61 protein-coding genes (1 of these 61 running past the window's edge) are annotated in these 57,671 nt (G+C 42.8%); 54 read left to right on the top strand and 7 right to left on the bottom strand.

Annotated elements, in window-relative coordinates:
• Positions 1-219: 219 nt before the first annotated feature.
• Positions 220-606 carry a retropepsin-like aspartic protease gene (locus ACFPOH_RS09795; RefSeq protein ID WP_390309521.1) on the bottom strand — a complete coding sequence of 129 codons (387 nt, stop codon included), beginning with the start codon at positions 604-606 and terminating at the stop codon, positions 220-222.
• A gap of 40 nt (positions 607-646) precedes the next feature.
• Positions 647-1,330: a TerC family protein gene (locus ACFPOH_RS09800; protein ID WP_342581550.1), complete on the bottom strand. Its 684-nt coding sequence runs from the start codon at positions 1,328-1,330 to the stop codon at positions 647-649.
• A gap of 463 nt (positions 1,331-1,793) precedes the next feature.
• On the opposite strand from ACFPOH_RS09800, the gene alaS reads away from it, so the two are divergent.
• From alaS to mtnN, 12 genes are all read left to right on the top strand, one after another.
• Entirely contained in the window at positions 1,794-4,454 is a 2,661-nt protein-coding gene (gene alaS, locus ACFPOH_RS09805; protein ID WP_342469157.1) for an alanine--tRNA ligase, read from the top strand.
• A 102-nt stretch (positions 4,455-4,556) separates the two neighbouring features.
• Positions 4,557-4,823 carry an IreB family regulatory phosphoprotein gene (locus ACFPOH_RS09810; protein WP_342469158.1) on the top strand — a complete coding sequence of 89 codons (267 nt, stop codon included), beginning with the start codon at positions 4,557-4,559 and terminating at the stop codon, positions 4,821-4,823.
• A gap of 3 nt (positions 4,824-4,826) precedes the next feature.
• Positions 4,827-5,252 (top strand): Holliday junction resolvase RuvX, encoded by a 426-nt coding sequence (ruvX, locus tag ACFPOH_RS09815; protein WP_342469159.1) that lies wholly within the window; start codon positions 4,827-4,829, stop codon positions 5,250-5,252.
• A 107-nt stretch (positions 5,253-5,359) separates the two neighbouring features.
• Complete coding sequence (locus ACFPOH_RS09820; RefSeq protein ID WP_342469160.1) at positions 5,360-5,668, top strand: DUF1292 domain-containing protein; 309 nt, start codon at positions 5,360-5,362, stop codon at positions 5,666-5,668.
• A gap of 128 nt (positions 5,669-5,796) precedes the next feature.
• Positions 5,797-6,315, top strand: a complete 519-nt coding sequence (locus ACFPOH_RS09825; RefSeq protein ID WP_390309522.1) for a DUF1292 domain-containing protein — start codon at positions 5,797-5,799, stop codon at positions 6,313-6,315.
• 256 nt (positions 6,316-6,571) lie between these two features.
• On the top strand, positions 6,572-7,669 hold the full coding sequence (mltG, locus tag ACFPOH_RS09830; RefSeq protein ID WP_446753250.1) for an endolytic transglycosylase MltG: 1,098 nt from the start codon (positions 6,572-6,574) through the stop codon (positions 7,667-7,669).
• Between the two features lie 246 nt (positions 7,670-7,915).
• Positions 7,916-8,548 (top strand): O-methyltransferase, encoded by a 633-nt coding sequence (locus ACFPOH_RS09835; RefSeq protein ID WP_390309524.1) that lies wholly within the window; start codon positions 7,916-7,918, stop codon positions 8,546-8,548.
• A 6-nt stretch (positions 8,549-8,554) separates the two neighbouring features.
• Positions 8,555-9,487, top strand: coding sequence for a peptidase U32 family protein (locus ACFPOH_RS09840; protein ID WP_342469164.1), 933 nt, complete (start codon positions 8,555-8,557; stop codon positions 9,485-9,487).
• 15 nt (positions 9,488-9,502) lie between these two features.
• The gene (locus ACFPOH_RS09845; protein WP_342581546.1) at positions 9,503-10,786 is read left to right on the top strand and encodes a peptidase U32 family protein; all 1,284 of its coding nucleotides are present in this window, start codon (positions 9,503-9,505) and stop codon (positions 10,784-10,786) included.
• A gap of 252 nt (positions 10,787-11,038) precedes the next feature.
• Complete coding sequence (greA, locus tag ACFPOH_RS09850; protein WP_342469165.1) at positions 11,039-11,527, top strand: transcription elongation factor GreA; 489 nt, start codon at positions 11,039-11,041, stop codon at positions 11,525-11,527.
• Positions 11,528-11,690: 163 nt separating this feature from the next.
• The gene (locus ACFPOH_RS09855) at positions 11,691-12,347 is read left to right on the top strand and encodes a YrrS family protein (protein ID WP_390309525.1); all 657 of its coding nucleotides are present in this window, start codon (positions 11,691-11,693) and stop codon (positions 12,345-12,347) included.
• Positions 12,348-12,403: 56 nt separating this feature from the next.
• Positions 12,404-13,096: a 5'-methylthioadenosine/S-adenosylhomocysteine nucleosidase gene (mtnN, locus tag ACFPOH_RS09860; RefSeq protein WP_390309526.1), complete on the top strand. Its 693-nt coding sequence runs from the start codon at positions 12,404-12,406 to the stop codon at positions 13,094-13,096.
• Positions 13,097-13,364: 268 nt separating this feature from the next.
• Here mtnN and sigK read toward each other — a convergent pair whose 3' ends face one another.
• Positions 13,365-14,099, bottom strand: coding sequence for an RNA polymerase sporulation sigma factor SigK (gene sigK, locus ACFPOH_RS09865; protein ID WP_342469168.1), 735 nt, complete (start codon positions 14,097-14,099; stop codon positions 13,365-13,367).
• 267 nt (positions 14,100-14,366) lie between these two features.
• Between sigK and ACFPOH_RS09870 the strand changes: the two genes are divergently transcribed.
• From ACFPOH_RS09870 to ACFPOH_RS09920, 11 genes are all read left to right on the top strand, one after another.
• Positions 14,367-14,885 carry a YqeG family HAD IIIA-type phosphatase gene (locus tag ACFPOH_RS09870; protein WP_342469169.1) on the top strand — a complete coding sequence of 173 codons (519 nt, stop codon included), beginning with the start codon at positions 14,367-14,369 and terminating at the stop codon, positions 14,883-14,885.
• Complete coding sequence (gene yqeH / locus ACFPOH_RS09875; protein ID WP_342469170.1) at positions 14,885-15,988, top strand: ribosome biogenesis GTPase YqeH; 1,104 nt, start codon at positions 14,885-14,887, stop codon at positions 15,986-15,988. Before ACFPOH_RS09870 ends, yqeH begins: the two co-directional genes overlap by 1 nt.
• Positions 15,989-16,008: 20 nt before the next feature.
• Positions 16,009-16,830, top strand: coding sequence for a shikimate dehydrogenase (gene aroE, locus ACFPOH_RS09880; RefSeq protein ID WP_342469171.1), 822 nt, complete (start codon positions 16,009-16,011; stop codon positions 16,828-16,830).
• 17 nt (positions 16,831-16,847) lie between these two features.
• Entirely contained in the window at positions 16,848-17,141 is a 294-nt protein-coding gene (yhbY, locus tag ACFPOH_RS09885) for a ribosome assembly RNA-binding protein YhbY (protein WP_342469172.1), read from the top strand.
• A 23-nt stretch (positions 17,142-17,164) separates the two neighbouring features.
• The gene (locus ACFPOH_RS09890) at positions 17,165-17,737 is read left to right on the top strand and encodes a nicotinate-nucleotide adenylyltransferase (protein ID WP_342469173.1); all 573 of its coding nucleotides are present in this window, start codon (positions 17,165-17,167) and stop codon (positions 17,735-17,737) included.
• A complete protein-coding gene (yqeK, locus tag ACFPOH_RS09895) occupies positions 17,724-18,278 on the top strand; it encodes a bis(5'-nucleosyl)-tetraphosphatase (symmetrical) YqeK (protein ID WP_342469174.1) in 555 nt (184 codons plus the stop codon). The genes ACFPOH_RS09890 and yqeK overlap by 14 nt, the downstream gene beginning before the upstream one ends.
• 63 nt (positions 18,279-18,341) lie before the next feature.
• Positions 18,342-18,689 carry a ribosome silencing factor gene (gene rsfS / locus ACFPOH_RS09900; RefSeq protein ID WP_390309527.1) on the top strand — a complete coding sequence of 116 codons (348 nt, stop codon included), beginning with the start codon at positions 18,342-18,344 and terminating at the stop codon, positions 18,687-18,689.
• Entirely contained in the window at positions 18,682-19,422 is a 741-nt protein-coding gene (locus ACFPOH_RS09905; protein ID WP_390309528.1) for a class I SAM-dependent DNA methyltransferase, read from the top strand. Before rsfS ends, ACFPOH_RS09905 begins: the two co-directional genes overlap by 8 nt.
• Positions 19,423-19,534: 112 nt before the next feature.
• Positions 19,535-20,140, top strand: coding sequence for a helix-hairpin-helix domain-containing protein (locus tag ACFPOH_RS09910; protein WP_342469177.1), 606 nt, complete (start codon positions 19,535-19,537; stop codon positions 20,138-20,140).
• A gap of 34 nt (positions 20,141-20,174) precedes the next feature.
• Positions 20,175-20,744, top strand: coding sequence for a ComE operon protein 2 (locus ACFPOH_RS09915; protein WP_342469178.1), 570 nt, complete (start codon positions 20,175-20,177; stop codon positions 20,742-20,744).
• Positions 20,728-23,013: a DNA internalization-related competence protein ComEC/Rec2 gene (locus ACFPOH_RS09920; protein ID WP_342469179.1), complete on the top strand. Its 2,286-nt coding sequence runs from the start codon at positions 20,728-20,730 to the stop codon at positions 23,011-23,013. The genes ACFPOH_RS09915 and ACFPOH_RS09920 overlap by 17 nt, the downstream gene beginning before the upstream one ends.
• Before the next feature lie 57 nt (positions 23,014-23,070).
• Here ACFPOH_RS09920 and ACFPOH_RS09925 read toward each other — a convergent pair whose 3' ends face one another.
• Positions 23,071-23,235: a YqzM family protein gene (locus tag ACFPOH_RS09925; protein ID WP_342469180.1), complete on the bottom strand. Its 165-nt coding sequence runs from the start codon at positions 23,233-23,235 to the stop codon at positions 23,071-23,073.
• 174 nt (positions 23,236-23,409) lie between these two features.
• On the opposite strand from ACFPOH_RS09925, the gene holA reads away from it, so the two are divergent.
• Entirely contained in the window at positions 23,410-24,420 is a 1,011-nt protein-coding gene (holA, locus tag ACFPOH_RS09930) for a DNA polymerase III subunit delta (protein ID WP_342469181.1), read from the top strand.
• 105 nt (positions 24,421-24,525) lie between these two features.
• Here holA and rpsT read toward each other — a convergent pair whose 3' ends face one another.
• Entirely contained in the window at positions 24,526-24,786 is a 261-nt protein-coding gene (gene rpsT, locus ACFPOH_RS09935) for a 30S ribosomal protein S20 (RefSeq protein ID WP_342469183.1), read from the bottom strand.
• 157 nt (positions 24,787-24,943) lie between these two features.
• Between rpsT and gpr the strand changes: the two genes are divergently transcribed.
• The 26 genes from gpr (at position 24,944) to recO (ending at position 51,066) form a co-directional block, all read left to right on the top strand.
• Positions 24,944-25,975, top strand: coding sequence for a GPR endopeptidase (gene gpr / locus ACFPOH_RS09940; RefSeq protein ID WP_390309529.1), 1,032 nt, complete (start codon positions 24,944-24,946; stop codon positions 25,973-25,975).
• 51 nt (positions 25,976-26,026) lie between these two features.
• The gene (gene spoIIP, locus ACFPOH_RS09945; RefSeq protein ID WP_342469186.1) at positions 26,027-26,827 is read left to right on the top strand and encodes a stage II sporulation protein P; all 801 of its coding nucleotides are present in this window, start codon (positions 26,027-26,029) and stop codon (positions 26,825-26,827) included.
• Between the two features lie 273 nt (positions 26,828-27,100).
• Positions 27,101-28,930 carry a translation elongation factor 4 gene (gene lepA / locus ACFPOH_RS09950; protein ID WP_342469187.1) on the top strand — a complete coding sequence of 610 codons (1,830 nt, stop codon included), beginning with the start codon at positions 27,101-27,103 and terminating at the stop codon, positions 28,928-28,930.
• A 520-nt stretch (positions 28,931-29,450) separates the two neighbouring features.
• Entirely contained in the window at positions 29,451-29,546 is a 96-nt protein-coding gene (locus ACFPOH_RS09955) for an Ltp family lipoprotein (protein WP_390309542.1), read from the top strand.
• Between the two features lie 106 nt (positions 29,547-29,652).
• On the top strand, positions 29,653-30,795 hold the full coding sequence (hemW, locus tag ACFPOH_RS09960) for a radical SAM family heme chaperone HemW (RefSeq protein ID WP_342469189.1): 1,143 nt from the start codon (positions 29,653-29,655) through the stop codon (positions 30,793-30,795).
• Between the two features lie 90 nt (positions 30,796-30,885).
• The gene (gene hrcA / locus ACFPOH_RS09965; RefSeq protein ID WP_390309530.1) at positions 30,886-31,920 is read left to right on the top strand and encodes a heat-inducible transcriptional repressor HrcA; all 1,035 of its coding nucleotides are present in this window, start codon (positions 30,886-30,888) and stop codon (positions 31,918-31,920) included.
• A gap of 12 nt (positions 31,921-31,932) precedes the next feature.
• Positions 31,933-32,562, top strand: coding sequence for a nucleotide exchange factor GrpE (grpE, locus tag ACFPOH_RS09970; RefSeq protein ID WP_342469191.1), 630 nt, complete (start codon positions 31,933-31,935; stop codon positions 32,560-32,562).
• 36 nt (positions 32,563-32,598) lie between these two features.
• Complete coding sequence (gene dnaK / locus ACFPOH_RS09975; protein ID WP_342581539.1) at positions 32,599-34,425, top strand: molecular chaperone DnaK; 1,827 nt, start codon at positions 32,599-32,601, stop codon at positions 34,423-34,425.
• Between the two features lie 336 nt (positions 34,426-34,761).
• A complete protein-coding gene (gene dnaJ / locus ACFPOH_RS09980; protein WP_342469193.1) occupies positions 34,762-35,901 on the top strand; it encodes a molecular chaperone DnaJ in 1,140 nt (379 codons plus the stop codon).
• 34 nt (positions 35,902-35,935) lie between these two features.
• A complete protein-coding gene (gene prmA, locus ACFPOH_RS09985; RefSeq protein ID WP_342581538.1) occupies positions 35,936-36,871 on the top strand; it encodes a 50S ribosomal protein L11 methyltransferase in 936 nt (311 codons plus the stop codon).
• Between the two features lie 46 nt (positions 36,872-36,917).
• The gene (locus tag ACFPOH_RS09990; protein ID WP_390309531.1) at positions 36,918-37,658 is read left to right on the top strand and encodes a 16S rRNA (uracil(1498)-N(3))-methyltransferase; all 741 of its coding nucleotides are present in this window, start codon (positions 36,918-36,920) and stop codon (positions 37,656-37,658) included.
• Between the two features lie 15 nt (positions 37,659-37,673).
• Positions 37,674-39,005 (top strand): tRNA (N(6)-L-threonylcarbamoyladenosine(37)-C(2))-methylthiotransferase MtaB, encoded by a 1,332-nt coding sequence (mtaB, locus tag ACFPOH_RS09995; RefSeq protein WP_342581537.1) that lies wholly within the window; start codon positions 37,674-37,676, stop codon positions 39,003-39,005.
• 147 nt (positions 39,006-39,152) lie between these two features.
• Positions 39,153-39,806 (top strand): deoxyribose-phosphate aldolase, encoded by a 654-nt coding sequence (gene deoC / locus ACFPOH_RS10000; RefSeq protein ID WP_342469197.1) that lies wholly within the window; start codon positions 39,153-39,155, stop codon positions 39,804-39,806.
• A gap of 104 nt (positions 39,807-39,910) precedes the next feature.
• On the top strand, positions 39,911-40,087 hold the full coding sequence (rpsU, locus tag ACFPOH_RS10005; RefSeq protein WP_342469198.1) for a 30S ribosomal protein S21: 177 nt from the start codon (positions 39,911-39,913) through the stop codon (positions 40,085-40,087).
• Between the two features lie 295 nt (positions 40,088-40,382).
• Positions 40,383-41,714, top strand: coding sequence for an NfeD family protein (locus tag ACFPOH_RS10010; protein ID WP_342469199.1), 1,332 nt, complete (start codon positions 40,383-40,385; stop codon positions 41,712-41,714).
• Entirely contained in the window at positions 41,711-42,703 is a 993-nt protein-coding gene (floA, locus tag ACFPOH_RS10015; protein ID WP_390309533.1) for a flotillin-like protein FloA, read from the top strand. The genes ACFPOH_RS10010 and floA overlap by 4 nt, the downstream gene beginning before the upstream one ends.
• 30 nt (positions 42,704-42,733) lie before the next feature.
• Positions 42,734-43,171 carry a hypothetical protein gene (locus ACFPOH_RS10020; RefSeq protein WP_342469200.1) on the top strand — a complete coding sequence of 146 codons (438 nt, stop codon included), beginning with the start codon at positions 42,734-42,736 and terminating at the stop codon, positions 43,169-43,171.
• A 58-nt stretch (positions 43,172-43,229) separates the two neighbouring features.
• Positions 43,230-43,472: a hypothetical protein gene (locus ACFPOH_RS10025; RefSeq protein WP_342469201.1), complete on the top strand. Its 243-nt coding sequence runs from the start codon at positions 43,230-43,232 to the stop codon at positions 43,470-43,472.
• Positions 43,469-44,596: a sporulation protein YqfD gene (locus tag ACFPOH_RS10030; RefSeq protein WP_390309534.1), complete on the top strand. Its 1,128-nt coding sequence runs from the start codon at positions 43,469-43,471 to the stop codon at positions 44,594-44,596. Before ACFPOH_RS10025 ends, ACFPOH_RS10030 begins: the two co-directional genes overlap by 4 nt.
• A 2-nt stretch (positions 44,597-44,598) precedes the next feature.
• On the top strand, positions 44,599-45,555 hold the full coding sequence (locus tag ACFPOH_RS10035; protein ID WP_342469203.1) for a PhoH family protein: 957 nt from the start codon (positions 44,599-44,601) through the stop codon (positions 45,553-45,555).
• A 110-nt stretch (positions 45,556-45,665) separates the two neighbouring features.
• A complete protein-coding gene (locus ACFPOH_RS10040) occupies positions 45,666-47,786 on the top strand; it encodes an HD family phosphohydrolase (protein WP_342469205.1) in 2,121 nt (706 codons plus the stop codon).
• Between the two features lie 221 nt (positions 47,787-48,007).
• Complete coding sequence (ybeY, locus tag ACFPOH_RS10045) at positions 48,008-48,484, top strand: rRNA maturation RNase YbeY (RefSeq protein ID WP_342469206.1); 477 nt, start codon at positions 48,008-48,010, stop codon at positions 48,482-48,484.
• A complete protein-coding gene (locus ACFPOH_RS10050) occupies positions 48,471-48,821 on the top strand; it encodes a diacylglycerol kinase family protein (protein WP_390309543.1) in 351 nt (116 codons plus the stop codon). The genes ybeY and ACFPOH_RS10050 overlap by 14 nt, the downstream gene beginning before the upstream one ends.
• Positions 48,822-48,848: 27 nt before the next feature.
• Entirely contained in the window at positions 48,849-49,256 is a 408-nt protein-coding gene (locus ACFPOH_RS10055; RefSeq protein ID WP_342469208.1) for a cytidine deaminase, read from the top strand.
• Complete coding sequence (gene era, locus ACFPOH_RS10060; protein ID WP_342469209.1) at positions 49,243-50,157, top strand: GTPase Era; 915 nt, start codon at positions 49,243-49,245, stop codon at positions 50,155-50,157. The genes ACFPOH_RS10055 and era overlap by 14 nt, the downstream gene beginning before the upstream one ends.
• 114 nt (positions 50,158-50,271) lie before the next feature.
• The gene (gene recO / locus ACFPOH_RS10065; RefSeq protein ID WP_342469210.1) at positions 50,272-51,066 is read left to right on the top strand and encodes a DNA repair protein RecO; all 795 of its coding nucleotides are present in this window, start codon (positions 50,272-50,274) and stop codon (positions 51,064-51,066) included.
• 12 nt (positions 51,067-51,078) lie between these two features.
• On the opposite strand, the gene ACFPOH_RS10070 is transcribed toward recO, so the two are convergent.
• Complete coding sequence (locus ACFPOH_RS10070; protein WP_342469211.1) at positions 51,079-51,555, bottom strand: hypothetical protein; 477 nt, start codon at positions 51,553-51,555, stop codon at positions 51,079-51,081.
• A 272-nt stretch (positions 51,556-51,827) separates the two neighbouring features.
• Entirely contained in the window at positions 51,828-53,213 is a 1,386-nt protein-coding gene (locus ACFPOH_RS10075) for a glycine--tRNA ligase (RefSeq protein ID WP_342469212.1), read from the bottom strand.
• Positions 53,214-53,601: 388 nt separating this feature from the next.
• Here ACFPOH_RS10075 and ACFPOH_RS10080 point away from each other — a divergent pair, with 388 nt between their 5' ends.
• From ACFPOH_RS10080 to rpoD, 4 genes are all read left to right on the top strand, one after another.
• Positions 53,602-54,240, top strand: coding sequence for a helix-turn-helix transcriptional regulator (locus ACFPOH_RS10080; protein WP_342471287.1), 639 nt, complete (start codon positions 53,602-53,604; stop codon positions 54,238-54,240).
• An 11-nt stretch (positions 54,241-54,251) separates the two neighbouring features.
• Entirely contained in the window at positions 54,252-55,070 is an 819-nt protein-coding gene (locus tag ACFPOH_RS10085; protein ID WP_342469213.1) for a pyruvate, water dikinase regulatory protein, read from the top strand.
• Between the two features lie 205 nt (positions 55,071-55,275).
• Positions 55,276-57,093, top strand: a complete 1,818-nt coding sequence (dnaG, locus tag ACFPOH_RS10090) for a DNA primase (protein WP_390309536.1) — start codon at positions 55,276-55,278, stop codon at positions 57,091-57,093.
• Positions 57,094-57,125: 32 nt separating this feature from the next.
• Positions 57,126-57,671, top strand: partial view of an RNA polymerase sigma factor RpoD gene (rpoD, locus tag ACFPOH_RS10095; protein WP_342469215.1) — the beginning only. 579 nt of this gene lie beyond the right edge of the window; 546 of the gene's 1,125 nt are visible here — the first part of the coding sequence; its start codon is at positions 57,126-57,128; its stop codon lies off the right edge, out of view.

Here is a 57,671-nt window from a genome sequence, read left to right on the forward strand (position 1 = left end):
TGACATTGGGCTCGAGCCGGGCCCGCGGAAAGCGTCCCCGGAACGGAAATCAATTTTCTTCAATTATCAAAAAAACACCATTTTCTCCCGGGAGAAAATGGTGTTTTTTATCTTTTGTCCCAGCCTCATTGACTGTACGGTTGTCCTTGATTGGCGGAAATTTTCGGGGAAGAGAGGAAAAACCATCAGGGCCTGGCGGATCTTCCAATCTGCCAGAGGTTACTGCGCCAATGCCTTTTCATCATTGGTCAATAACTTCAGATGTTTCATATCCAAAACAAACTCCCCCGATTTCAATATATCAAGCCCAATCAATCCCTGGATATTGAACGCTTTTAATATTCCAAAATCAAGGGAAACTTGCCGGAATGTTTTTCCCCCAATTTTTACATAATCGATTCTTTTTGAAAAACTAAATTCCGATCCGCCAATGCCATAATGGCGGATGAGCTGATCGCCACTTTCATAACCGATTCCCAACTCATATACAGCATCGATATGGGAGGCGCCGGAATCGATGGCAACACGGTTCAATACTTTTCTTTTCCCTTTATAGCCAATTTCGATGGTTGTAAGCAGTAAACCGTCCTCAAAAATCAGCTGCATATCGAGCCTCCATTCACCATTTTATTTGTGGATTGTCCCATTATTCAAATTGATGAGATTTGTACTTGTTTCTGCCGCGTAATACAAATCCGATCGAAACAACAATGAAAATCAATAATATTTGGAACAGCAAAATGGGCAATGGATTCGTCAAGTAGGGCTTTACATAAGCGTCTTTGATGATCATTTTTGATGCGGTCCAGGCCAGGACGGCGGCACCCAAATAGATGAACAGCGGGAATCGATCGATGATGCGTATCACAATGGTGCTTCCCCAAACGATGATGGGAATGGAAATAAAGAGCCCGATAATGACCAACAACATATTTCCGTAGGCCGCACCTGCCACCGCAATGATATTGTCAATGCCCATCAAAAAGTCGGCCAGCATGATTGTCCAAACCGCTCCCAAAAAAGATTTCGCGGATGGACGCAGTTCGTTGTTCTCCTCTGTTACCAGCAATTTCAACGCGATATATACGAGCACCACACCGCCAACAAACAACAAGCCGTCAATTTCCAGCAATTTTACTGCAAGCAATGTAAAGATGATACGCATGATAATTGCGGCAAGCGTCCCAACGACAATCACTTTTTTTTGCTGCCTCGAAGGCAAATTTTTTGCAACCATTCCGATTAATAATGCATTATCGCCGGCAAGTACAAGGTCGATAAAAATGATGGAAAAAAGCGCAGTGATGAATTCCAAAGACATTGTTTCCATTCATGCTCCCCAATCTATCTGTTTTTTTGGAAAGTATATGAATGATTCTCCTTGTTAAGAAGTAAATGGCGTGGTTGCTATTTTTATTGACATGATTTAGCGGTTTTCATATAATTTACAAAGAATATGTCAATTAAGATCTGATGGTGTCAACACGATGATGGAGAGAGTACGTTTTGCCAAGTGTATAGAGAGGGATTCCAGAGGCTGAAAGAATCTCCACGATGGCAATTTCGGAAAGCTACTCCAGAGTGCAGCTAATCCCTGCCGTTCACTTACGTTACAGTGGCTTGAGTGACAGTTTCCGATTATGAAGGACGTTATTGCGTTTCGTAATGGTTGAAACGGAAACTGTAACGAGGGTGGTACCGCGAAAAGCACGTCTTCGTCCCTTACCGGGATGAAGACTTTTTTCATTTTATGGAAAAAATTATAAAGGACGCAAATAGGAGGTAATGTACGAATGAAAGCAGCAGAAATTCGTCGCAAATTTTTAGATTTCTTTGTAGAAAAAGGCCATTCAGTTGAACCGTCAGCTTCGTTGATTCCAATCAACGACCCATCCCTTTTATGGATCAACTCAGGGGTGGCGACATTAAAGAAATATTTTGATGGCCGTGAAATTCCGGATAATCCAAGAATCACAAATGCACAAAAATCCATCCGGACAAACGATATCGAGAACGTGGGTAAAACAGCCCGCCACCATACATTCTTTGAAATGTTGGGGAACTTCTCCATCGGCGATTACTTCAAAAGAGAAGCGATCCACTTCGCTTGGGAATTTTTGACAGATCCAAAATGGATGGGATTCGATCCGGAATTGCTCTCAGTCACAATCCATCCGGAAGATGAAGAAGCTTATCAAATTTGGAGAAACGAAATCGGCTTGCCGGAAGAACGCATTATCCGCATCGAAGGAAACTTCTGGGATATCGGGGAAGGTCCATCCGGTCCAAACTCGGAAATTTTCTATGACCGCGGTCCGGAATACGGCAACGACCCGAATGATCCAGAGCTGTTCCCAGGCGGGGAGAATGAACGTTACTTGGAAATTTGGAACCTGGTGTTCTCCCAATTCAACCATAATCCTGATGGAACATATACTCCACTTCCAAAGAAAAACATCGATACAGGTATGGGTCTTGAACGGATGGCTTCCGTTGTGCAAAATGTTCCGACAAACTTTGATACGGACCTGTTCATGCCGATTATTGAAAAAATCGAAGAATTTGCAAACCGCCGATACAAACGGCCTGGCGAAATCGAGTTGAAAGAAATCTTTAATAATAAAGAAGATATCAATACACCATTCAAAGTGATTGCAGACCATATCCGTACAGTGGCATTCGCCATTGGTGACGGCGCGCTTCCATCCAACGAAGGACGGGGCTATGTCATCCGCCGCTTGTTACGCCGTGCTGTCCGCTATGCAAAACAAATCGGCATTGAAAAACCGTTCATGTTTGAGCTTGTTCCAACAGTCGGGGAAATCATGAAAGACTTCTATCCGGAAGTGAGCGAAAAATGCGAATTTATCCAACGGGTAGTAAAAAATGAAGAAATTCGCTTCTTGGAAACGTTGGATGCAGGTCTTGAAATCTTGAATGAAGTGGTTGAACGGGAGAAAAAATTGGGGCTCACTGAAATTCCGGGCGAAGATGTATTCCGTTTATATGATACGTACGGTTTCCCAATCGAATTAACGGAAGAATATGCGGAAGAACATGGAATGACTGTGGATCATGAGGGCTTCGAAAGAGAGATGGAAAAACAACGGGAACGTGCAAGAAACGCGCGTGCTGACGTTGACTCCATGCAAGTTCAAAATGAAGTGCTGACGAACTTGAAACAACCTTCCGTCTTCGTTGGATATGAAGTGGCGGAATGTGACACAACCGTTGTTGCCATGGTGGCAAATGGACAGGAAGTGGACATGGCTTCCGAAGGGGAAGAAGTGTTGGTGATCTTGGCTGAAACGCCATTCTATGCAGAAATGGGTGGTCAAATTGCCGATACGGGAATCCTTGAAGGCGATACATTCAAAGCGGTGGTCAAAGACGTTCAACTTGCGCCAAACGGGCAACATCTTCATACAGTGATTGTGGAATCCGGTGAAATGCACTTGAACGACCAATTAAAAGCGACAGTCAATAAAGAAGAACGTAAACTGATCGTGAAAAACCATACAGCCACTCACCTGTTGCACCGTGCATTGAAAGATGTGTTGGGCGAACATGTAAACCAAGCGGGATCCTATGTGGGACCAGACCGTTTGCGTTTCGACTTTACTCACTTTGGCCAAGCTTCAAAAGAAGAACTTGAACAAATTGAGCGCATCGTGAACGAAAAAATTTGGGATGATATTGAAGTGGCCATTGAAGAAATGCCGATTGAAGAAGCGAAAGCGATGGGTGCGATGGCGCTGTTCGGGGAAAAATACGGCGATATTGTGCGGGTTGTCCAAGTCAGCGATTATTCCATCGAACTTTGCGGTGGTTTGCATGTAAACCGCACATCTGAAATAGGATATTTTAAAATCGTTTCTGAAGGTGGAATTGGTGCCGGTGTCAGACGTATTGAAGCTGTGACGGGCAAAGGCGCATATCTTGCAGTGAAAGAGGAAGAAAGAATCTTGCAAGAGGCGGCAGCACAATTCAAAGCGAATCCAAAAGATTTGGTGATGAGAATACAAGGTCTCCAAGGAGAATATAAAGAATTGCAACGTGAAAATGAATCGTTGTCGCAAAAATTGGCAAACCTTGAAGCGGCAAGTGTTCTTGACGCAGCGCAAAAAATCGGCGATATCACGGTATTATCCACACGGGTGGAAGCAAAAGATAATAATCAACTCCGTCAAATGATGGACGACTTGAAAGCGAAACTGGATAAAGCGGTCATCGTGCTTGGTGCCGTAAGTGACGGAAAAGTGATGCTTTGTGCAGGGGTGACAAAAGATATCGCAGGCAAAGAATATCATGCCGGCAACATTGTAAAATCCGTCGCCGAGAAATGCGGAGGAAAAGGCGGAGGCCGTCCTGATATGGCCATGGCGGGTGCTAAAGAGGCATCCAAACTTGAAGAAGCTCTTCAATCTGTTTATGATTTCGTTAAATCTCTGTAAACTGGGGAACAAATCTATTTCGCTGACCCGTTGAATCAGTTATAATAGAGAAAATGGAGCAAGAATTTCCAACTCCTGATTTCTGAAAGCGAGGTGCTGGTCTTGAATTCGTTCGATCAAACGATGAAATTTAGTTTTCCAGAAGAATCGATGGAAGAAGAAGTCAAGCAAGTAATGTTGAAAGTGTACTCTGCACTGGAAGAGAAAGGATATAATCCAACGAATCAGATTGTGGGGTACCTGTTATCTGGTGATCCGGCATATATTCCTCGCCATCAAGATGCACGAAATTTGATCCGCAAACTTGAACGCGATGAAATTTTAGAAGAGCTTGTGAAATTCTATATCAGACACCATAAAGAGGAATAATCGATGAGAGTAATGGGATTAGATGTCGGTACAAAAACGGTTGGCATTGCAATCAGCGATCCATTGGGGCTGACTGCTCAAGGGATCGAGACGATTCACATAGATGAAGAGGCTGGAGAGTTTGGCATTGAACGAATCAAAGAGCTGGTAAAAGCGTATGGGGTCACCGAATTTGTGGTGGGGTATCCGAAAAACATGAACAATACCGTTGGGCCCCGTGGTGAAGCGTCCGAACGATATAAAAAGCTTTTGGAAGAAACGTTCAAATTGCCGGTCATTCTCTGGGATGAACGGTTGACGACGATGGCCGCCGAACGGATGCTGATTGAAGCGGATGTCAGCAGAAAGAAAAGAAAGAAAGTGATTGATAAAATGGCGGCAGTCATGATACTGCAGGGCTATTTGGACAGCAAATCGTTTCATAAATAACCCGAATTGGGTGAATAATAAAGTTGAAATTGGTTTATATGCCCCTCTAGACATTTTGTCGAGGATGATATAAATTGTTGCTTATCTTATAGGAAGAGGTGACCAATATGGCACATGATCATGAGTTTGATGAAAATGTAATTACCGTTGTCGATGAAGAAGGAAATGAACATTTGTGTGAAGTCATTCACACATTTGATTCAGAGAAGTTTGGAAAGTCCTATGTTCTGTATTCCCTAGTCGGCGCCGAAGAAGATGAAGATGGTCAAATCGAAATTTTCGCTTCCGCCTTCATCCCTGCAGAGGATGGAAAAGACGGGGAATTGCTTCCGATTGAAACGGATGAAGAATGGGATTTGATTGAAGAAGTATTAAATTCTTTGGAAGAAGAATTTGATATAGAGGACGAAGAATAAAAGGATAAAGTAGGCATTCCGGTGCCTACTTTTTTCTTGCTCAAGATGCCGATGCCTTGTGAAAATGTGTGGTTATTTTTGATTTTGCGGCCCACACTATGAAATAATCATAATTTCGGGAGGAAAATATGGATCAACAACTTTTCAAATTGGAAACGGAAAATGGAATCAAGACATGTAAAGTGCTTTTCACCTTTGACACGGACGATCATTCCTATTGCATTTATTCCATTGTTGATGAAGAGGGAAATGAAAGTGATGAAATTTCCGCTGTCCGCTACGAACTGGATGAAAATTTGGAAATGACCAATTTCCAGGAACTCGAAACTGAAGAAGAATGGGATATGGTGGAAGAAGTCTATAACACATTAATTGACACCTTTTCAGAAGATAAAACCTTTACAGCCGTTGATGAAGAGGGAAATGAAGTCGAATGCAAAATCGTTCATCAATTTGCAATTGAAGATTTCGGGAAATCATATGTGATTTATTCAATCGAAAATGAAGACGAAAACAGCGGTCTTTACGCCGCCAGCTATGTATCATCGGAAGACGGTGCAATCCAGGAAATCTTCCCGATTGAATCAGAAGAGGAATGGAAAAAAGTTGAGCAAACCTTTGAGCTTTTAAATCAATCGAATCGATAAATCACTATTGGGAAATTTTCCTGCGGCGGCAAATCGAAGGGCCGCAGGAAAACAAGGTCTGCCATAGAATAGGACCTGTTACTTATAACCCATACATAACGGGACAAAAAATGAAGTTCAAAAAGAACTTTTTTCATACAAAAACGTAAAAATACATAAAAGGGGAACGGGAAACCGTGTTTGAATATTGTTAATTTTTACGGATTTTTATATCATATGTTATGAAATGTTAGGGGGGACATATGTGGACCAGGAGATGATGGAAAAAATAAAGCAACGAAAGCAGGAAGGAAAAGTGGTCCGCCGAATTGTTGCAAGGGTCACGGTAATTGTCATCGCATGTATCTTATTCATTGGCATTTTCGGAACATTATATGTAAAAAGCGCTTTGAAGCCGGTTGATCCGGAATCAGAAGAGCAAATTCAAGTGGAAATCCCTATGGGGTCAGGAATATCCACCATTTCGAAGATTTTAGAAAAAAGCGGAATTATTAAAGACGCAACGATTTTTAAATATTATGCAAAATTTAAAAACCAATCCAATTTCCAGGCGGGAAATTATACGATGACGCCAAGCATGACGCTGGATGAAATCCTTGAAAGCTTGAAAACGGGCAAAGTGTATCGGGAGCCTGTCATGACCATTACGGTTCCAGAAGGAATGACGTTGGAACAAATAGGAAAAATTGTGGAAAAACGTACGAAATATACAAAAGAGCAATTCATGGAGCGGGTCAACAGCAAAGAATTCATTGAAAATGTCATGTCCACCTATCCGGAACTCTTTACGGATGAAATTTTAAATGGCAACATCCGGTATCCGTTGGAAGGATATTTATTTCCGGCAACCTATTCTTTTTATGACGAAAATGTTTCATTGGACGACATCATTCTGCCGATGATTGACAAAACCAACAGTGTGATCGGTGAATATAAATCCTTGCTTGCGGAAAAAGAAATGACGGTGCATGAACTGTTGACGTTCGCCTCTTTATTGGAAGAGGAAGCAACGGAAAAAACGGATCGCGAAACGATTGCGAGCGTCTTTTATAACCGTTTGGAAATCGGCATGCCTCTTCAAACGGACCCTAGTGTATTATATGCATTGGGGGGACATAAAGAACGGGTATTGTACGAAGATTTGAAAGTGCAAAATCCATACAATACGTATGTGAATCCGGGGTTGCCTCCGGGACCGATCGCCAATGCGGGTGTCGTTTCCATTGAAGCGGCTTTGAATCCGACAGATACAGAATATCTTTATTTCTTGGCGGATAAAGAAGGAAACAATCACTTTGCCAAATCGTTTGAAGAACACTTGCAAAATAAAAACCAATATATAAATAATGAATAGCCTCCATCCATAAAATAGCAGGTTCAATCTTTACCGGATTGAACTGCTATTTTTATGGTGTATTGAATTAAACGGCTTTCAGTCAAAGGTCGGAAATCGGATTTTTTTGAAGGAAAATCGGTTAAGAATGTTCGCTTTCCGGTCATTTTCATGTTATGATTAAATTTGATTTTTACATAATGGTCATCGATATAAGCCAACTTGTTTGGTTTTTCTTTTTTTATATACAATCGAAGGAGCGAAAACATGGAGTTTTCAGAGGAATTTATAAAGTCCTTCATTCATCCGAGGAATGACTTGTTACTAAAAATGGAACAATATGCACAAACTCACCATGTTCCCATCATGCAGCTTCCAGCCATTGAAGTGTTGACGCAAATATTGCGGATTCAACGGCCAAAAACGCTGCTTGAAATCGGTACGGCCATCGGGTATTCGGCCATTCGGATAGCGGAAGCTTTACCGGATTGCCAGATCGTGACGATCGAGAGGGATGAAGAACGGATCCGGCTCGCTAAAGAATTTATCAAAGAGTCGGATGCAGGAAGTCGCATTACGGTGATTGAAGGAGATGCGTTAGAAGTGGATGTAACGGAATTTCCATCTGCTTTTGATGCTGTTTTTATAGATGCGGCAAAAGGCCAAAATATGCGCTTTTTTGAAAAATATTCTCCCCTGGTTCCTTCCGGTGGGGTCATTTATATCGACAATATCTTTATGCATGGGTTATCGGACATTCCGATCGAAGAAGTGCCAAGAGGAAAACGCTCGATGATTCGGAAATTAAAAGAATTCACTGAGTGGATCAAAAACCATCCCGGCTACCACACGACTTTTGTTCCTGTTGGGGATGGTTTGCTAATTTGTTTAAAGAGGTGAACGTATTTGAAAAAACCAGAATTGCTTGTGACGCCGAAGTCACTGCCACATATAAAGGAATTGATTGATGCGGGTGCCGATGCATTTGTCATCGGAGAACAAAAATTCGGCTTGCGTCTTGCGGGTGAATTTTCCGTTGATGAAGTGAGAGAAGCGACGGAAATGATTCATCAGGCGGGCAAGAAAGTGTATGTCGCTTGCAACGCTTTATTCCACAACGACCGCATTGAAGCGTTGGATGAATATTTGCAAGAGATGAAGAAAATCGGTCCGGATGCCATTTTGTTTGGAGATCCCGCAGTTGTTGTGTCTGTCCGGGAATTTGGCATCGACATTCCATTGCATTGGAATCCTGAAACGACGGCAACAAACTGGTTCCAAGTGAATTATTGGGGAGACAGAGGAGCGAAACGTGCAGTGTTGGCCCGCGAACTCTCATTGGATGAAATCTTGGAAATCAAAGAAAACTCAAAATACGAAATTGAAGTGCAAGTGCACGGGATGACCTGCATTTTCCAATCCAAACGGAAATTGTTGGGCAATTACTTCCTGTATCGCGGCGAAGTGATGGAAGTGGAAAACCGCAAAGAAAATAAAAATATGTTCCTGCATGACAAAGAGCGGAACAATCGTTACCCTATTTATGAAGATATGAATGGCACACATATTTTCTCACCAAACGACATTTGTTTGATTGATGAATTGACGGAGTTTTTTGAAGCGGGTATCGATGCATTGAAGATTGATGGAATTTTGCAAACGGAAGAATACATTACAACGGTGACGAAGCTTTACCGCCAGGCCATCGATGCGTATTTCGATGAAGGGGAAGACGCGTACGATGAAATCAAAGATGGATTGTATGAACAAATCAAAGCCATTCAACCGCCATTGCGTCCATTGGATACTGGATTTATTTATAAAGAAACCGTGTATTAAGAAAGGAGGGGTATGATGGCTTTACAATTGATCCAAAACGAAAACATCCGAGAAACAATTGAAGGAAAACGCGTCATTACAAAAAAACCGGAATTGCTTGCTCCTGCGGGAAGCCTGGAAAAATTGAAAGTGGCTGTCCATTACGGGGCAGATGCGGTATTTATCGGCGGCCAGGAATTCGGCTTGCGTTCCAACGCGGATAACTTTACGATTGAAGAGATGCGCGAAGGTGTGGAATTCGCGAAAAAATATGGGGCGGTCATTTATGTGACGACGAATATTTACGCCCATAACGAAAATATGGCGGGACTCGAAGAATATTTGCGCGCGATCGCTGATGTCGGCGTCAAAGGCATCATCGTTGCAGACCCGCTGATTATCGAGACTTGTAAAAAAGTGGCTCCGGAATTGGAAATCCATCTTTCCACACAGCAATCATTGACGAACTGGAAAGCGGTAAAATTCTGGAAATCTGAAGGGTTGGACCGGGTGGTTTTAGCCCGTGAGGTAGGTGCGGAAGAAATCCGCCTTATCAAAGAAAAAGTGGATATTGAGATTGAAACGTTTATTCATGGAGCCATGTGTATCGCCTATTCAGGCCGATGTGTATTATCTAACCATATGACGGCACGGGACTCCAACCGGGGCGGCTGCTGTCAAAGTTGCCGTTGGGATTACGACTTGTATGAAAACGTGGATGGCAAACAAGTGCCTTTATTCAATGAAGGCGATGCTCCATTTGCGATGAGCCCGAAAGATTTGAAACTGATCGAATCCATCCCGCATATGATTGAATTGGGAATCGATTCATTAAAAGTGGAAGGGCGCATGAAATCCATCCACTACGTTGCAACCGTTATTTCAGTTTATCGCAAAGTGATCGACAGCTATTGCGCCGATCCTGACAATTTCAAAATCAAGCGGGAATGGCTGGAAGAATTGGATCGTTGTGCGAACCGCGCAACAGCTTCCGCTTTCTTTGAAGGCGAACCAAGCTACAAACAGCAAATGTTCGGTTTCCATGCGAAAAAACCGGATTGGGATTTCGCAGGATTTGTGCTTGATTATGATGAAAATACACAAATGGTCACATTGCAGCAACGCAACTACTTCAAGACGGGCGACACGGTTGAATTTTTCGGACCGGAAATTGACACTTTCACAATGACGGTCGGCCAAATGTGGAATGAAGACGGCGAGCCGATCGAGGTGGCAAACCATCCGTTGCAAATCGTGAAATTCAAAGTGGATCAGCCATTACATCGTTATAATATGATGAGAAGAAGAAATAAAAAATAGCGAATTGACTTGAAACTAAATGCAATGTGTACTATGATGAATATTGTATTATTTGCATGATTTTAACAATTCGAAACAATTTTATATATTGCGATATAAAATTCGGTTATTAGAGGGCATCCGTTGGTTCTTCATGGTTCCAACACAACATATGCTTTTCTAATAACCGGGTTTTATCATATATAAGAAAAATTTTGCAATAAGCGAAAATGATTGCATTACAAAAGTGATGTTGCTTAAGGAGTGAGTGAGTTGTCAAACGAAAAACAATACCCAATGACATTAGCGGGTAAAGAAAAGCTTGAAAAAGAATTGGAATATTTGAAAACAGAAAAACGTAAAGAAGTGGTGGAACGCATCAAAGTGGCTCGCGGTTTTGGCGATTTGTCAGAGAACTCCGAGTATGATTCCGCCAAAGAGGAACAAGCTTTTGTGGAAGGCCGTATCTCTGCGATCGAAAATATGTTGCGCAACGCTGTCATTATTGAAGAAAATGAAAATGAGGCTGATATCGTCACTTTAGGTAAAGCGGTTACATTTGTTGAATTGCCTGATGGAGAAGAAGAAGAATATTTCATCGTCGGTTCTGCCGAAGCGGATCCGTTTGAAGGTAAAATCTCCAACGATTCTCCAATCGCAAAAGCCCTTCTTGGCCATAAAGTGGGAGATGTAGTGAAATTCACAACTCCTGGTGGAGAAATGGAAGTAAAAATCGTAAAAATCCGTTCTTCCAACGAGTAACTATATAACCAGTCATCAATATGGTCGACAAATTTTGGTTCAAGAAATTTGTCGACTTTTTCATTTGTAATATTTTTTTAACAACTATATTAAAAATTTATTGGAAGTCGTCGTTTTTCTCATTTTATTGGTAAGATGGAAAGTAGTAGTAAGGAGGATTTGCATGGAAATGGAAGACCAAGAAATGAAAAGCCGTAGAATGAAACGACATTCTGACAATAAACGAAAAATGAACCGAATCCTGAATGTGCTGATTGCCATCGTCTCTGCTTTGATTGTGATCAATGTTTATTTTATCGTAAAAGATGATGGGGATCATGAAGTGGCTGAAGATACAAAGTCGGTCCAAGAAAAAAATGACCATGGAGAACACAAGGAAAATCCATCGGAGGAAAAGGATACAAATGATTTTATAGATGACAATGAACAAAATAACCATGAAGAGGGCGATGTTGAATCCGGAGCGGATGAAGATGAAATCATCGTTTCCGCTTCGACGGATGCAAATGTGGAAAAAGTCATCGTCAATAATAACTGGAAAGTGACGCCGACAAGACAAACAGGTGAACACGTTTCCGCATTTGAAGAAGGACATGTCGACTATGAGGAAAAATTGATCACCATCCGCAATGCCGTTGAGTTGCCGGAAGATGATATCATTTATTGGTCCGTACGAAATGACGGAACGGGGAAAGGGGCCGTTGCCGTTGTTTCATCGAAAGATTTGACCGAAAAATTCCGGGTTCATATCAAATGGATCGATAATTCCGGCTGGATTCCAATCAAAGTGGAAGTGCTGAAACAAATTCCAAAGAATTGACCTTTTCCATCTTTTCCGGTAATTTGGAATAGATGTTATTCAGAGGAGGAAAATGAATGAAAATAGCAGTCATCGGAGCAATGGAGGAAGAAGTGGAACTGTTGAGGGAAGCGCTGGAAAATAAACAGGTGACGACCATTGCCAACTGCGAATATACGACGGGTACATATAAAGGCAAAGATGTCGTGCTGTTAAAAAGCGGAATCGGAAAAGTGAATGCGGCGATGTCCACAACGATTTTGCTGCATCAATTTCAACCGGATGCGGTGATCAACACCGGTTCTGCTGGAGGATATGATCCGGAGCTGGAAGTGGGTTCCGTCGTCATTTCGGATGAAGTGCGCCACCATGATGTGGATTGCACCGTTTTTGGATACGAAATGGGGCAAGTGCCAAGAATGCCTGCCGCTTTTAAAGCCGATGAACAATTAATGAAATTGGCGGTCGAAGCGGTGGAAGAAATCGGAGATCATAAATACGGTGTAGGATTGATTTGTTCCGGCGATTCCTTTATGAGCGAACCGGAGCGGGTGGAAGCGGTGCGGAACCATTTCCCGCAAATGAAAGCGTGCGAAATGGAAGCGGCTGCCGTGGCGCAAGTATGCCACCATTTCGGAACGCCTTTCGTTGTGATTCGCGCATTATCGGATATAGCAGGAAAGGAATCCAATATCAGTTTCGATGAATTTCTGCCTTTGGCGGCGAAACATTCAACGGAGATCGTATTAAAAACCATCGAGAAATTATAAGGTCTCGAGAAGGTCTTGACGGTATCATTTTGGAAAAAGTAATATATAGGTAAGCGGTTATATTGATGAGGAGGTTAAATTATGGAATTAACATTGATGTTAGTTTCTGTTACGATTACTGCACTTGTAGGGCTTATCGCTTATTACGGTGCAAACAGCGATTTGGCTAAATTTAAAAAATAATGATTCAACGGCTCGTTTAAATGTTTATTTAAATGAGCTTTTTCTTTTGAAAAAAAGAACTGAGCGGCCCTGCCGAAGAGCCGGCTCAGTCTTTTAATTTTTTCTCCCGTTCCCTCTCTCTTTCATTTTGATTATGTTTAAATTGCTGGTACAATTTCACAAGAGCTCTCTTTTCGATGCGGGATACATAGCTCCTGGAAATATTTAATTTTTTGGCGATTTCTTTTTGCGTCAACGGTTCTTCATTGTTCAGGCCGTAACGGTAAATGATAATCTCCAATTCTCTTGGATCCAATGTGTTCAGATAAGAATACAATTGTTCGAAGCTTTCTTTTTGTTCGATTTTCTCTATGGCCGGCTTTTCATCCAGCTGCAATATATCCCGGATTTGCAAAGATTGTCCTTCTTTGTCGACACCGATCGGTTCAAACAAAGACACGTCCTTTTGCACCTTTTTTTGGGCTCTCAAATGCATGAGTATTTCGTTTTCGATGCAACGTGCCGCATAAGTGGCAAGGCGGGTCTTTTTATCCGGGGTGTAACTGCTGACCGCTTTCATTAATCCGATGGTTCCAATGGAAATATAATCGTCCAATTGTTCGTGGGGTGGGTGGAATTTCTTTACAACGTGGGCAACGAGCCTCATATTGCGTTCGATCAGATCCAGTCTTGCTTGTTCATCGCCTGCCAGAAACCGTTCAATCGCTTCGGCTTCTTCTTCTGATGTGAATGGTTTGTGGAATGCCTGGCCTTTGAGGTATCCGAGGAATGCGGGGATGTCTAGCCACAGCTGAATCAGTGATGCAAATATACCGCCCAAGGAGCACATCCTTTCCGCTTTTTTCGACATTATATGAAATAGTTTATGCAAAAATGCGCAATTAGGCTCATTTTGTAGAAAAAAGGGAAATGGGATGGGGTATTGATAGAAATGCTGATTATTTGATAGTTTAGAAAATGTTTCAAATGTTGTACTATTATTTGGGGATGGCGGCCGGCGATGGAATGCATCCGCTACATAGGTTTCAAATCGAAGGTTATGCTATAATGGAATATAAAAAATTTTGTGAAGGGGAAGGAAAGGGATTTGTACAAGTTATTTTTGCCAAACGAATTTGTAACATCCGTGTTTGAAATTACGCCCGAGAAATTGAAACGGTTGGGAATTCGCGGCTTGATTACCGATTTAGATAATACATTAATCGAATGGAATCGAAAGGACGCAACGGAGGAAGTTGCGAAGTGGATGCGGATGATGCAGGAAGCGGGCATACAGATTGTCATCGCTTCCAACAACAGCGAAGCAAGGGTAAAACGGTTTGCGGAGCCGTTAAATCTCCCTTACGTTTACCGTGCGAAAAAACCTCTTGGACAGGCTTACAAAGCGGCGCTAAAAAAATTGCAATTAAATAAAAAAGAGGTTGCCATGATTGGCGATCAATTGCTCACGGATATTTTGGGGGCAAAGCGGCTAAATCTCTATACGTTTTTAGTCCGTCCAGTTGCGGAGTCGGACGGCTTTGTTACGCGCTTTAACCGATTTTTTGAACGGCGCTTGTTTAATGTATTAAGACGAAAAGGAATAACGATGTGGGAGGAAAGATAATGACGGAAATGCCAACTTGCATTGGCTGCGGTGTAAGAATACAGACGGAAAATCCGGAAGAACCGGGCTATGCACCGCCAAAAACATTGGAAAAGGAACAAATCATTTGCCAAAGATGTTTCCGGTTGAAGCATTACAACGAGATTCAGCCGGTCCGGTTGACGGATGATGATTTCTTGAGAATTTTGAACGGCTTAAGTGAACACGACGGCCTCATCGTGAAAATTGTCGATATCTTTGACTTCAACGGCAGTTTCATACCGGGTATACATCGTTTTGTGGGCAACAATCCGGTTCTGCTCGTCGCAAATAAATCCGATTTGTTGCCGAAGTCCGTCAAACGGGAAAAAGTGATCCGTTGGCTGAAACGGGCCTGCCGCGATTTCGGTCTATTCCCGGTTGATGTGAAGCTGGTGAGCGCCCATAAAGGGTATGGCATGGATGAAGTCATTGAAACGATAGAACAGTACCGCGACGGAAAAGACGTGTTTGTTGTGGGCTGTACAAATGTCGGTAAATCCACGTTCATTAATCAAATCATCAAACGGGTGACAGGGGAAGGCAATTTGATTACCACTTCCCATTTCCCTGGCACAACATTGGATATGATTGAAATTCCATTGGATGATGGAAAAGCCATTTATGATACGCCCGGGATTATCAACCATCATCAAATGGCCCACCATATTCATGAGAGCGAATTGAAGTACATCACGCCGAAAAAGGAAATAAAGCCGAAAGTGTATCAATTGAATTCCAACCAGACATTATTCATTGGCGGGCTTGCTCGATTTGATTTTCTGAAAGGGAACCGCAATTCATTCACCATTTATGTTTCGAACGATTTGCCGATCCACCGCACGAAGCTGGAAAAAGCGGATGCGTTGTATGAAGAACATAAAGGGGAGCTTTTATCGCCTCCTTCCAAAGAGTATTTGGAGTATTTGCCGGAGTTTGTCCGCCATGAGTTTTCCATCAAGGAAGGGAAGACGGACATTGTCATTTCCGGTCTGGGATGGATTACGGTGCAGCAGCCGAATGCGGTTGTAGCTTGCCATGCTCCTAAAGGGGTGGAAGTGTTTATCCGTCCTTCGTTAATTTAATAGAGAAGAGGGTTGGGAAAATGAAGAAATGGTTTGCTGTCATTGGCGATCCGATCGCCCATTCAAAATCGCCGTTTATGCATAATGCCTGGTTCCAGGAAATGGGGATTGATGCGGCATACATCCCCATTCATGTAAAAAGCGAGCATTTGAAAGAAGCGGTTTCGGCCTTGAAATTGCTAGGTGCAAGCGGATGGAATGTGACGGTTCCCCATAAAGAAGCCATCATTCCCTTTTTGGATGAAATTGATCCCATGGCGGTAAAAATGGGGGCGGTGAATACCGTTGTCCGGACAAAGGACGGCAAGTTAAAAGGGTATAATACCGATGGCGCCGGTTTCGTCCATTCATTGGAAGAAGCCGTTGGAAAGAACCGGGAGAAAAAAGTGCTCCTCATTGGCGCAGGAGGGGCAAGCAGGGGAATCGCTTTTGCGCTAAAGGAATATGGCTATCAACAGGTGGACATCGCCAACCGGACGGTCTCAAAAGCACAGGCAATCATAGAAGAACTTGGGGAAGGGACAAGTCTATCTCTTGACGAAGCGGAAAAACGACTGGATCAATATGGCATTGTCATTCAAGCCACTTCTTTGGGCCTATCAACTGGAGAAAAAAAGCTGCCGTTTTCTTTGGACCGTTTGCAAAAGGAGACAATTGTCGCGGATATTGTGTATAATCCTTTAATGACGCCTTTCTTGACAGAAGCGGAAAAACGGGGAGCTATAATTGTCACCGGATTGGGCATGTTTGTCCATCAAGGGGCAATCGCGTTTCATCATTGGCTGGGCCAATATCCGGATACAGAGAACATGATGCAAAAATTGATGGAACAATTAAAATAGACTACTAGGAGGAAATTATGCTTACTGGAAAACAAAAAAGATTTTTGCGGGCAGAGGCCCATCATTTGACCCCGATTTTTCAGGTAGGAAAGGGTGGGGTTAATGAACAGATGCTTCGTCAAATAGAAGATGCCCTTGAGGCGAGAGAATTGATCAAAGTCCGCATTTTGGATAATTGCGAGATGGACAAACATGAAGTGGCGGAAACCTTGGCGGAAGGAACGAATTCCGAGCTTGTGCAATTGATCGGGCTTACGGTCGTTTTATATAAAGAATCCAAGAAGCATAAAAGAATTCAATTACCTAAATAAACGATAAAGTCGGGTGTTCATGTATGAAAAAGGTCGGCATATTAGGGGGTACTTTCAATCCGCCTCACATCGGACATTTGATTATGGCAAATGAAGTTTACCATGCCTTGCAGCTTGACGAAGTCCGCTTTATGCCCAATGCCATTGCTCCACATAAAAAAAAGGATGATGAATCGACGAATGAAAATCGGCTGCGCATGGTGGAACTGCTCGTAAAACCTTATAAAGAATTTAAAGTGGAAACGATTGAGCTGGAACGGGGCGGAGTTTCTTATACGTATGAAACGATGGTCGCTTTAAAAGAACGGGAGCCGGATGTGGAGTTCTATTTCATCATCGGAGGAGATATGATCGACACGCTCCACACTTGGCATGAAATTGAGAAACTTGCAGAACTTGTCCGGTTTGTTGGAATCAAAAGACCAGGGACGAAATCCGAGTCGCCGTATAACATCATCATGGTGGAGGCTCCTGAAATCTCTTTATCTTCCACTCTCATCCGCAAGCGGTTTGCGATGGGCGGAACATTGAGATTCCTGTTGCCGCCGGAAGTGGAAGCTTACATACGAAAGGAAGGTCTGTATGGAGCGAAGTGAATATTTGGAACGAATCAAATCCCGAATGCCAGAAAAAAGATTTATTCATACAATAGGAGTAATGGAAACTGCAATCCAATTGGCTGAAAAGTACGGAGCGGATATGAAGGCGGCAGAAACCGCTGCCATTTTGCACGATGTGGCCAAATATGCCGATGAAGAATGGATGAAAACCATCGTGAAAGAACATGGCCTGGATCCAAGATTATTGGATTGGGGACCTGAGATTTTACACGGTCCTGTAGGTGCCTGGATTGCGGAAAATGAATTCCAAATTGACAATGAAGATATATTGAATGCCATCCGTTACCATACGACAGGTCGGGCAAATATGTCGACTTTGGAAAAAATTATTTATATCGCGGATATGATTGAGCCAAACCGCAAATTTGATGGAGTTGAAAAATTGCGGGCGAAAGCGCAGGAAGACTTGGATAAAGCAATGCGTGCATGTATCCGCCATTCCCTTGCTTTTTTGGTGGAAACAAAGCAGCCCATTTATCCTGTTTCCATTGAATGTTACAACGATTATTATAAATAGTTTGTTTAACTTTTCGATTGTTTCGCAAAATATGTTTAAAAAAAGGAGAGGAAATTTTACTCGATGGCAGATCTTTTACAGCTAGTTTATAAAGCATTGGACGATAAGCATGCAGAAGAGATCGTCGTATTAAATATGAAAAATATTTCCTTATTGGCGGATTATTTCATTATTTGCCACGGAAATTCAGACCGGCAAATCCAGGCGATTGCGAGAGAAGTGAAGGAAAAAGCCGAGGAACATGGATTTGATGTGAAAAGGGTGGAAGGTTACGATAACGCCCGCTGGGTATTGATCGATTTGGGTGATGTTGTTGTCCATATCTTCAACAAAGACGAGCGCCAGTTCTATAATTTGGAACGATTATGGGGAGACGCGCCGCAAATCGAAGTGGAGGCAGCAGGTGAATAGTTACGAGCGGTTCGCTGAAGTATATGATGTGCTCATGGAAGATATTCCATATGAAAAGTACGTGGAATGGGTGACAAATCATGCGCCATGTTCCGAATATCCAACCTTGTTGGATGTGGGCTGTGGAACAGGGACATTATCCATTCTGTTCGCTCGGGCAGGTTATCAGGTAAGCGGCATTGATTTATCGGAATCAATGCTTGCGATGGCAGAGGAGCGGGCCCAGGAAGCGGGCTTGTCCATCCCTTTCTATCAAATGTCCATGGATGAATTGGAAGGGTTTTCTGAAGTCGATGTTGCCGTCATTCCGATCGATTCTATCAATTATTTGCAAGAAGAACAGCAAGTGAAAGAAACCTTCAAAAGAATATATGAATCGTTGCGCATCGGAGGACAGCTGTTTTTTGACGTGCACTCCCTTTATAAAATGGATCACATCTTTTTACAGAGCCCATTTACGTATGATGATGGGGAAATCGTCTATATTTGGTATACAGAAAAAGGGGATGCGGAACATTCCGTTTATCATGACATCACTTTTTTTGTATTGGATGATGACGCCAATTTATATGAACGTTTTGATGAAGAACATTATCAGAGAACCTTTCCGATCGAAACGTATAAGGACTGGCTGGAAGAAGCGGGGTTCTCCCAGGTATACATTACGGCCGATTGGGAAGAACAAACGCCATCGGCAACGAGTGAACGGATTTTTATCCGCGCCGTGAAGTGACCTCTTTTCAAACAGAAGGTAAATCCGGTATGATATTGGTAGCTCCATATGATTTACCTTCTGGAAGGGGTGCGCAATAATTTTCCAGGAAATTTTCAAAAAGTACGGAAAAATGATGGCCGCACCCGGAATCCTTTGCATCATCATGGTCATTTATTTTCTTCAGCAAGACCGTGCAGATGATACTGAACTCATTTCAACCATTCCTCAACAACAAACTCTCGCTGACAATGAAACCCTTCAATCGGAAGAGCCCGCTTCCGCAAAAGCCGTCGTGGATGTAAAAGGGGCTGTAAAATTTCCCGGAGTATATGAACTGACAACCGAAGACAGGATTATCGATGCCATTCAAATGGCAGGCGGTTATTCGGAAGAAGCCGATTCCAACTATATCAATCACGCACAAAAATTGCAGGATGAAATGGTGATTTACATACCGAAAAAAGGGGAGTCCCTTGAGGGGGAAGGACCATCATCCGTTGGTCCGGTTTTTGTGCAAAGCCAGAAAACAGCAGGCCAAAAAGATCCGTTGGTCAATATCAACACGGCCGATGAGTCGCAATTGACGACTTTGCCGGGAATCGGTCCTTCCAAGGCAAAAGCCATTATCCAATATCGTGAAGAAAATGGGAAATTTAAACAGATTGATGAACTCAAAAATGTTTCCGGCATTGGAGAAAAGACCTTTGAAAAACTGAAGGATCTCATTACGATATAATAGAATTTCAATTTTACAATACGGAGGGAATCATATGGAGCGAATTACTTGGGATCAATATTTTATGGCGCAAAGCCATCTATTGGCATTGCGAAGTACTTGTCCAAGACTGAGTGTAGGTGCGACGATTGTGCGCGAAAAGCGGATCATTGCGGGGGGCTACAACGGTTCCATCTCCGGTGCGGAACATTGCATTGATAAAGGTTGTTATATCAGGGACAACCATTGTGTGCGCACGATTCATGCGGAAATTAACGCATTGCTCCAGTGTGCAAAATACGGTATTCCTACCGATGGAGCAGATATCTATATCACCCATTTCCCATGTCTGCAATGCACAAAGGCAATTATCCAATCCGGCATCAAAAACGTTTATTATGCCAGCGATTATAAAAACGACCCTTATGCCATGCAATTGTTGGAACAGGCTGGGGTGGGCGTTGTTCAAGTGCCTTTCGACAAGTCGAAAATTGATTTTTTAAAGGATGAAAAATTCCAACTGGCGGTGGATTTATTGAACAAATTGCGGGAAATGGGAGCCGATGAAAAAGAATTATCCCTTTTTGAAGAGCAGGTGAAGAAATTATTTGATCCTGAAACATAAATGGATTTATTTCGCTTTGGCGGTGCTCATCGCTTCCGTCAGCGCCCATGAGACCGTATGGCTTTTGCTTTTGCTACTTCCCTTAGGGTTTCATGCCTATTTTAAAAAGTTCCATCCCTTTCATCTTGTTTTCTTATTTATGTGTGGGTTTGCCACGTTTTGTTATGTTTCATTTCAATTGAACGAAATTGAAAAGCCGATTCTTTTGCCAGGGTTTTATACATGGACGGATGAATATAAAATCCGTGGTGATACGTTAAGAGGGCTGATGAAAGACGCAGATGGAAGAAAAGTGTATGTAACGTATGTGCTGAATTCCGAAGAGGAAAAGCGCCGATTTGAATCCACTTCTTTGGCCGGCAAGCGGTTTTATGTGGAAGGGGAAGTGGTGGAGCCAAAAAGACCTTACCATGAATACAGTTTTCATATGCAAAGCTATTTGAAAAGCAAAGGTGCTGGTGGCATCGCGGAAATCTCACATTTGCAATATGCCGGCACGGAAAGATCCTTGCTTCAAAAAATCAGCCTGATGAGGTTTCATTTGAAAAAACATATTGAAAAAACCTTTCCATCCACATTGGCTCCCGAAGCGGAAGCGCTGCTCATCGGATGGCAGGAGGATGTGGATGATGAAACGAAAAGGGCATATCAAAAATTAGGTATTACCCATTTGTTTGCCATCTCCGGATTGCATATTGCCATTCTTGCCTTTCTTTTTTATGAATGTCTCATCCGTTTACATATAAGAAGGGAAATGGCGACGGTTCTTCTTATGGTGTCCTTGCCGGTTTACGCAGTTCTTGCCGGTGGTGCCCCATCTGTATGGAGGGCGGTGGCGGTAGTGGAACTTGTCATGCTTTCCCGATTAAAAGGCCGGCTTGCAGTGGATGATGCCCTTGCCATCAGTTTCATCGGATTTGTTTGGATGGGGCCATGGGTGATTTATCAGATTGGTTTCCAACTTTCTTATTTGGCTACGGCAAGTTTGGTTTATTCCAGCCGTTTTTTGCAATCCGAACACATTTGGTGGAAGAAGTCTTTTTATGTTACTTTCCTTTGCCAGCTAATGGTTTATCCTCTTTTGCTTTATCATTTTTATGAACTCAGTCTTTCCTCGTTTATTGTCAACCTGTTTTACGTGCCTCTTTTTTCCTTTCTTATCTTGCCCATCAATATCGGGTTACTGCTCCTTACCTTCATTCCATTGCCTTTATCCGATCTCATTTTTGCATGTTATGAGCCATTCCGGCTTCTGATCACAAACCTGACGTTCTTTCTGGAATCTCTGCCTTACCAAATGTGGATTCCGGGCAAGCCTCCCTTATGGCTGATAACCATTGCTTATATCGGCGTATTTATGGCTTTTTATTTAATCGATTGCCGGGCGAAACTGAAATACATAGTTCCTGTTTTATTTATTCCGGTTCTCCTTCTTCATTTTCACGGAAGACTGAATCCGCATCTGGTGATCACCTTCGTGGATGTGGGGCAGGGGGATTGCATCGTGATTGAACTCCCTTATCGGAAGAAAGTGTATATGATTGATTCAGGAGGGGTTTTGCGGTTTCAACAGGAAAAGTGGAAGGAAGGGATTCCCTTTGAAGTAGGCAAGCGGATTGTCGTTCCTTTTTTGAAAGGGAAGGGCATTTCGAAAATTGATGCGTTCATTTTAACCCATGCCGACAGCGATCATGTGGAAGGGGCGGAAGAAATTTTAAGGGAAATCCGGATAGGTGAAATTCATATCACTCCTTCTTCGTTGTCCAAGCCGGTGATGAATGATTTGGTTGCGGAGGCGAAGAAACAAAAAGTGCCAATCAAAGAGCAAATGGCGGGATTTGGATGGAAAGAAGGGGATGTGACCTTTCAATATCTTTGGCCCCATGATCTTAAGTATGAAGGAAACAACGATTCCCTCGTTCTATATTTGGAGAAGGGGGATTTTCAAGGCTTGTTTACAGGAGATTTGGAGGCGGAGGGGGAACGGAAGCTGATTGCAACCTACCCAAAGCTTTCCGCAATCGATTTGTTGAAGGCCGGCCATCATGGCAGCAGAACTTCCAGCAGCGATGAATTTATACAACGATTGATGCCCGTATTGACCGTTTTCTGTGCAGGGGAAAACAACCGGTTTGGCCACCCGCATAAAGAAGTGGTGGAACGGTATCAACGGAACGGTCTGAAAACGCTCACGACAGGGGAAGTGGGGACTATTGAAATCGTCGTGAAAGACCGGCAAATGGAAGTTAAAGCGGGCGCAGACTACTAAAATGAAGGATAAAAAAGAGTGTAGACAAGGTTTCCCTTGTCTACACTCTATTGAAAATTAAGCTACAGCATCAAAAATAATTGCAATAACAAACATTAATGTGAAGAATAAGAATGATACCAAGAAGCCTACTCCAGCGTCAATTGCGTCATTGCGTTTGCAAGAAGCATTTTCGCCTTCAAATGGGTTATGTGTAACGAAATTTTCATTATGATTTGCCATATGATAACCTCCTACTCAAAGTCCATTATAAGTCAATAGTTTATAAAAAGCTATATAAGATTGTTGAAATTCTCTTACTTTTCTCTTTCATTTTGACACAATTTATACAAAAAATACAGTTCTTTATTTGAATCGTGTATACTATTGTTACCGAAAGTTTTGGAGGTTCAAGAAATGTTTGCAAAAGTTTGGAAAGACATCGACAGTGGAAAAATCGCCCCCGTTTATTGCATCTATGGGGAAGAGACTTATTTCATAGATGAAACGATCCAACGGTTAAAAAAGGTTTTAAGTCAAACGGAAGAAGTGGAAATGACCACCTTCGATCTGGAAGAAACGCCGGTCGATTTTGTCATCGATGAAGCGGATACGTTCCCTTTTTTATCTGAACGGAAATTGATCGTTGCCAGAAATGCCACGTTTTTGAAAGCGGCCGAGAAAGGGGCGGAAAAAATTGAACATGATTTGAAGCGCCTTGAAAATTGGTTGAACCACCCTTCCGATTTCGCCGTTACGATTTTTACCGCCCCGTATGAAAAATTGGATGAACGCAAAAAAATTACAAAGCTCATGAAAGAAACGAGTGTCATGCTTCACGCGGAAGCGCTGGGGGAAAAAGATTTGGCCGTTTGGATCCAAAGCGAGGCGGCCAGATGGGGCAAAAAAATAGAAGACGATGCGTTGGATAAACTGGTGGAAATGGTCGGGGAAAATATGAATCAGCTTCAAATGGAAATTGAAAAAATGGCTCTCTATTTGGGGGAAGACGTTGTAATTACAAAAGAGCTGGTGGAGGATCTTGTTGCGAAAACCCTCGAACATGATGCATTTAAAATGTTGAACGCCTATTTTGCCCACAACACCCCTGAAGCTCTCCGGATTTATCATGATTTATTGCGCCAAAAGGAAGAGCCGATCAAATTGGTGGGGCTGCTTGCAAACAACATAAGAACAATGAACAGCGTCTATTATTTACATAAAAAGGGCTATCCGCCAACGCAAATCTCAAAGCAATTAAAAATCCATCCCTACAGGGTGAAACTGATGCTGGATCGAAAAGACCGCCCTACGGAAGAAAGATTGTTGAAGGCGTTGAACGACCTGGCCGAAATCGATTTGCAGCTGAAAACGACCGGGGGCAACAGGGAAAGATATTTGGAGATGTTTTTACTGAAAAGTTTATAGAAAGAAAAAGGCTATTAAAAAGTTTTTCCGCTTTTTAATAGCCTGATTTTTTGTTTCCGTATGAAAAAAGATCAATTGTCTGGGAAAACAATTGATCTTTTTATTTTAGTTCGCTTGAGCTAATTTTTTTGCAAGACGAGATTTTTTGCGGCTCGCTGCATTTTTATGAATGAGTCCTTTGCTTGCTGCTTTGTCAAGAGCTTTAGTTGCTTGGATCACTAATTCTTGAGCGTTGTCAGCACCGCTTGCGATTGCTTGCTCAGCTTTTTTCACAGCTGTACGCATAGCTGATTTTGCTGAAGAGTTTGCAACGTTTGCTTTTTTGTTTGTTTTTACGCGTTTGATTGCTGATTTAATATTTGGCATGTTTTCACCTCCTAATAAGAATACGAGATGATAAATTCTCTAATCAATTGTTAATACAACAGAAAACATTATACAAAAGGAAATCTTTAATTGCAACACATAAATGCAAAGAATATTTACTTGACAGAATGAACATGATAGAAAAGAGGTGATCATCATGCAAGAAATCAATTGGACTAGAACTGACTTAATCGATGAAACGGAAGAGGTCGTTCAGCATCAGACGAGACAACAAAAAGAGCAATTAGATGACTCGGAAGGCGTCCGATTTGAAGAATTCAACGAAAAACGTGTCAAAGTGACAAAAGTGATCGTCAATAGTGAAGGAGCCGAAGAAATCGGGAAAAAAGAAGGGCAATACATCACGTTGACGGTTCCCACTTTAAATATTGATGACCATGACGGAAACGAGCAATTGGCAGAATCTTTTCTGAAATATATCGATGAAATTCATAAAGACATTGAGCTCACAAAAGACAGCAAAGTGTTGGTCATTGGTCTGGGAAACAAGACGATTACACCCGACGCCATTGGACCCTTTACCATTGATGCAATGCAGGCGAGACAGTTGGAAAACCATGTGGAACAATTTGTTTTGTATGCGCCGGGGGTTACTGGGCAGACGGGATTTGAAACGAGCGATTTTGTCCATGCATTGACAGAAAAAATTCAACCGGATTTGGTGCTCGCCATAGATGCCCTGGCGACAAGGGGGACATCCCGATTATGCAAAACCATCCAAATCACCAATACGGGTATTCATCCCGGTTCCGGCGTCGGGAATCAGCGGGCGGAAATTTCAAAAGAAGTGTTGGGGGTTCCGGTAACCGCCATTGGTGTTCCCACGGTGGTGGATGCAACGGTGATCATTGCCGATGCGGTGGATAAAGTATTCCGTTCCATTGCGAAAAAAATTCAAGAGAAAGATAAACCTTCCGGAAAACTGGCTGTCACAGCCTGGACTTCCGATACTTCCGAGGAGGATGTCGACTTTAATGTCATTCGTCCGATTTTTGGCGAATGGTCCACCTGGTCGAAAGCGGAAAGGAGACAATTATTCGAAGAAGTGCTCCTGTCCAATTCCCAACGATTGATTGTGACACCAAAAGAAGTCGATATTTGGATGACGAAATACTCGACACTGATCAGCAATTGTCTGTTTAGATGGATTGAGGAAAAAGTGAACTAGTTCTAAAAATTCTCTCTCTTCCATATCGTAGAGGAAGGAGAGGATGCTGAAATGAAAAATTTTAAAAGATTTGTACTGACGATACTTTTCTTTTTCTCGTTACCGATCGTGATAGGAATGATGCCTTTCCCAAACAACGAGAAATTTGTGCCTGCTACACCAGAAGAGAAGATACTCTATGCGGCGAATGATTTAGTAGTTTCTGATGTGGCGCCTCCAAAGGATCCGTTTAAAGTGTTGCTGTTGTTCACCCATTCCCATGAAACCTATAAGCCGTTTCTGGAAAATGAAAAGGGAATGGTCGCCGTTTATGACGATCAAGCCAATTTATATTCCATGCATCAGCTGTTTGAAGATTATTTCCGGTTGAACGGGATCACAGCCAGCACCCTTGATGTGGATGTGATGTCCGTTTTGAAGGAAAACGGAAAAACGATCGTTGATGCATATAAAACGGTAAGGCCATATGTTGCCGAAGAATTGAAGACAAATCAATATGACCTGATTTTGGATATTCATCGGGATTCCACTTCCCGCAATAAGACGACCGTTGTCCATAAAAATGTTTCCTATGCGAAAGTGTCCTTTGTCATTGGTGCGGAAAACCCGAATTACAAATCCAATAAGGCCATCGCCCAAACCATCAGCAATTCCATGAATGAAATTATTCCGAATATTTCCAAGGGAATTATTGAAAAGAAGGGGACGGGCGTAGATGGAGTGTATAATCAAGATTTGGCGAAGGAATTTATTTTAATTGAAATCGGCGGCATCGATAACACGGAGGATGAAGTGTACCGGACGGTGGCGGTGTTGGCACAAGCGGTGGCAAACAGTCTGGTTGAAAAATGATCGCGTTTGTAAGCGTTTAAAGGGTCCTCTTTTAAACGCTGTTTTTTTGCACGAACCGAATCGTGTATGCCCCTTATTTTGCTATACTTGTTTATTATTGTGCTTTCGTCCCGGTTCATAGTATAATTCAACTTAGTTTATATTTTATGAAGAACAAAAGAATGAAAGAATACGCTATAAATCAGAACAGTATATACGGAAAGTTTAAGCCTCCTGCGAAAGCGAGTGTAGACGGACAACGATCGCATGGAGGCATTTGTTAGGAGTGGAGATATGAATCGCGAAGAACGATTAGAACGTCAAAAACGCATCAGAAACTTTTCAATTATTGCCCATATTGACCATGGCAAATCCACATTGGCCGACCGCATTTTGGAAAAAACGAAAGCGTTGACTGAACGGGAAATGAAGGAACAGCTGCTGGATTCCATGGACATTGAACGGGAACGGGGCATTACGATCAAATTGAATGCCGTTCAGTTAAAATATCAGGCAAAAGATGGACAAATTTATATTTTCCATTTAATCGACACCCCTGGACACGTCGATTTTACATATGAAGTGTCAAGAAGTTTGGCCGCATGTGAAGGGGCCATTCTGGTGGTGGATGCGGCGCAGGGAATCGAGGCGCAAACGCTTGCCAACGTATATTTGGCCCTGGATAATGATTTGGAAATATTGCCGGTCATCAATAAAATCGATTTGCCTGCAGCCGATCCCGAAAAGGTGCGCAGAGAAATCGAAGACGTGATTGGCTTGGATGCGGAAGACGCCGTGTTGGCGAGTGCAAAAGCCGGCATCGGTATTGATGAACTTCTGGAACAAATCGTCGAAAAAATCCCTGCCCCATCGGGAGATCCTGACGCACCGTTGCAAGCCTTGATTTTCGACTCTTACTATGATTCCTATAAAGGCGTCGTTGTATTGGTCAGAATCGTCAACGGTACCGTAAAACCGGGGGATAAAATCCGCTTTATGGCGACAGGCGCCGAATATGAAGTGGTGGAAGTCGGAGTACATACGCCAAAAATCAATCCGGTCGAAGAGTTGACGGTGGGAGATGTAGGTTACATCACGGCCTCGATCAAAAATATCAGCGATACGAATGTCGGTGATACCATCACCCTTGCCGACCGTCCGGCGAAGGAGCCTCTGCCGGGTTACCGGAAATTGAATCCGATGGTGTTCTGCGGACTTTACCCAATCGATACGGCAAAATATAACGATTTGCGGGAAGCCCTTGAGAAACTCGCATTGAATGATTCGGCTCTGCAATTTGAACCGGAAACATCCCAGGCATTGGGCTTTGGATTCCGATGCGGCTTCCTGGGATTGTTGCATATGGAAATCGTCCAAGAGCGTCTGGAGAGAGAGTTTAATTTGGATCTTATTACAACAGCGCCATCGGTTATTTATGAAGTGGAAATGACGGACGGTTCCAAAGTGAGAGTGGACAATCCGTCCATGATGCCAGCGCCTCAAAAAATCGACCAAGTGCTGGAACCGTATGTGAAAGCGACCATCATGGTGCCGAATGATTATGTCGGTGCCGTAATGGAACTTTGCCAAAGAAAACGCGGCACATTCATCAATATGGATTATATTGATTCAACGCGCGTAACAATCATTTATGAAATGCCGTTATCTGAAATCGTTTATGATTTCTTCGACCATTTAAAATCAAGCACGAAAGGATACGCTTCCTTCGATTATGAGTTGATTGGATATAAACCATCCAAATTGGTGAAAATGGATATATTAATCAATGGCGAGAAAGTCGATGCATTAAGCTTTATCGTCCATCGGGATTTCGCTTATGAACGGGGCAAAGTGATTGTGGAAAAACTGAAAGACATCATCCCTCGCCAACAATTCGAAGTGCCGATTCAGGCGGCGATCGGAACAAAAATCATCGCCCGTTCGAACATCAAAGCGATGCGCAAAAACGTGCTGGCCAAATGTTACGGGGGAGACATTTCCCGGAAACGCAAATTGCTTGAAAAACAAAAAGAAGGTAAAAAGCGCATGAAACAGGTCGGTTCTGTCGAAATCCCGCAGGAAGCATTCATGGCCGTATTGCGAATGGATGAAGAAAATAAATAAAGTGCTTGCCGAATTTGGACATAGCCACGTTGCTATGTCTTTTTTTCATTTCCAACAGCTTTCAATCCCTTCCATATTTTTTGCCGTTTAATGACTGAAACGATGGAAAACAATAAGTGAAAAGAATCAACCGTGATTCAGTGACTGGGAGGGATTTGAAAATTGAAAAAACCGTTTTATAAACGTTGGTGGTTTATTGCGCTTGTCATCGTTTTTGTGATCACTCTTATCGGTTCTTTATCCGGAGGCGACGAAAAGGAAGTGGCGGATGATGCGGATAACGCTTCAGCCCCTGCGGAAGATAAGAATGCCGTTGAGGAGGAGAATAAGGAAACGGATGTAGCTGATGAGGAAGCGGCCGATACAGCTCCTGAAACGGCAAAAGAAGAAGTGCCAAGGGAGTATAAGGCTGCATTGAAGAAAGCCGAAACCTATGCCAAAACGATNCGTCGATCATCTGGAAAGAGATTGGAAAGAAAATGCATTGAAAAAAGCCAAATCTTATGCGGAATCGATGAACATGTCCAACTCGGCGATTTATGATCAGCTCGTTTCCGAATATGGGGAAAAATTCACTCCGGAAGAAGCGCAATATGCAATCGATCATTTACAATGACAGAAAGCCATTCGGTCATCGGGTGGCTTTTTTCTGTGCCTTCAACATTGAATTTTCGGATTGAAAATGTACAATAGTAAGATAAATAGTAGAAAGAAGGGTTTCCATGGTCCGAGGGGTTTACATCCATATCCCGTTCTGTCATCAAATATGCAATTACTGTGATTTTAACAAAGTGTATTTCCACAAACAGCCGGTGGATGAATATATCGAAGCGGTCGGGAAAGAGATGGCGATGGCCGTTTTAAACTCGCCTGAGCAATTTGCAAATCTGGAAACGATCTATTTGGGAGGGGGCACGCCAACAGCCCTTTCCCCAAGGCAGCTTGACCGCCTGTTGGAGCTCATTGCCCAACATTTATCAACCGATGTGTTGGAGTTCACAGCCGAAGCCAATCCGGATGAACTGACCGTCGATAAATTGAAAGTGTTAAGAAGCGGAGGGGTCAACCGTTTAAGTTTAGGGGTCCAATCTTTTGATGGACAACTTCTAAAAAAACTGGGGAGAACCCATACAAATGACGAAGTATATCGCGCCATTGAAAACGCGATGGAAGCCGGCTTTGAAAATATCAGCATCGATCTGATGTACGGTTTGCCGGGACAGTCGATGGAGCAATGGGAGGACACCCTTGAAAAGGCGCTTGCATTGAATTTGCCGCATTATTCGGCTTATTCATTGATCGTGGAACCGAAAACGGTTTTTTATATTCAATATTCAAAAGGAAAACTGCAATTGCCGGAAGAAGAGCTGGAGGCAAAAATGTATGAACGTTTGATGGAGAAAATGGAACAGGGCGGTTTACATCAGTACGAAATCAGCAATTTCGCCAAGGAAGGTTTTGAATCCGTTCACAATAAAATTTACTGGGACAACGATGAATATGCGGGATTTGGCGCCGGTGCCCACGGATATATCAAGGGCGTCCGCTATTCCAACCATGGTCCCATCAAAAAGTATCTGCAGTCCATCGGGATGGGACAACTTCCTGTTCTTCACAGCCATCAAGTGACATTGATGGAAAAATGCGAGGAAGAAATGTTTTTGGGATTGCGGAAAAATGAAGGGGTATCCTTCAAACAATTTGAAATGAAAATGGGTTTTTCCATGAAAGAAAAATACGGTGAAATTATCAACGAACTGAAGAATGAAGGGTTGGTCACGGAAGAGGAAGAACGATTGAAGTTGACAAAAAAAGGCCGCTTCTTGGGCAATGAAGTGTTTCAACAATTTTTGTTGAGCGAGTAGGGGTATTTCGTTGACACTGATTCATTGTTTTGTTAATTTAATTATAGTATTAGCACTCTCGCTTCTTGAGTGCTAACAGAGGTGGTTTTCATGTTAACTGATCGTCAATTACAAATCTTGCAAGTTATCGTTGATGATTTTGTTACGTCAGCTCAGCCTGTAGGATCCCGTCAGATTTCCAAGAAGAAGGGAATCAATTATTCTCCCGCCACAATCCGGAATGAAATGGCGGATTTGGAAGAGCTGGGATATTTGGAAAAAACGCATGTATCATCCGGGCGCATCCCTTCTGAAAAAGGGTACCGTTATTATGTTGATCACCTATTGCAGCCAAAGCGCATGTCTGTAGAGGAAATAAATTTGATTCAATCCATTTTTGAGAAGCAAAAAGTCGAAGTTGAACAAATTATCCGGGAGTCTGCCAGCATTTTGTCTGAATTGACTTCCTATACTGCGATTTTGCTCGGCCCGAATGTGACGGAACACAGGGTCAAACGTTTTCAAATCATTCCGCTATCCAAACAAACTGCTGTTGCGATCATTGTGACAGATATGGGTCATGTCGAAAACCAAGTCATTTTATTGCCTGAGGGCTTTGATTCATCGGATATTGAAAAAACGGTGAATATTTTAAATGAACGTTTGATTGGGGTTCCATTGATCCATCTTCAAAGCAAATTGGAAAAAGAAACGTATGAAGTGTTGAAACAACATGTCCATATGGCGGATTCCATCATTCAATCATTGCTAAAAGTTGCATCTGTGGAAAATGATAGTAAAATTTACTTTGGCGGCAAAACCAATATGTTAAACCAGCCGGAGTTCCACGATATCAATAAAATCCGTCAACTGTTGGATTTAATGGACAAAAAGAGCCAAGTCATTTCTCTGTTCCAGCCGGTGAAACGGGGAATTACGATCCGCATCGGATCCGAAAACAATCATATCGCTGTGGAACACTGCAGTGTGATCACAGCGTCTTACAGTGCCGGAGAAGATCAGAACGGGGCGATTGCCATCATTGGTCCAACCCGGATGGATTATAAGCGGGTCGTAACATTGCTTGACATTGTAAGAAGAGGGTTATCCAGAACTTTATCCGAAAAATTGAACGATGGACAGTAAGGAGGATTTTAGGTGTCCGAAACGGCAGAAAACAAGAACAAACAGGAAGAAACGATAGAGAAAGAAGAACAAATCGAGAAAGCGGAAAACGCAACCATTGAAGAAGCTTCCGTAAACGATGAAGCGGCAAACAATGAAGAAGCGGACAAATCGGCTGAGGAAAGTTCAGAAGAAGTTTCCGTGGATGCTTATAAAGCGAAAATCGCCGAGTTGGAAGCGAAATTGGCGGAAGAAGAAAATCGGTATTTAAGATTGAGAGCGGATTTTGAGAATTTGCGCCGTCGCAGCCAGCTTGACCTGCAAGCCGCTGAAAAATACCGCGCTCAAAGCCTATTGACAGATTTATTGCCGGTCATTGATAACTTTGAAAGGGCATTGCAGGTGAAAGTTGCTTCTGAGGACGCAAATTCTTTATATAAAGGCATTGAAATGGTCTACAATGCCCTTATCGAAGCGGCCAAAAAAGAAGGGCTTGAAGTGATTCCGGCTGTCGGTCAACCATTTGACCCGAATGTTCATCAGGCCATAATGCAAGAATCAGACCCTGAAAAAGAGTCTGGCATCGTATTGAAGGAATTGCAGAAAGGCTATAAATTGAAAGATCGCGTATTAAGACCTTCCATGGTTTCTGTAAATGAATAATGAAATTTGTGTGTGAAATAGGAGGCAAAATTGAATATGAGTAAAATTATTGGTATTGACTTAGGAACAACAAACTCTGTTGTAGCTGTATTAGAAGGCGGGGAGCCAAAAATCATTCCAAACCCGGAAGGCAACCGTACAACTCCTTCTGCGGTAGCGTTCAAAAATGGCGAACGTCTTGTGGGGGAAGTGGCAAAACGCCAAGCAATCACAAATCCGAACACAATTCTTTCCATCAAATCCCACATGGGAACTGACTATAAAGTGAAGGTGGAAGATAAAGAATATACTCCTCAAGAAATTTCAGCAATGATTTTACAATATTTGAAAAGCTATGCCGAAGACTACTTGGGCGAAAAAGTGACAAAAGCGGTCATCACAGTTCCTGCATATTTCAATGACGCCCAACGCCAAGCGACAAAAGATGCAGGCCGCATTGCGGGCTTGGAAGTGGAACGTATCATCAACGAGCCTACTGCCGCAGCGCTTGCCTACGGTTTGGATAAATTGGAAGAAGACCAAAAAATCCTGGTTTTCGACCTTGGCGGCGGAACATTCGACGTTTCCATCCTTGAACTCGGCGACGGCGTATTTGAGGTGCTTGCGACTGCCGGTGACAACAAACTTGGCGGTGACGATTTCGACAAAAAAATCATTGACTACTTGGTGGAAGAATTCAAAAAAGAACATGGCATTGATCTATCGAAAGATAAAATGGCCATGCAGCGCTTGAAAGATGCAGCGGAAAAAGCGAAAAAAGATTTATCCAGCGCCACTACAACACAAATTTCATTGCCATTCATCACTGCGGGTCCAGAGGGTCCATTACACTTGGAAACATCTTTAACTCGCGCAAAATTTGAAGAATTAACAAAAGACCTAATTGAACGTACGATGGGACCTGTACGCCAAGCGCTTTCCGATGCTGGTCTATCCGCTTCCGAAATCGATAAAGTGATCCTTGTGGGCGGTTCTACACGCATTCCTGCTGTTCAAGAAGCGGTGAAACGCGAAACTGGCCATGAGCCGCATAAAGGGGTAAACCCGGATGAAGTGGTGGCCATGGGTGCAGCCATTCAAGCAGGGGTTATCTCCGGAGACGTGAAAGATATCGTTCTATTGGACGTAACTCCGCTTTCATTGGGTATCGAAACAATGGGCGGCGTGTTCACAAAATTGATTGAACGCAACACAACAATCCCAACATCTAAATCTCAAATTTTCACAACAGCGGCAGATAACCAACCTGCAGTGGATATTCACGTATTGCAAGGTGAACGTCCAATGGCAGCGGACAACAAAACGTTGGGCCGATTCCAATTGACGGATATTCCACCGGCTCCTCGCGGTGTACCGCAAATCGAAGTGACTTTCGATATCGACAAAAACGGTATCGTGTCTGTTAAAGCGAAAGACCTTGGCACTGGAAAAGAGCAAAAAATCGTGATTCAATCGAACTCAGGTTTATCTGATGAAGAAATTCAACGCATGATTAAAGAAGCGGAAGAAAACGCTGAAGCGGACAAAAAACGCAAAGAAGAAGCCGATCTCCGCAACGAAGCGGACCAATTGGTATTCCAAGTGGATAAAACAATCAACGAATTGGGCGACAAAATCACGGAAGATGAAAAGAAATCCGTGACGGAAGCGAAAGAAGCTTTATCAAAAGCGTTAAAAGATGGTAAAATTGACGAAATCAAATCTGCGAAAGAAAAACTTGAAGGTGTGCTTCAACCTTTGATCATGAAAGTATATCAAGAAGCTGCACAACAGGCACAAGCAAACCAGCCTGATGGAGAAGGCAAAAAAGATGACGGTGTAGTGGATGCGGATTTTGAAGAAGTGAAAGACGACGATAAATAATAAAACTGCCATGTTGGTGAAAGCGAAAGGCGGCTTGATTTGAATCACCCTCCTTCGCGCCGCCTTTTCGCCTCTTTTATCAACATGGCTGTACTATTCATCAGCGATTGGTTGTTGAATACATGGGTTGGATGAAGTCAAAGCCGTTTCTGGTCTTTGACTTTTTCCATGAATATAGACGAATTAAAACGTAACTATCGCACACGCTTGCATTAAAAATCCGATAATTTGATGAAGCGTTTGCGGCAGGTACAACATTTGGCGGTTATAACGTAAACAAAACTTTAGCATATATGATAAAATAGACGTTATGTTAAAGAGAGCGAGTGTGAGGTAATGAAACGCGACTATTACGAAGTCCTTGGCGTCAGCAAAAACGCGACAAAGGATGAAATCAAAAAAGCTTACCGGAAATTATCGAAAAAATATCACCCGGACTTGAACAAAGAACCGGATGCAGCGGAAAAATTCAAAGAAATCAATGAAGCCTATGAAGTGTTGAGCGATGATCAAAAAAGGGCACAATACGATCAATTCGGTCACGCCGGAGTCAATGGCCAAGGCGGCGGCTTCAGCGGCGGCGGATTCGGCGATTTCGGCGGCTTTGGCGGCTTTGAAGATATATTTGATACGTTTTTTGGCGGCGGTTCAAGACGAAGAAGAGATCCGAATGCTCCAAGAAAAGGGGACGATTTGCAATATCGCATGAACATTTCTTTTGAAGATGCGGTGTTTGGGAAACAAACAGAAATCGAAATTCCAAGGGAAGAAGAGTGCGATACTTGCCACGGTTCCGGCGCAAAACCTGGCACAAGTCCAAAAACGTGCGATAAATGTAACGGAACAGGGCAAATCAGCCAAGCGATTGAAACGCCTTTGGGCCGAATTGTCAATCGACGCACTTGTGGTTCCTGTCATGGAACTGGTAAAATAATCGTTGAAAAATGTCCGACTTGTGCTGGAAAAGGCAGAGTCCAAAAACGGAAAAAAATCAAAATCACCATTCCTGAAGGGATCGATGACGGACAACAATTGCGCGTGGCTGGCCAAGGGGAACCTGGCATCAATGGAGGACCTCCTGGTGATTTATACATCGTCTTCAAAGTTGGAAAACATCCTTACTTTGTACGGGAAGGAGACGATATATACTACGATTTGAAAATCACGTTCCCGCAAGCGGCTTTGGGGGATGAGATTGAAGTTCCGACCATTCATGGCAAAGTGAAATTCAGAATTCCGCCTGGCACTCAATCCGGCGCCCAATTCCGTATCAAAGACAAAGGTGTCAAAAATGTCCATGGTTACGGCAGAGGACACCAATACGTAAACGTGAAAGTCATCACGCCAACGAAATTGACAGAACGGCAAAAACAATTGCTTCGTGAATTCGCGGAAATCAGCGGCGATATTCCGGAAGAACAAAGCAGTTCATTATTTGATAAAATCAAAAAAACGTTCAAAGGTGAGTCAAAATAAGGAATCATAAGTAAAAATTGGAGTGTGATTGCAAGTGAAATGGACTGAATTATCTGTGCTGACAACTGATGAAGCGGTTGAAGCCGTTTCAAATATTTTTCATGAAGCTGGAGCCAGCGGAGTGGTGATTGAAGATTCATCAGAATATCTAAAAGAGCGTGAAAATAAATTCGGTGAAATTTACGCCCTGAATCCGGACGATTATCCTGAAGAAGGGGTGATTGTCAAAGCATACCTTCCCGCTTCCAGCTTCTTGGCTGAAACCATCGAAGAGATAAAACTTGCAATCGCAAACTTGAAAAATTTCAATATCAACGTGGGACAAAACATCCTGACAACTTGCGAAGTGAACGAAGATGATTGGGCGACTTCCTGGAAGCAATATTACCATCCGATCAAAGTATCCGAACATTTCACGATTGTTCCAACTTGGGAAGAATATGAACGGAAAAATTCCGATGAACTGATCATTGAGCTCGATCCCGGGATGGCCTTCGGTACGGGTACCCATCCGACGACGGTGATGTGTCTGCAAGCGTTGGAGAAAGTCGTGAAACCGGGAGATGTGGTCATCGATGTCGGCACCGGCTCCGGGGTTCTTTCGATTGCTTCAGCCCTTTTAAAGGCAGGCAAGGTGATTGCTTTGGATTTGGATCCCGTTGCTGTAAAATCAGCAAAAGAGAATGTAGAGCTAAATCATGTCGATTCAATCGTCGAAGTGCATCAAGGAAATCTTTTGGAGACGGTTCAAACGGAAGCGGATGTCGTGGTGGCCAATATTTTGGCGGAAGTAATCATGACCTTTACCGATGATGCGTATGGGATTCTGAAACCGGGCGGCACGTTTATTACATCCGGCATCATCGGTGCGAAGAAAGAAGATGTGAAAAGCGCCCTCGAAAAATCAGGTTTTTCCATAGAAGAAGTATTAATGCTGGAAGATTGGGTATCCATCATCGCGAAAAAATAATTTATGGAGTTGTCGATAAGACAACTCCTTATTTTAGGAGGACAGAATGCAGCGGTATTTTGTTGAGGAATCATTCAATGACCAAAAGCAAATGACGATCACCGGCGAAGCTGCCCGGCATATTTCAAAAGTCATGCGCATGCGGAAAGGCGAAAAAATTATTGTCGTTCAAAACGGTATTGCTTATGTTTGCACCATTGTTTCAATAGGTCAGGACGTGAAAGTGGAGCAGACGGGGGAAACGGTGCCATCACCGGAAATGCCCGTTCAGGTGGATATTGCTTGCGGTTTGCCGAAAGGGGATAAACTCGAGTTCATTGCGCAAAAAGGAACCGAACTCGGCATGCATGCATTGCTCCCTTTTGCAGCGGAGCGTTCCATCGTGAAATGGGATGAAAAAAAGAGCGACCGGAAAATCGAACGTTTATCGAAAATTGCCCAGGAAGCGGCGGAACAATCCCACCGAACGTTAGTGCCGAAGATTTTTCCACCTCTTTCATTCCAACAGCTCCTGGAAAGAATTCCGTTTTATGACGCCGTATTTGTTGCCGATGAAGAAGAGGCGAAGGGCGGGCACACAAGATTTGCGGACAAGCTAAAAAAAGTGTATGATAAAGAATCGAAGTCCATTTTATTTATTTTTGGGCCGGAAGGTGGACTTTCAAGGAAAGAAGTGGAAGCCTTTAAAGAACAAGGCGCAGTCACTGTTGCTTTGGGTCCCAGAATATTACGAGCGGAAACGGCACCTTTATATGTGCTTTCTGCCATATCATATGAATTTGAATGAAAGAGGTGTGTTGCCTTGCAAACTGTGGCCTTTCACACATTAGGCTGTAAAGTGAATCACTACGAGACCGAGGCCATTTGGCAATTATTTAAAGAACATGGCTACGAACGAGTTGATTTTGAAGAACAGGCAGACGTTTATGTGATAAATACGTGTACGGTGACAAATACAGGGGACAAAAAATCCCGCCAAGTCATCCGCAGGGCGATCCGTAAAAATCCGGACGCGGTGATTTGCGTGACAGGCTGCTATGCCCAAACATCCCCGGCGGAAATTATGGATATCCCCGGCGTAGATATTGTAGTCGGTACGCAAGATCGCGCGAAAATGCTTGATTATATCGAGCAGTACCGCAAAGAAAGACAGCCGATCAACGCAGTCCGCAATATCATGAAAAACCGTGTGTTTGAAGAAATGGACGTTCCATATTTTACGGACCGCACCCGCGCTTCATTGAAAATCCAGGAAGGCTGCAACAACTTCTGCACCTTCTGCATTATTCCATGGGCACGTGGTCTTATGCGTTCCCGCGACCCTCAGGCGGTCATCAAACAAGCTCAAGCCCTTGTCGATGCAGGCTATTTGGAAATCGTCTTGACCGGCATCCACACAGGCGGTTACGGACAAGACTTCAAAGATTATAATTTGGCGCAGCTTCTTCGTGACATCGAAGCGAATGTGAAAGGTATCAAGCGTTTGAGAATTTCATCCATTGAAGCTTCCCAATTGACGGATGAAGTCATTGACGTACTCCGCGAATCGAAAATTGTGGTCAACCATTTGCACATTCCTCTTCAATCCGGTTCGGATACGGTATTAAAACGCATGCGCCGCAAATATACGATGGCGTTCTTTGCGGAACGGTTGAATAAATTGAAAGAAGCATTGCCGGATTTGGCGATCACTTCCGACATCATCGTCGGTTTCCCGGGTGAAACGGAAGAAGAATTTATGGAAACGTACAACTTTGTAAAAGAACATAAATTTGCGGAACTTCACGTGTTCCCATATTCCAAACGGACAGGAACTCCGGCGGCCCGGATGGAAAACCAGATCGATGAGGAAGTGAAAAATGAGCGGGTACACCGGTTAATCACATTAAATGATCAATTGGCGAAAGAGTACGCTTCCCGATTTGAAGGGGAAGTGTTGGAAGTCATTCCGGAAGAACATGTGAAAGAATTTGGCCCAAACATGTTGGCGGGGTACACGGATAATTATTTACGCGTCGTTTTTGAAGGATCATCGGATTTGATTGGAAAATTGGTGAAAGTGAAAATCACAAAATCCGGTTATCCGCATAATGAAGGGCAATTTGTCCGCGTCCTTGAAGAACAATACCAATAATAATAAGTTGTATCGCGCATTCATCAATTGATGCATGAATGCGCGATGTTTTATTTTGGGCAATTTTCACCTTAATAAGAATGATTTTCGTATGTTATCATAAGGACAATTGGACAAGAATAAATAATACAAAAAGGAGCACTTCCTATGACAACAAACTTTGCTTCATTGATTGATCATACGTTGCTGAAGCCCGATGCAACGGAAGATCAAATAAAACAATTGTGCGAAGAAGCAAAAAAATACCGGTTTGCTTCGGTTTGTGTCAATCCTTGCTGGGTAAAGTATTGCAAAAGTTTATTGCAAGACACAAGCGTCAAAGTCTGCACGGTCATCGGCTTTCCTTTGGGCGCCACAACGACGGCGACGAAAGTTTTTGAGACGGCGGAAGCCATTGAACAAGGTGCAGATGAAATCGATATGGTCATAAATATCGGTTTTTTGAAAGCGCGTGATTATGAACGGGTAAAAGATGAAATGAAACAAGTCGTTGATGCGGCAAGTAACCGGATCGTAAAAGTCATTATTGAAACCTGCTTATTAACCGATGAAGAAAAAGTAAAAGCATGCCAATTGGCAGTGGAAGCAGGTGCCGCATTTGTAAAAACGTCCACCGGTTTTTCGTCGGGGGGAGCGACTGTGGAAGATGTCGCACTCATGCGCAAAACCGTTGGAGAGCAAATGGGCGTGAAAGCTTCCGGGGGCATCAGAAATTTATCGGATATGATCAAAATGATGGAAGCCGGTGCGAATCGGATCGGAACGAGCAGCGGAGTAAAAATTATCGAAGAAACATTGTAGTGTTTACTATTGACTTCAATTATACATTACGATATACTTTTCAAGTACACATTAAAACGCATGTTTTACGTGTATTGACGTGTGTTCGGAGGGAGGGATAAGAGATGACAAAAACTGTCGTAAGAAAAAACGAAACACTTGAAGATGCTCTTCGTCGCTTCAAACGAAATGTATCAAAAAGCGGTACAATTCAAGAAATCAGAAAACGCGAATTTTATGAAAAACCAAGTGTAAGACGTAAGAAAAAATCTGAAGCTGCTCGTAAACGTAAGTGGTCATAATTTAATTTCATATGCCCTTCGTTCGTAACACGCGTAAGATACACTTCATATTAAATTAAAACCCTAGTAATTGCTTAGACGAATACTAGGGTTTTATTTTTTTAAAATATTTTGCCAGTAAAGCCTAATTGAAGGAGTTTTATAAAAAGACATGGGAAATTCGATTTGAAAGAGGAAACCCGTATATTTTTCATGTACAATATAAGTAAGATTGAAATTGAAAATTTTGAAACTTCTGCCCCGATTGGTACGTATATGAACTAACAAGCAATTTTATTACGGAAGGAGGGAAAAAATGAATAAGCCAGGAAATTTCCGATGGATCGTCGTTTTGGCGGCATTGTTGTTTTTCATATTGCCGAATACTGCTTTTGCCAAAGAAAAAGTTTACCACATTCCAATCGATAATGAGGTGGAAAAAGGGTTATACCAATTTTTAAAACGATCTTTCAATGAAGCGGTGGAAAATAAAGCGAGTGCAATCATATTGGAAATACATACCCCTGGGGGTTATGTCGACGTTGCCTATGATATCGGAAAATTGATGGATGAAACACCCGCGAAGTTCATAGCATTTATCAATTCCAAAGCCCATTCGGCAGGCGCCTATATCGCCCTTCATTCGGATGAAATTTACATGACGCCCGGTGCAACGATGGGTGCTGCGCAAATCATCGATATGAACGGGAATGCGGCAAGTGAAAAAGCGAATAGCGCCTGGATTAAAAATATGCAAGCTGCAGCGGAATCGACCAATCGGGATCCCAAATATGCCCGGGCGATGGCGGATGCAAGTGTTGATTTGCCTGAAATGAATAGTCCGAAAGGGAAATTGTTAACATTAACAGCAGAAGAGGCATATAAAGTGGGCTATTCCAATGGCACAGTGGACAATTTGGAAGAGTTGATGTCGAAAACGGGCCTAGATGATCGTGAATTGATTACAATTCATGAATCCTTTGCGGAGAAACTCGCCAGATTTTTGACCAATCCAATCGTCGTTACATTGTTGTTGACAGCCGCTTCTTTGGGCTTAGTCATTGAACTGTTTTCACCCGGATTTGGAGCACCGGGCGTGATCGGTATCATATCATTGATTCTATTTTTCTTCGGTCACTTGGTGGCCGGTTTTGCAGGGATTGAAACGATTGTCTTATTTATTATTGGTTTTGCCCTTTTGATCGCTGAACTGTTTGTTCCTGGAGGAATTTTGGGCCTCTTGGGTGGTGCTGTCATGATTATCAGCTTGTTATTTGCCGGCAAAAGCGTCGTTTACATGGCTTATTCAATTATTATCGCATTGGCAATTGCCATAATAGGAATGGTGGTTTTAGTGAAATTTTTCGGAAAGAATTTACATCTGTTCAGCAAACTGGTGCTGAAAGATGCTACCACAACAGAGGAAGGATATGTATCCAACGTCAACCGCATCGATTTAATTGGAAAAGAAGGGATCACTGTCACTCCATTGCGTCCTGCGGGAACGGTTTTGATTGATGAAGAAAGAATCGATGTCGTTTCCGAAGGCAGTTACATCGATGTCCATACAAAAGTGAAAGTGGTTGAAGTGGAAGGATCGCGTATCGTTGTAAGAGAAGTAAAAGAGAAAGAAGGGGAAAAAGTATGATGTTTGTAGATGGATTATTTGTGACATCCGTTATTGCTATCGTATTGGCCATCATTGTTTTAGCGGTTTTCTTTACGTTTGTTCCGGTGGGATTGTGGATCAGCGCATTGGCTGCCGGTGTGAGAGTCAGCATTTTAACGCTGATCGGAATGCGCTTACGCCGTGTAATTCCTGGAAGAATCGTGAATCCGTTGATTAAAGCGCACAAAGCGGGTTTGGATGTGACGATCAATCAGTTGGAATCCCATTACTTGGCCGGAGGGAATGTGGACCGGGTTGTTAACGCTTTAATTGCGGCGCATCGGGCGAATATTGAATTGTCGTTTGAGCGGGCTGCCGCCATTGACCTTGCTGGACGGGACGTATTGGAAGCGGTTCAAATGTCCGTTAATCCGAAAGTCATTGAAACGCCGTTTATTGCCGGTGTCGCCCTCAACGGGATTGAAGTGAAGGCGAAGGCAAGAATTACGGTACGTGCCAATTTGGACCGTTTAGTCGGTGGTGCCGGTGAGGACACTGTAATTGCGCGTGTAGGTGAAGGTATCGTTTCTACTATCGGTTCAAGTGAATCCCATTCGAAAGTTTTGGAAAATCCTGACATGATTTCGCAAACAGTGTTGAAAAAAGGATTGGATGCGGGTACAGCCTTTGAAATTTTATCCATCGATATCGCCGATGTGGATATCGGCAAAAACATCGGTGCCGAACTTCAAATCGAGCAGGCGCAAGCGGACAAAAACATCGCCCAGGCGAAGGCGGAAGAACGCCGTGCGATGGCCGTTGCGAAAGAACAGGAAATGGTTGCGAGAACACAGGAAATGAAAGCGAAAGTGGTGGAAGCCGAAGCGCAAATTCCGCTTGCGATGGCAGAAGCATTGCGTTCCGGAAATTTAGGCATCATGGATTATATGAATTACAAAAATATTCAAGCGGATACAGCCATGAGAGACTCCATTGCGAATGCGACGAAAACGCAGCAGGAAGAATAGCATAAACTCCTTCGGAAAGGAGTGTTTTCATTGGAGAGTTTATTATTCTTCATCATACTAGGGCTGATCGGTTCGTATTTGAGCAGCAAGTCAAAGGGGCGGCAAGATCAATCGACGCCGCCAGTGTTAAAGCAGCCGGAAAAACGGCCAAAAGTTGAAATAAAAACTTTGGATGAATTTGCAAAGGAAATTTATCAACAATTAACGGAAGAAAAGAAAACGGAATACCAAAAAGAAACGTTGCCGAAAGTGGAAATCAAGACGGAGCAACCGAAAGTTGAGCCAGTCCAAACAAACCAGCGAACATTCAAAAAAGAACAACCGGCCAAAAAACCTGTCGTGGCCAAACAAAATATTCCTTCCCGTCAAAAAGGCACTGTCCCATCATTCTTAACTTCCAAAGAGGGAATCGTAAACGCCATCATCGCACAGGAAATCCTGGGGCCGCCAAAAGCGAAAAAACGTTAAAAAAATCATGTCCTCCCTTTTCTCCGCATATACTTGCGGAAAGGGAGGGCAGTTTTTTTTGAAAAAATTATTCCAGACCGAGCCCATTATTGAAATGATGAATTGCAGCCAAATTCGGATGATTGGAAGCTACAAATTTATCGAAGCATCACCGGAGCATTGCAGATTTTATTATGAAGGTTTCCTTGTAACGATTGAGGCTGCCTCAGTACATATCAATGTGCTACGGGAAGAGGAAATTTTGGTGCATGTTGATGAGTTGAAATATTTTGAAATGAAACGACAGGTGAAGGAAAGATGAAATTATACGATCGTCGCCCTGTAGAAATCCGTGTGTCACGCAATGAAAAAGTGCATGAATTTATTCGCCGTCTGCAGCAAAACCGGGTAAAAATTCGGGAACTGGAGTATTTGGAAGATGAGGTCAAATTTGAAATTTCCAAAAAAGATGTGTCTACTGTCCGAAAGTTGCGGAAAAAATATCGTTTGAAAGTGTCAATCCGTTATTTGCAAGAGTCCAGGATCTTCCAGAATACCGGTTGGACAATGTTCGGGCTTGCGCTCTTAGTAATCATCCCAATCCTCTGTTCACAATTCATCTGGAAAGTGGAAGTGGAAGCGGAAACGCCTGAACTCGCTGTAAAAGTCGAAAAAGTCCTGGATGAAAAAATAAAATTGAATCGCCCGTTATTGAAACGGAATCTTGTTTCAGATTTTGAAATCAGACAAACCATCATGGAACAAATCCGGGATCTTTCATGGGTCCATATCATCAAAAAAGGCAGCAGCATCACGATTGTTCCGCAACTTGCCCCAATTACGGAAGTGAAAGAAAATAAACCGGACCGGCTTTACCATTTGGTCGCTGCAAAAAGCGGCGTCATCACCCACTTTGATATTACAAGCGGCGAACGCCGTGTCATGCCGAATACGACGGTATATAAAGGAGATGTTCTTGTCTCCGGGGTTATTCAGGTAGGGGAAGACGAATACCTTGCCGTAGGCGCAAAGGGAGAAGTATACGCCGATTATTGGCTTGAAACGAATTTTGAAATTCCACGCAAAGTGCAATATATTTCCGCCACGGAAAGAAAGTGGACGATTGAATGGAAGAATAAAGAAGAAAAGGAGAAGGAACAATCGTTACAAAAAGTCAATTTGCCAAGGTGGATTTCAAATTATATCGAAGTCAAAAAAACACAAAGTTATACCACAACTGTTCGAGAACTTTCCGAGGAACAAATCGACTCATTTATCTTGCCTCTATTGCACGAAAAAATTTTACGCTCGCTTCCTCCAAAAACGATCATCAAGAAAGAAAATATTTTGCACGTTACCTTCGATGATGATAAAGTAAAAGGGAAAGTCCTATTTTTGGTAAACGAAAATATTGCGAAAGAATATCCTATTGACCAAGGAGATTAGATATGACGGAAGAATTGACAGAGTTACAAGTGGAAAACCCGAATGAAGCAGTCATGCTTCTCGGGATGGGAGATAAAAATTTAAAGTTGATTGAGGAAACGTTCAACTGTCACATCATTACCCGCGGCGAAACCATCCAAATTGCCGGAGAAGATGAACAAAAAAAACAAGTGACCATATTATTGAAAGAACTGCTAAAGGTCATTCGCAAAGGCATCAATATCGATTTAAGGGACGTTGCCAGCGCGATTGAAATGTTGAATGAAGGAACCATCGAATATTTTTCGGAATTGTACGATGTTGAAATAGCAAAAACCCACACGGGCAAACCGATTCGGGCAAAAACGATTGGCCAGCGGGAATACATAAAGGCCATTCGTTCAAAGGATTTAGTTTTCGCAATCGGCCCGGCGGGTACAGGAAAAACGTATTTGGCTGTCGTCATGGCGACGCAGGCATTAAAAAATGGACATGTCAAACGGATCATTTTAACCCGGCCAGCTGTTGAAGCCGGAGAATCCCTCGGTTTTTTGCCCGGTGATTTGAAGGAGAAAGTGGATCCGTATCTCAGACCTTTATATGATGCATTGCACGATATTTATGGAACAGAACATACCCAACGCCTCATCGAACGGGGAACAATCGAAATCGCACCCCTCGCCTATATGAGGGGCCGGACATTGGATGATGCCTTTGTCATTTTGGATGAAGCGCAGAACACGACGCACATGCAAATGAAAATGTTTTTAACCCGTTTAGGTTTCGGTTCCAAAATGGTCATTACAGGAGACAAATCCCAAATCGATTTACCAAAAAAGGTGGAGTCCGGATTAATTATTGCGGAACGTGTATTGAAAAATGTGAAAGACATCCATTTTACGTATTTGGAAGCGGGAGACGTTGTAAGGCATCCCCTTGTGGCAAAAATTATTCAAGCCTATCACGATCAAGAACTGTAAAAATGTGTACGATCCACCGTACACATTTTTATTTTTAAGAATTGATGATATCAATGAAAAACTCCCGAGAAACTGTTAAACTATGTATATACAGAATTTGGGGGTGCGAAATGGATAAGCACTTGAAGCGATTATTGGATATGTTCGGCTTTAGGGTATTATTGGTGGTGGTTTTGTCCATTACCGGGGTAATACAATTTTTTATGATGCTGGGCAATGTACTTGGAGATACATATGATGTACAAGCTTTTCAATTGGCGCCGGAAACGATCCGGGCCGTAAAAACCGTGGAAGATACGGAAAAAACGGAGCAGGAGCGGCTGGAAGCGGAAGAAGCCGTCGAACCTGTTTACGTTTTTGATGAAGAGATTGCTGATCATCGGGTTGCCCTGCTGGATACGATTTTTGATATTACGTTGGATGTAAGAAAAGAGATTTCAAACAGCAGTGCAACTTTATCAAAAGAAGAAAAGATCCAAAAATTGAAGGACAAATTAAAAGAAATCACCGAAAGCCAAACTTCCCTGCAATTGACGGACAATGATTTATGGACGTTATTGACGGCGAATGAAAAAGATTTGATTCAAACCCATAATGCTTTAATCCGGTTGGTGACCAATGTTTTATCCAACCCGATACGCAAGGAGAATGTGACGGCTGTCCGCAACGAGCTGGAAACAAAAATCCGTGGGGATGAAGAAATCAGCGAAGCATTGGTTTCCCCTTCCGTCGCTCTTGGTAAAACGGCTGTCGTCGAAACGGAAACGCTGGATGAAGAAAAAACGGAAGAGCTGAAACAGCAGGCCCGGAATTCCGTAGAGCCTGTCCGTATATTGCAAGGCCAGATCATCGTTCAAGAAGGGGAACTCATTGACCGGGAGAAATACCGTCAGCTGGAACTGTTGGGAATGACGAACAATAAAGCTTCCATCAAACCGGTGTTGGGGCTGGCCATTTTAGTATTATTGCAAATGACTTTCCTGTTTTATTTATTTGATAAACTCAACATGGATGTGCAAAAAAAGCGGAAACAGTTGGTCGTTACGCTGATCATCTATCTCATTTCGATCGCATTGATGGAGCTCATCAATTTATTGGACAACTTTGAAGTGCAGATCGGCTTCATTTTTCCATCCGCACTGGCAACGATGCTGATCAGTTTCCTTGCTTCCAATCAAGTGGCAAGTCTGGTGACAATGCTGGTTGCGGCATCGGCAGGGGTGATTTTCCAGGAAGGATACTCTGCCGTAATGCAAATGGAAATTGCGCTGTATATTTTGCTCGGAGGTTTCTCTTGCATTTATTTCATGAAATCCATTGAAAACCGTTCCGATATTCTAAAGGGTTGCGGTGTGGTTGTTATTGTAAACCTGATTTTCATTGCCATCTATTTATTGATGTCCCAATCCTATTATGAACCGTCGGAATTGTTGTTTTACGGGATTTCCGCCATTGTTTCGGGCATGTTGTCCGGCGCTTTGACAATGGGGCTGTTGCCATTTTTTGAATCAGCCTTTGGAATTTTGTCGACAATGAAATTGATCGAATTATCGAATCCCAACCATCCGCTATTGAAAAAAATCTTGACGGAAACGCCGGGGACTTATCATCACAGCATCATGGTGGCCAATATGGCGGAGGCCGCGTGCGAAGCGATTGGTGCGGACGGTTTGCTTGCGCGTGTCGGAAGCTATTATCATGATATCGGGAAAACGAGACGGCCGGCATTCTTTGTGGAGAACCAAATGTCCGGAATCAATCCCCATGATTCGTTGCCACCGGAAAGAAGCGCGGAAATTATTATCGCCCATACAACCGATGGGGCGGAAATTCTACAAAAACATAAAATGCCGCAAGAATTTATCGATATTGCCCTTCAACATCATGGGACAAGTTCGTTAAAATATTTCTTGCATAAGGCAAAGGAACAAGGGGAATTAAAAGATCCATCCATTTTCCGCTATCCGGGGCCGAAACCGCAGACGAAGGAAATCGCGGTCATCAGCATTGCCGATAGCGTGGAAGCGGCCGCTCGTTCGATGAAAGAACCGAATGCGGAAAAATTGCGGAATCTGGTGCAATCGATCATTAAAGAACGGTTGGAAGAAGATCAATTTGATGAATGCGATATCTCCATCAGGGAATTAAAAGTGATTGAAAAAGTGCTTTGTGAAACGTTGAATGGCACGTTCCATTCCCGAATCGAATATCCGAAAGACGGGAAAAAATAGAGGTTTGGCAGTTGATGTCTGCTGCGGGAGGATGTTTTCATCGGCCCGTCTCGAGCTACATGGAACCCCCTTCACCGTTTCATGGGGGCTCGGGTTACGGGCTGGCTGTTCCCGTCGGAGCCGACGCCTTCCGTTCAAAAGGGCAAATGAACAAATTATTTCTAATAAGCTATAATTGTTAAACACAAAATATTTTATATTGGATAACATTAGGAGGAACTATGACGTTAACAATCGATTTTCTGGATGAGACAAACGAATTGAGCGATGAACATATTGAACTTGTTGAAAATCTGCTGCAGCATGCGGCGAAACTGGAAAATGTCGGAGAGGCGGAAGTTTCCGTCACTTTCGTAACGAATGAAAAAATTCACGAAATCAACCGGGAATATCGGCATATCGACCGCCCGACGGATGTCATTTCCTTTGCCCTTGAAGAAATGGGGGATGGGGAAATCGAAATCATCGGCGATATGCCCCGGGTGCTTGGGGACATCATCATTTCGGTTGAACGTACGAGAGAACAAGCGGAAGAATACGGCCACTCTTTTGAACGAGAGCTTGGATTCCTGGCTGTACATGGCTTTTTGCATTTATTAGGTTATGATCATATGACGGAAGAAGATGAAAAAGTGATGTTTTCAAGACAAGAGGAGATTCTTTCATCATTCGGTTTAGGCCGTGATTTGCATGCGTAATTTTTTCCGTTCTTTCCGGTTTGCCTTTGAAGGCATCTATTTGGCAACGAAAGAACGGAACATGCGCATTCATTTGACCTGTGCATTGATCGCGATCATTGCCGGGTTGCTCTCAAAATTAAGCGTTACGGAATGGCTTGTATTAATCATTACCATTGCCCTTGTCATCGGGATGGAAATGGTGAATACAGCCATTGAAAATGTAGTGGATTTAGTTTCGCCGGAATATCATCCGTTGGCAAAGGCAGCCAAAGACGTGGCGGCAGGAGCCGTGCTCGTTTTTGCCATTGCCAGCATTTGCATTGGCATGATTATTTTTCTTCCAAAATGGTTTTAACGTAAGAGAGGTGGCGTTCCGATACATATGGATGCAAACAAGCTGTTAGAAGAAGCGAAAGTCGCCCGTGAAAAGGCGTATGCCCCTTATTCCAAATTTTCTGTGGGAGCGGCGTTGCTGACAAAAAGCGGTAAAGTTTTTCACGGCTGCAATATTGAAAATGCCAGTTTTGGCTTGACCAATTGTGCTGAAAGAACGGCTTTGTTCAAAGCGGTTTCTGAAGGGGAAACGGAATTTCAAGCCCTGCTGGTGGTGGCGGATACGAAAAATCCCGTTGCGCCATGCGGGGCTTGCAGACAGGTGATCGCGGAATTTTGTCCGCCGGAAATGCCCGTCTATTTGGCAAATATCAATGGGGATATCAAACAAACGACGGTGGAACAATTATTACCAAGTTCTTTTACATCGGAGGATATGAAAAATGCAGGAAAATAAAGCATTCAAATCAGGTTTCATTTCCATCATTGGCAGACCGAATGTTGGAAAGTCCACTTTTTTAAATCATGTGATTGGCCAAAAAATCGCCATCATGTCAGATAAACCTCAAACAACGCGCAATAAAATCCAAGGCGTGTTGACAAGGGAACACAGCCAAATGATTTTTATCGACACGCCGGGGATCCATAAACCAAAACATAAACTGGGCGAATTCATGGTAAAAGTATCAAAAAATACATTGCGCGAAGTGGATTTGATTTTGTTTATGGTCAATGCGGAAGAAAAGATCGGAAAAGGCGACGAATTTATCATGGAAATGTTGCGCGATACGGATACACCGGTGTTTTTGGTCGTGAACAAAATCGACAAAGTGCATCCGGATGAATTATTGAAAATCATCGACGACTACCGCCAGCAAATGGATTTTGCAGAAGTTATCCCAATTTCCGCATTGGAAGGGAATAATGTGGAACGGTTGCTCGAAACGATTGAAAAATATTTGCCGGAGGGGCCGCAATATTATCCAAGCGACCAAATTACCGATCATCCGGAACGGTTCATCATTTCCGAGCTGATCCGTGAAAAAGTGTTGCATTTGACGCGGGAAGAAGTGCCCCATTCCGTGGCGGTGGTCATCGATCAAATCCGCCGGGATGAAAAAAATGAAAACCTGATCCATGTCATGGCCACGATTATGGTGGAACGGGATTCGCAGAAGGGCATCATTATCGGTAAAGGTGGGAAATTATTGAAAGAAATCGGCACTTTGGCGAGAAGAGATATCGAAATGCTCCTCGGGTCAAAAGTGTATTTGGAATTATGGGTCAAAGTTCAGAAAGACTGGCGCAATAAAATCACGTATTTGAGAGACTTCGGATATCGGGAAGATGAATATTAATCGCAAGGGACAAAGGGCGGGTCTTGTTGGATAAAAGACACGCTCTTTGTTACCGTTTTCTATTTTTTTGTTTCGGCTTTCGATCAGCCTCTGACCAAAAGGGATGTGCAAAGAATGTTACATAAATTGGAAGGCATTGTATTAAAAACGAGAGATTATGGAGAATCGAATAAAATCGTCACCTTGATGACAAAAGAGGCGGGGAAAATCGGAGTGATGGCAAGGGGAGCAAAGAAACCGAGAAGCCGGTTGGCCGCCATTTCCCAAACTTTTATGCACGGCATTTTTATTGTTCAAAGAACTTCCGGCTTGGGCACTTTGCAGCAAGGGGAACTGATCAATTCAATGCGCCACATTCAGACGGATATTGTAAGGGCTGCTTATGCCAGTTACATCGTGGAATTGGTGGACCGGTTGATGGAAGAGGGGAGCCCGCAACCTTTTGCTTTTGAAGTTTTGAAGCAAGCATTATATGCCATTGATGAGGAATACGATCCGGAGGCGATTGCATTATTTGTTGACTGGAAGCTGCTTCCCTACGCAGGCGTAAGGCCGGTTTTGCATCAATGCGCATCGTGCGGCGCCGTCGAAGGGGAGTTTGCCTTTTCCTTTTCCCAGGGCGGTTTTCTTTGCCATCGTTGCTTCCATGTGGATCAATACATCATTCGACTCAATCCGACCCAGGTCAAATTGATACGCATGTTCGCAAATGTGCCGATTGAAAAAATCGGAAAGTTGGAGTTGAAGCGTGAAACGAAGCGGTTTATTAAAATGATTGTGACCACCATTTATGAAGAACAGACGGGGATGCGCTTGAAATCCCGTTCGTTTATTGATCAGCTGGAGAAATCGGAATCGTTGCTGTCGCTCCAAAAAAACGATGAACACGAAAAAGGCGTCGAATCATGACGCCTTTTTGATTTATTTCAGCTCAGCCAAAATCGGGATTAAATCTTCTTTGAAAGCTTGCCAAAATTTTTCTTCCAGCTCTGGCAATAAGTTATCTTTATTTTGATATTCCATAAATAGTTTTTCAATTTTATCATCCACCAGCCTCAGGCGGTGGTTGACGTTTTCCCGTTCCTCCTCGATATGGAGCAGAATATAACTGTCCATCAGCCGTTGAAGCTGATGGCCTTTTTTTAATGCAATTTCATAGGCTTCTTGATGGAAAAGGCCGACCGCTGTGGACAAGTCGATCCGCTTCCGATGATATTCGGCTGCCTGGGCATATTGTTGAATTTTTATATTCGCGTGATATAGTAAATGGCTCATACTATTGATCGACGGAACTTCCCTTTTGAAAACTGTTGCCACCATCTCCCGCAATTGGCCGAAACAGTCCCCCGTTTCGGATATTTCCACTTTTTTTGAAGGTATTAATTGATGAAACAGCATGTTGACTCCCCCTAATGCAAACAGCGCTTTTTCTCATTATACAAAAGAAGGAAAAAATAAACACTATAAATTCAAATAATTCTGATAGTTTGGTAAATTCAACAAAAGGGAGCTGCATTCATTGCACACGTTGCAAGCAAGGGGGAAGTCTCCATAGAAGCTGGCAAAGAGTCGGGATTGGCCCAGCCATTCACTTTTCAATAACAAAAAGAGCAAATGGAAAAGGCATCGCCTCTCCATTTGCTCTAAAGTTTATCAACCCTATTTATTCATTAAAATTGCAAGTATTTTTCAATATAAGCTTTCACTTCCGCAATCGGGATGCGCACTTGTTCCATTGTATCGCGGTGGCGAACCGTCACTTGGCCGTCTTCTTTTGAATCAAAGTCGTAAGTGATGCAGAATGGTGTACCGATTTCATCCTGACGGCGATAGCGTTTACCGATGGATTGGGATTCATCATAATCCACTGGGAAGTACTTGCGCAATTCGTTCCAAACTTCAGTTGCTTCTTCTGACAATTTTTTGGATAGTGGAAGAACAGCCGCTTTAAATGGCGCAATGACCGGATGGAATCGGAGGACTGTTCGTTTGTCGCCATCTTCCAGTTCCTCTTCATCATAAGCGTCGCATAGGAACGCCAATGTGACGCGGTCTGCCCCTACGGATGGTTCGATGCAGTATGGTACATAACGCTCATTTGTAACAGGGTCCACATATGTGAAATCTTCGCCGGAATATTGCATATGCTGTTTTAAGTCGTAATCGGTACGGTCGGCAATACCCCAAAGTTCGCCCCAGCCGAATGGGAATTTGTATTCAATATCCGTTGTGGCTGCTGAATAGTGGGACAATTCTTCTTTTGAATGGTCGCGAAGGCGGATATTTGCTTCGGTCATTCCCAAACTCAAGAGCCAGTTTTTGCAGAATTCTTTCCAATAATTTTGCCATTCCAAATCTTCGCCTGGTTTACAGAAGAACTCCAATTCCATTTGTTCGAATTCACGGGTACGGAATGTGAAGTTCCCCGGTGTGATTTCGTTACGGAATGATTTACCGATTTGCGCGATACCGAAAGGAATTTTTTTGCGCATGGAACGTTGTACGTTTTTGAAGTTGACGAAAATCCCTTGTGCTGTTTCAGGGCGCAAATAAATTTCGTTGGCGGAACTTTCCGTTACCCCTTGGAACGTTTTAAACATCAAGTTGAATTGGCGGATTTCTGTAAAATCTTGCGCACCGCAATCCGGGCAATGCACATCATATTGCTTCATAATTTCTTCCATTTTGTCGAAAGATAAACCGTCCACCACAATTTCATCGCCTTTTTCGAGAGCGGCCGCTTCGATTAATTTATCCGCTCTGTGTCTCGCTTTACATTGCTTACAGTCGATCATCGGGTCATTGAAATTGCCCACGTGGCCGGAAGCTTCCCAAGTGCGTGGGTTCATGAGGATTGCGGCATCAAGCCCCACGTTATAAGGTGATTCTTGTACGAATTTCTGCCACCATGCTTTTTTAATATTGTTTTTCAGTTCCACACCAAGCGGACCGTAATCCCACGTATTGGCAAGACCTCCGTATATTTCGGAACCCGGAAATACAAATCCGCGATGTTTTGCTAAACTTACAATAGTTTCCATTGATTGAACAGCCATTTTTGTTCCTCCTAATTGTTTATATTTTTTTCATTGATAATAAATAGAAAAGCACTCGCCTCCGGGCAATACGCCCGGGGACGAGTGCTTGATTCCAACGTTACACCCGCGGTTCCACCCCGATTGATTGTATTCTTGAAGAAGAAATACAACCCTCTTTTTTGGAACATGGCTCCAGGATGCCGTTTCTCTTTTCGTGTAGGCTTTCACCATCCCTACTCGCTGTTGGTTGAAAAGATACTTATAGTCCTGTCATCGCCTTCGATATATTAATATAGTATTTTGACCATTCAGTTGTGACATTATTTTATCATGTAGGACTTTTCTTAGCAATTATTAAAAAAATAGTATATAATATTTGAGTAAAAGTATAACACTAATTGAGGCGGTGAGTCCAATAGAACTCAATCAACGTCAAGATAAAATTCTCCAAATCGTGAAAGAAAAAGGTCCAATCACCGGGGAAAAAATAGCTGAACAATTGAATTTAACCCGCGCAACCCTGCGGCCGGATTTGGCGATTTTAACGATGGCAGGGTTTTTAGATGCCAGACCCAGAGTCGGCTATATATATTCAGGAAAGAAAACGCTGGCCTCTGTTACAGAGTCCATGATGAATCTGAAAGTGAAAGACTTTCAATCAATGCCGGTTGTCGTTTCCGAGAATATGACCGCTTATGATGCCATTTGCCAAATGTTCCTGGAAGATGTCGGCACATTATTTGTGGTGGATGAAAAATCCCGCTTGCAAGGGGTTCTTTCAAGAAAAGATTTGCTTCGTACAAGCATCGGGACACAGGCGATTACAAAAATCCCTGTTCATATTATTATGACCAGAATGCCGAATATTGTTTATTGCCACAAAAATGATTCCCTTGTGCATGCGGCGAAAAAACTGATCGATCGGCAAGTGGATTCGTTGCCGGTTGTGGAAGAAAGGGAAGACGGGCTGGAAATTGTCGGCCGGTTGACAAAGACGAATATCACAAAAGCTTTTATTTCCTTGGCAGAAACGAATGATTTGTAAGAGGTGCGAATTTGAAAAACTTAAAAATTTTTGTCGTATCTGATTCTGTTGGAGAAACGGGCGAACAAGTGGTAAAAGCGGCTGCCACCCAATTTCGGCCGAATTTTGACGGCGTAATCATCCGAAGATTTCCGCACATATCAAGCGACGATCATATCAGAAACATTGTCGAAATCGCGGTGATGCAAAATGCAATCATCGCTTTTACGCTTGTGGAAAAGCAAAAACGCCAATTGATGCTTGAATTGTGCCGTCAATTGAATATTGATTGCATCGATTTATTGGGACCTATCATCGAATTGTTTGGTAAACGGCTCCAGGAATCGCCGCGGGAAGAACCCGGCCTTGTTCATAAATTGGATGAGGACTATTTCCAAAAAGTTGAAGCCATCGAATTTGCCGTAAAATATGATGATGGACGTGATCCAAGGGGAATCTTATTGAGCGATGTCGTATTAATCGGTATTTCGAGAACATCCAAAACCCCGTTGTCCCAATATTTGGCCCATAAACGGTATAAAGTGGCCAATGTGCCAATCGTCCCTGAAGTCGAACCGCCGGAAGAATTGTTCCAAGTGGATCCAAGAAAATGTTTCGGTCTGGTGATTTCCCCCGAAAAACTGAATGTCATCCGGAAGCAGAGATTGATCGCATTGGGATTAAGCGATGATGCAATGTATGCAAGAAAAGACCGGATTGAAAAGGAAATCGCCTATTTTTATAAAGTGGTCGAAAAATTGGGCTGTGAAGTCATTGATGTTACCAATAAGGCGGTGGAAGAAACGGCCAATGACATCATTGAAAGATTGGAACGGTTAAAAAATAAGTGATACCTCCAATTTCCAGGGAGGTTTTTTTGCGTTTTTTTTAATTATGGTATAGAATTTTTTTGAAGAATGTTTTATAATGATAAAATTGGGTTAAAAATATTTCTAACAATTATTTTAAAAAAATTAACTTTTTGTGTCGTTTTTTAAAGGGATTTTTAATTTTTTATCGAATCTTGTTATTTAGCAACAAAGTTGGTGATGGGAATTGGTTAATAAAATCCCTGAAGAATTGATTGAAAAAATTCGGACAGAGTCGGATATAGTCGATGTCATCAGCGAATATATCCAGTTGACCAAAAGAGGCCGGAATTGGTTTGGGCTATGTCCATTCCATAACGAAAACACACCCTCTTTTTCTGTCTCCGAAGACAAACAAATATTCCATTGCTTTGGTTGTGGCGCAGGTGGAAATGTCATTACCTTTGTCATGGATATCGAAAATGTATCCTTTCCCGAAGCGGTATCGAAACTGGGAGAACGCATCGGCATACATATAGATATCCAGAACCAAAGTATGGACAACCGCATTCACCGTTATTCAAAAAAAGAAGAAAACATGCTGAATGCCCATCAATTTGTTGCTGAATACTACCATCATTTATTGTTGAACACAGAAGATGGTGAAAAAGCGTTAAATTATTTATTCAAAAGAGGATTTACGAGGGAAGATATCGAATCCAATGGTATAGGATATGCATTGCCAAATTGGGATTCGGTGGCGGTGCTTTTGCAGCGCAAAGGTTTTTCACCGGATGAAATGGTCGAGTGCGGACTCATTATCCAACGGGAAAACGACCATACTTATTTTGACCGGTTTCGGGACCGCATCATGTTTCCGATTCGCAACGAATTTGGAAAGGTGATCGGTTTTTCAGGCCGTATACTTGAGCCGAAAGAATCAGAAGCAAAATATTTAAATAGTCCCGAATCTCCAATTTTCCGAAAAAGCGAAGTTCTGTTCAATTTGGACAAGGCCAGAGCTTCGATTCGAAAAAAGCGCCAAGCAATATTGATGGAAGGATTTATGGATGTACTCGCTGCAAACAAGGCAGGTATTGACAATGCCGTGGCCACCATGGGCACTTCCTTGACGAAAGAGCATATCACAAGGCTGAAACGCTTAGTTCGAAACGTTGTTATCTGTTATGACGGTGATCATGCCGGATGGGAAGCTGCCAAACGTGCTTCGGAGTTGCTGTACAATGAGCAGATGGAGGTCGAAGTTGTCGTACTGCCTGACAAATTGGACCCGGATGAGTATATCCGGAAATTCGGTCCGGAATCCTTCGTTCAGATGATTGAAAGACCACATGCCTATATGTCTTTCATGATGATGTACGCACGTCGCAATAAAAATTTCCAATTTGAAAATGATGTATTGCAATATATTCAGGAAGTACTCGAACAGCTTGTCGGCAGAACATCACCTGTTGAACGTGATTTATATATAAAAGAATTGGCGAAAGAAACAAAGGTTTCAGAAGAAGCCATTTACGCACAATTCAGAAAATTAGATGCTGACTTCGCTAAAAATTATAAACGAGCGGAACAGAAAAATACAATAATAAATGGCCCAATTCAACCCAAAAATTTAAATGCGACGGAACGTGCAGAAAGATTGCTTTTGTCACATATGCTATTTGATATGGAAGTGGTAAACAACATATTGCGCAGTGAAGAACCACAACCTTTTGTACACGATGAATACATTGCGGCTTTTGTCCGTTTAATCGGCTTTTACGAAGAATATGGCACTTCGGATTATCAACGTTTCTTGGAAATGCTGGATGATCCTGAACTCCGGAGAATTGTCATGGAAGCGGCGTTGATTGAACGCGATCCGGAGTTTAAAGAAGCTGAAATTCAAGATTCTTTAAAACAACTGAAAAAACATCGATTAAAGCTTGAGATAGAAAAACTCATGCATGATTCCCAGGAAGCCGAACGGATGCATGAGCATAAAAAAGCTTTGGAACTCTTGCAACGGATAATTGAACTGAAAAGAACTTTATCTGCGATTTGATTGACATTGGTTTTTTATAAGGAGGAAGGTTTATGGCGGACAATTTGTCAGAACGTTCAAGAGAGATTTTGGAAAAGAATTTGGAAGAGGCGAAAAAATTTCTTCGAGAAAAGGCAAAAAATGATGGAATTTCCATGGAGGAAATTTCTAAAAAACTGGAACCATTTGAATTGGAACCTGAAGAAATCTTTCACTTTGCAGAAGAACTGGAAAGCCAATATGATATTCGGGTGGAAGGTAAAGAAGAATTCGAAGAAGAAGCAATCGCTAAACAAGAAGAATTGGAAGAAGAATTTGATTTAAATGATTTAAGCGTTCCTCCTGGTGTGAAAATCAACGACCCTGTCAGAATGTATTTAAAAGAAATCGGACGTGTCGACTTATTAACTGCCGAAGAAGAAACGGAATTGGCAAAACGCATTGAGCAAGGTGACGAAGAGGCTCGCAAAAGACTCGCAGAAGCGAACTTGCGATTGGTGGTTTCCATTGCGAAACGTTATGTTGGCCGCGGAATGCTTTTCTTGGATTTGATTCAAGAAGGAAATATGGGATTAATCAAGGCGGTTGAAAAATTCGAC

Origin of the sequence: Ureibacillus suwonensis (assembly GCF_042655065.1) — a bacterium.
Classification (GTDB): Bacteria; Bacillota; Bacilli; order Bacillales_A; family Planococcaceae; genus Ureibacillus; species Ureibacillus suwonensis.

What these genes read in the sequence shown, in the direction of transcription:
- ACFPOH_RS09795 (WP_390309521.1), bottom strand. Translation starts at nt 606, where the DNA reads ATGCAGCTGATTTTTGAGGACGGTTTACTGCTTACAACCATCGAAATT.
- ACFPOH_RS09800 (WP_342581550.1), bottom strand. Translation starts at nt 1,330, where the DNA reads ATGGAAACAATGTCTTTGGAATTCATCACTGCGCTTTTTTCCATCATT.
- alaS (WP_342469157.1), top strand. Translation starts at nt 1,794, where the DNA reads ATGAAAGCAGCAGAAATTCGTCGCAAATTTTTAGATTTCTTTGTAGAA.
- ruvX (WP_342469159.1), top strand. Translation starts at nt 4,827, where the DNA reads ATGAGAGTAATGGGATTAGATGTCGGTACAAAAACGGTTGGCATTGCA.
- ACFPOH_RS09820 (WP_342469160.1), top strand. Translation starts at nt 5,360, where the DNA reads ATGGCACATGATCATGAGTTTGATGAAAATGTAATTACCGTTGTCGAT.
- ACFPOH_RS09825 (WP_390309522.1), top strand. Translation starts at nt 5,797, where the DNA reads ATGGATCAACAACTTTTCAAATTGGAAACGGAAAATGGAATCAAGACA.
- mltG (WP_446753250.1), top strand. Translation starts at nt 6,572, where the DNA reads ATGATGGAAAAAATAAAGCAACGAAAGCAGGAAGGAAAAGTGGTCCGC.
- ACFPOH_RS09835 (WP_390309524.1), top strand. Translation starts at nt 7,916, where the DNA reads ATGGAGTTTTCAGAGGAATTTATAAAGTCCTTCATTCATCCGAGGAAT.
- ACFPOH_RS09845 (WP_342581546.1), top strand. Translation starts at nt 9,503, where the DNA reads ATGGCTTTACAATTGATCCAAAACGAAAACATCCGAGAAACAATTGAA.
- ACFPOH_RS09855 (WP_390309525.1), top strand. Translation starts at nt 11,691, where the DNA reads ATGGAAATGGAAGACCAAGAAATGAAAAGCCGTAGAATGAAACGACAT.
- mtnN (WP_390309526.1), top strand. Translation starts at nt 12,404, where the DNA reads ATGAAAATAGCAGTCATCGGAGCAATGGAGGAAGAAGTGGAACTGTTG.
- yqeH (WP_342469170.1), top strand. Translation starts at nt 14,885, where the DNA reads ATGACGGAAATGCCAACTTGCATTGGCTGCGGTGTAAGAATACAGACG.
- aroE (WP_342469171.1), top strand. Translation starts at nt 16,009, where the DNA reads ATGAAGAAATGGTTTGCTGTCATTGGCGATCCGATCGCCCATTCAAAA.
- yhbY (WP_342469172.1), top strand. Translation starts at nt 16,848, where the DNA reads ATGCTTACTGGAAAACAAAAAAGATTTTTGCGGGCAGAGGCCCATCAT.
- ACFPOH_RS09890 (WP_342469173.1), top strand. Translation starts at nt 17,165, where the DNA reads ATGAAAAAGGTCGGCATATTAGGGGGTACTTTCAATCCGCCTCACATC.
- yqeK (WP_342469174.1), top strand. Translation starts at nt 17,724, where the DNA reads ATGGAGCGAAGTGAATATTTGGAACGAATCAAATCCCGAATGCCAGAA.
- rsfS (WP_390309527.1), top strand. Translation starts at nt 18,342, where the DNA reads ATGGCAGATCTTTTACAGCTAGTTTATAAAGCATTGGACGATAAGCAT.
- ACFPOH_RS09910 (WP_342469177.1), top strand. Translation starts at nt 19,535, where the DNA reads ATGATGGCCGCACCCGGAATCCTTTGCATCATCATGGTCATTTATTTT.
- ACFPOH_RS09915 (WP_342469178.1), top strand. Translation starts at nt 20,175, where the DNA reads ATGGAGCGAATTACTTGGGATCAATATTTTATGGCGCAAAGCCATCTA.
- ACFPOH_RS09925 (WP_342469180.1), bottom strand. Translation starts at nt 23,235, where the DNA reads ATGGCAAATCATAATGAAAATTTCGTTACACATAACCCATTTGAAGGC.
- holA (WP_342469181.1), top strand. Translation starts at nt 23,410, where the DNA reads ATGTTTGCAAAAGTTTGGAAAGACATCGACAGTGGAAAAATCGCCCCC.
- rpsT (WP_342469183.1), bottom strand. Translation starts at nt 24,786, where the DNA reads ATGCCAAATATTAAATCAGCAATCAAACGCGTAAAAACAAACAAAAAA.
- gpr (WP_390309529.1), top strand. Translation starts at nt 24,944, where the DNA reads ATGCAAGAAATCAATTGGACTAGAACTGACTTAATCGATGAAACGGAA.
- spoIIP (WP_342469186.1), top strand. Translation starts at nt 26,027, where the DNA reads ATGAAAAATTTTAAAAGATTTGTACTGACGATACTTTTCTTTTTCTCG.
- lepA (WP_342469187.1), top strand. Translation starts at nt 27,101, where the DNA reads ATGAATCGCGAAGAACGATTAGAACGTCAAAAACGCATCAGAAACTTT.
- ACFPOH_RS09955 (WP_390309542.1), top strand. Translation starts at nt 29,451, where the DNA reads ATGTCCAACTCGGCGATTTATGATCAGCTCGTTTCCGAATATGGGGAA.
- hemW (WP_342469189.1), top strand. Translation starts at nt 29,653, where the DNA reads ATGGTCCGAGGGGTTTACATCCATATCCCGTTCTGTCATCAAATATGC.
- hrcA (WP_390309530.1), top strand. Translation starts at nt 30,886, where the DNA reads ATGTTAACTGATCGTCAATTACAAATCTTGCAAGTTATCGTTGATGAT.
- dnaK (WP_342581539.1), top strand. Translation starts at nt 32,599, where the DNA reads ATGAGTAAAATTATTGGTATTGACTTAGGAACAACAAACTCTGTTGTA.
- dnaJ (WP_342469193.1), top strand. Translation starts at nt 34,762, where the DNA reads ATGAAACGCGACTATTACGAAGTCCTTGGCGTCAGCAAAAACGCGACA.
- ACFPOH_RS09990 (WP_390309531.1), top strand. Translation starts at nt 36,918, where the DNA reads ATGCAGCGGTATTTTGTTGAGGAATCATTCAATGACCAAAAGCAAATG.
- deoC (WP_342469197.1), top strand. Translation starts at nt 39,153, where the DNA reads ATGACAACAAACTTTGCTTCATTGATTGATCATACGTTGCTGAAGCCC.
- rpsU (WP_342469198.1), top strand. Translation starts at nt 39,911, where the DNA reads ATGACAAAAACTGTCGTAAGAAAAAACGAAACACTTGAAGATGCTCTT.
- ACFPOH_RS10010 (WP_342469199.1), top strand. Translation starts at nt 40,383, where the DNA reads ATGAATAAGCCAGGAAATTTCCGATGGATCGTCGTTTTGGCGGCATTG.
- floA (WP_390309533.1), top strand. Translation starts at nt 41,711, where the DNA reads ATGATGTTTGTAGATGGATTATTTGTGACATCCGTTATTGCTATCGTA.
- ACFPOH_RS10030 (WP_390309534.1), top strand. Translation starts at nt 43,469, where the DNA reads ATGAAATTATACGATCGTCGCCCTGTAGAAATCCGTGTGTCACGCAAT.
- ACFPOH_RS10035 (WP_342469203.1), top strand. Translation starts at nt 44,599, where the DNA reads ATGACGGAAGAATTGACAGAGTTACAAGTGGAAAACCCGAATGAAGCA.
- ACFPOH_RS10040 (WP_342469205.1), top strand. Translation starts at nt 45,666, where the DNA reads ATGGATAAGCACTTGAAGCGATTATTGGATATGTTCGGCTTTAGGGTA.
- ybeY (WP_342469206.1), top strand. Translation starts at nt 48,008, where the DNA reads ATGACGTTAACAATCGATTTTCTGGATGAGACAAACGAATTGAGCGAT.
- ACFPOH_RS10055 (WP_342469208.1), top strand. Translation starts at nt 48,849, where the DNA reads ATGGATGCAAACAAGCTGTTAGAAGAAGCGAAAGTCGCCCGTGAAAAG.
- era (WP_342469209.1), top strand. Translation starts at nt 49,243, where the DNA reads ATGCAGGAAAATAAAGCATTCAAATCAGGTTTCATTTCCATCATTGGC.
- recO (WP_342469210.1), top strand. Translation starts at nt 50,272, where the DNA reads ATGTTACATAAATTGGAAGGCATTGTATTAAAAACGAGAGATTATGGA.
- ACFPOH_RS10070 (WP_342469211.1), bottom strand. Translation starts at nt 51,555, where the DNA reads ATGCTGTTTCATCAATTAATACCTTCAAAAAAAGTGGAAATATCCGAA.
- ACFPOH_RS10075 (WP_342469212.1), bottom strand. Translation starts at nt 53,213, where the DNA reads ATGGCTGTTCAATCAATGGAAACTATTGTAAGTTTAGCAAAACATCGC.